A 57,671-nucleotide genomic window follows, 5' to 3' on the forward strand; every position below is an offset into this window, starting at 1 on the left:
TGTTAGCGTCAATCCAGTAAGCGAGCAAAACGAGAACAATACCCAGAAGAGGAACAATTCCTCGATCGACAAAGGTGGTGACGAAACCTACCTGCCATTGGGATTGATTAAATCGATAGGGCATCGGTAGGATAAACGCATCCAAAAGGAAGGAAATAATGAAAACAAATCCCGTTAATTTCAGGGACAAAGAAGTAAAGCTGTTCATCGCTGTTTCTGTAATGGTATATCAATGAATAGATTCATTAGTCTGTTTAAAAGTTCTCCCTGGGGATTCGCGGGAGAATTTTGCCGAGAGGCACTCTGACAAACTGCAATTTCTAATTAACTTTTGGTCAACCTCCCGCTAAACCCTACGTTAAATCGTTCTGCTTGTCAACCCCTTTCGAGAATCGACTCTAGAAATATTACCTCAATATGGTATCGATAAACTTATCTATCCCCCTCAAGGAATACAATTTTCGTAACCGTTCAGGGAGGGGTCAAGCAGCCAAGCGAGGCCAAAAAGGTCATTCCAAATCATGGATTTCACCGCTTTCTCATCAAGGGTGCGCGCAAGTGGTTTGCCAAACATCCATTCAGTCCACCACCCTTTATGAAATGGTCATGCGATCGCTGATTGCCGATAGCACAGCGTAACCCTTCAAAAACACTGATGATTAAGACGATCGCTTTTGGACATGGTTAAATTTTCTTCAACTTGGCGATCGCTTTTTGGGGTCAATCGACGACCGACTCCCCAAAACAAAAACTTCCTGTCTCACCACTGAGATAACTGCTGTATCGAAAATCCTTACTCATCCCCTAAATAAGCTTCAATTACCGCAGTATTGCTCCTAACTGTGGCTGGATCTCCCAAAGCGATTAACTTACCGAAATCTAACACTGCCATGCGATCGCATAATCCCATCACTAAAGGCACATGATGTTCGATTAACAGGACAGTTAAAGCCAAATCATCACGAATTTGTCGAATTAGCTGACTTAATGCCCCCTTTTCGCTGGGATTCATCCCGGCTGCTGGTTCATCGAGCAGTAATAACTGGGGTTGCAAAGCTAAAGCGCGGGCAATTTCCAAGCGTCTTTGATCACCATAGGCTAAATTACGGGCTTTCCGATTGCTTTGGTCGGTTAATCCGACTAAATCTAATAATTCCCCTGCTCTTTTGTAGGTTTTTTCCTCCTCCCTTCTCGAAACTGGTAAACCTAAAATTCCTGTCCAGAGATTGGAGCTATTGTGAATGTGACCAGCGATCGCCACATTTTCTAAAGCCGATAATTCACCAAATAAGCGTAAATTCTGGAAAGTACGGGCAATTCCTGCCTGAGCAATTTGATGAGGACGATAGTTGGCCAGACTGCAGCCTTGATAAATTAAATCGCCACTGGATAGGGGAATTAAACCGGTGATCAGATTAAATAAAGTTGTTTTTCCCGCCCCATTGGGTCCAATTAAGCCAAAAATCTCGTTTTTTTGTACCTGAAAGGAAACTCCATCCACAGCGACTAATCCCCCAAATCGACGGGTGGCTCCCCGCACTTCTAATAAATTTGCTTTCATTCTTGTTAATAGATTAAATTAGTCGATTTTACTCGATCAAGACTATTGAAAGTAAGCATTGGGTTCTCTTGGATTTGGTGGGTAAAATGTATTCTAAGATACAGTCTTGCGGGCGAGGGAGTGGCAAGGAACCACAGAGACACAGAGGACACAAAGATCGATCCCATGTAAGTTGAACTGGTCGCAACGCGCTCGCTACGCGAGATCACACAGAACCTAGAAGAGCCAACATTGCACTGACCAAAAAAATATTTCTCAGGAGATTTACCCTAAAAGAATTAGTTTTAAAGATTTATTTGGCAATTATTTTGATTAGGAAATATTTTACACAATCCCTACCAGATAAGCAAGACGGCTCACTACTACTAGTGAATCACTACCGATAACGAAAAACTGCCATAATTGCAGCAATGTCCTCATCTAGCCAAAAGGCGATCGCTACTGATGAACAATGACGCTAAAATTATCGATCTTGTCATCCGGCTGTTTTTTCTAGGCCTGTTGTTATTTGCTGGTTTTACCCTGCTGCGTCCCTTCCTAACCATGATCCTCTGGGGAGCAATTCTAGCGATCGCTTGGTATCCGCTCTTTCTCTGGTTAAAAAAGTTACTCGCAGGCCGGGCAAAACTGGCCGCAGTTCTTCTCACCCTACTTTGTCTAGGGATTATTATCGGTCCGGTGAGTGGCATTGCGGCGGTTCTGGCGCGTAATCTGCGAACGCTGGCCGAATATATCGATACTGGTGCTGCGGTGATTCCCCCTCCCCCCGCTGATGTGGCCACCTGGCCGCTGATTGGCGAAAGGATTGCCAGTCTCTGGCAGCAAGCATCCGATAACACGGGTCAATTTCTCCAACGCTTCGAGCCACAATTAAAAGAACTGGGGAAAATCTCCCTTTCCCTGGCCACCAGTACCGGTCTGACGGTGCTGAAATTTATCGCCTCGATTCTGATTGCGGCGGCCTTTACCCTCTCGGCTAAAAATCTGACTCACCCTATGAACCGGTTAGCGGAAAAGATCGCCCCGGGTAGAGGAATCGCGCTGGCCAGTCTAACCGCCTCCACCGTCCGCAATGTTAGCCGTGGTATTATTGGCGTTGCCATTATCCAGAGTCTTTTGATCGGCATCGGTTTAGTGACGGTGGGAACCCCTGCAGCCGGTTTATTAACTTTCCTCACCCTAATTTTGGGCATTCTCCAAATTGGCCCCGGTTTAATTGTCTTGGGGGCGCTCATTCACGCTTGGGCAACACTCCCCAATTCCATCGCCCTACTATTTACCCTCTGGATGATTCCCGCCACCTTGGTGGATAATTTCCTCAAACCGATCTTAATGGGGCGCGGCCTGCCCATTCCCATGGTGGTGATTCTGCTAGGGGTGTTCGGGGGAGTGATCGCCTACGGGATTATCGGTTTGTTCGTCGGGCCGGTTCTGCTCGGTCTTTGCTACGAGTTAGTTAGGGCTTGGATTGGCGAGGATAGCTCTGAACCAGTGGCAAATAGTTCAAGGGGTGACAGAGGGGCTACAAGCTAGATAGAGCGGGGGGTCTAGCCAAACGACCCCCTAAAGAAATAGAGTGGTTAGGACAACCACTCAAAATTTTAAAATGTTACCTTCATTCTATCAGGCTTGTTTACAGGCGAACCTTAGCGAGGCGAGCTATTTGACCTTACAGCTCCTAATCCTGCTCTTACAAAGTCATCGGATAGTCCAACTAGAGAAACTGGCCGCTCTTTTCCCGCAACCGATAACCTTTGAAAGTAGAAGACGGAATTTGCAGAGATTTCTTAAGCTCCCGCAACTAAACGTGAAACTCTTGTGGTTTCCTTTGATCAAACAGATCGTCAAGCTAGAATTTAGCGGAAAAAATAAAAATCGAGAGCAAAGAAGAAGGCTCAAAAAACTGAAACACGCGGGAAGATTATTAGTCGTCATAGATAGAACCGATTGGAAGGGGAGAAATTTATTCGTCGCCAGTGTGATTTGTGGTCGGAGAGCTTTGCCCGTATATTGGGTGTTACTGAATAAAAAAGGAAGTAGCGCTCTCGGGGAACAGAAAAAATTCCTCAAGCCAGTCTTAGGGTTGTTGAAACCCTATCCGCTCGTCGTAATGGGAGACCGTGAATTTCAGTCAGCGCAATTAGGGAAGTGGCTTGACGACAGAGGTGTAGCTTTTATCTTCCGTCAAAAGAAAAGTACCTACACGCGATTGAAAGATGGAGAAAACTATCAAGCCCTTTCCGAGTTAGAACCGAACCGGGGCGAGCGAAACTTCTTTCGGGGAGTGACCCACACGAAAAGCCATGAGATCGAGGGGTTCAACCTAGCAACTTATTGGAAAAGAGGTTATCGAACTAAAGGGTCTAAAGAGCCTTGGTATTTATTGACCAACCTAGAATCTTTAGAGATAACTCTCAAGTTATATAAATCTCGATTCGGGATTGAAGCGATGTTCAAAGATTGTAAAACGGGAGGATATAATCTTGAAAAAACGAAAGTGAGCGAGCCTCGCTTTCTCGCCTTAATTTTATTAATCGCTATCGCTTACTCTTTGAATACAACCCGTGGTCAAAATCTCAAGAGATCGGGAACTCGCGATTATATTTGTCGCTCCAAAGAAGCGAAACGCGGTCCGGAAAGACATAGCGATTTTTGGATAGGTACTTATGGGAGCTTCTGGATCGAGTCGATGGACGCGTACTCGGAACTCGCCTTTTCTTTGATCCGCCTCAAGCCAGGAAAACACCCCGATTTTTCTAGGGGTCTAACGGCTATGCGCCTTATCCAGCAAGCCTTTTAGTCGCCTTGTCACCCCTTGAAGGCAAATAGTCCTGATCAGTCAGTCTAAATCTTTCCGGGGAACTTTGAGAGTCGCTAAGGAAAGGAGATTAATTTAGCCACAGTGTCCACGGTTTGCTGGCGACAGGTGCGACCATCGGCTAGGGTTCTTTCACCATCCATGTAACCCATAATCCCGTTATGATGGGTAGGTCCCAGGGAGATAATCTTGATAATGCCGAGACGACGAGCTTGATTCCAGTAGGACAACCAAGCGATCGGCCAGCGTTCGGGAAAAATCGTCCGACCGATCGGTTCTACTGTATCCCGTTCACCGACTAAATGATAGAACCGATCCAACTGCAAAAAACCGACATTGCCGCTAAAAACACCCCCCAGAGAAATCATTTCGATGGGTACTTTCAGGAATTTTTTGAGATAGATAATTGCACCCAAGGAAACCTGAGCGCCGCCACTATAACCGATAAAAGTAATTGGTATCTTACTGCCCAAGGGATAATCATTGTGTAGTAATGCCTCAAGAATCACTCCCGCCGAACCCTGATTAAAAATTGGTCCGTAGCGATCATCGGCCGAAACCACGATCTTAAATAAATTCCGCAGATTGATTAAAGCCATTACACCGTTATGCCCTTTCTGACCGTTTGTTTCCACCCATTGCCAGAAACCGGCTAGAGGGCGCTCGGAATCGGTTAAGGCGCGATTAGTGGTGGAATAGGGCATAATATTGCCGACGATCCGCACTTGCGCCGGTAAAATCCCGTATAATTCGGCGAGAAAATTTTGAGCGTAGGGTTTCAAGCGAGTGGACTCCTGACAGATGCCGTCGAGATAGACGATATAACGCTGCACTTGGTTTTGGGGTGGTGCTAGTTGCTGCCAGGGTTCCTCGGCATAGACGCGACTGGGACTGTACCAACCGGCCCACCAACCCAGGGCCTCTAGAGGCGAGGTCAGTGCTTCTAGAAATAAACCCAGGAAGAGTAATAATAGACTAAATCCGATCAGATCGAAGGTCAGTCGCACGGCATCATCAAGAGCAAAAAATCCTTCCTGTAGCCAAGTTTTGGCGGGGGAAAATAGGAGAATTAAACATAAACCTAAAAAACCTAGCCCCACATATTCTAGAACTGTTTTGAGATTTTGAGTTTTTATTACTTCTAAATGATGACCGATTCTGAGAAATTTTTTACTAATTGGTGAGATAAAAAGAGACATTTCCGTGAGATAATTCTGCCAAAGGGCTTCGTTTTTCGTCTTTTCTTCCTCTGTTTCCTCGCCGTTATCTTTTTCTAGGTCTTCTGGGTTGATTCCCGAATCGACAATTTTTTGCAAGTGTTTTTTATCGATTACTAATTCGACCCCTAATAATTTTTCTGTCAGCCAATGGACAGCGAAAATAAAGGGATAACCGATAGTTTTCTGGAAAACTAAAAGCACAAGAAAACCTAATAAAGAGGCGATGAAAGCGTGAAGTAAAGCAATATTGAGGAGAACAGTTAAACCCACGGCCAGGGCTGCCACACTCCAGAGTATTAATAAGATATAAATCGCCCGACCAGCGTAGGGAAGAGCGATCGCTAATCCGAAGATAAAGGGTGCGTAACTAAATCCTAGGGTACTGGCCACCTCAAATAGGCGGGTATCACCCCGAAATAAGAGGATAGTAACTAGCCAAAGTCCAGCGGCCCAAATGCCAAAATTAAAAGCGTAGAGAATAGAGGTAATTAATAAACTAAAAATAAAGCGGCTGGGGGGAATCCGGTTAACAAATAAGACAAAACTTTGTCCGATCGCCTCGGAAACACTAGCGATAAAGACAACGATAATCGCTTCTTCCAAACCAAAGCGCAGGGATTTAATGGTGATGAAGGCCCGGGGATCGAGAACCAGTACACCGAAAAGAGTCGGCCAGGAAGGGGCAAGAAATAAAAGCAGCAATCCAGCGATTCCTAGTAATCCCAAAAGAGCCAAGGCTTGAATCAGTTGTTTCACGGGCGTTGTTAAAGTTAGATCGGTTAATGATAAGAAGGTCAGAGCGAGCGGTCGCAACGCGCTCGCTACGCGAGATCGAGGTTTACCGGCGGCTAGTTTGTCCGTCGATACTTAGAATCATTGAAGATGGAAAAAAATCAAATATCATACTTAGGTGAACCGATAATTTTCTCCGGCTCCGCTCAAAATCCTTGATTCTGTCCTATCCATAATAAACTCATTCTCCGATGACAAAACCTATCCGCGCCCAATCACCGCTAAAATTTCTCGCCCCCCATTTTAACCCCTTGGTCTTGGCAGCAATTTATCGGCTGTTGCCTTTCTATTTGCGATCGCAATGTCAGATTGAGCGGGTGGAAGGGGAAAATAGCGAAATTCTCGTCGATTGTTACCGCCGTTTCCAAGCTGGACAGTTGCGGTTTCTGCTTGCCTATCGTCATTCCAGCACTAACGATCCCCCCTCCTTGATCCATTATCTTCATACCAACCTGCCTAAAATAGCTGCAAATGAGGGAATAAGTTTAAATAAGCCAGTTTTTGGCTATTTTCTCTACGATCGAGGCATTCCCCTCTGGGGCGGTCCAGTAGCTAATTGGCTCTTACCGGCGATCGGTGGCGTTCCCGTGATCCGCGGTCGTCCCGATTTCGGCTGTTTGCGTACCCTGCGCCATCTCTACGTTCGCGGGCAATTTCCCCTGGCCATTGCGCCGGAAGGCTATACCAACGGTCACGGCGAACTGGTCAGTCGTTTAGAATTGGGCTGCGCTCAAACCAGTTTTTGGTGTGTCGAGGATCTGGTGGCAGCGGGGGAGAATCAGCAGGTGTCTATTGTCCCCATCGGCGTGAGGTATCAGTATTTAGAAAATCCCTGGCCGAAGATTTGGCAACTCTGTCGGGCGATCGAGCGCGAATGTGGTTTTCCTCCGGGAGATGGGGCCAATCGGCAATTAGAACAATCTCTCTCCTCGAGGGAATGGAATCCAGAGCAGCAATTGACCCCAGAGGAAGAGGCCTTACTCTACCCGAAACTATTGCGTATTGCTGAATATTTATTAGAACAAATGGAAAGTTTTTATCGGCGTTTCCATACCAACCTTCAGTTAGAGGAACAAGCGGCAAAGTTAGCCAATTTGAGTCCGATCGAGGGATTAACCCTGCGTTTACAGGGATTGATGGATGCAGTATTAAAAATGTTGGAGGGATATCTGCAAATGCAGCCCCATAGCGATCGCAATTTGATCGAACGCGCCCACGATATCGAGGATACGGTCTGGGATTGCATCTATCGTCGGGACGTGGACATCCAAACCCTCTCGGACGTGGAAAGAGGTTTGGCGGATCTAGTCGCGTCGGAAGCGCATGAACATCTCTGGCACATGAGATGGGTGGAGAATTTTGTCGTCGTCACCGGCCATTATCTACAAAATAAACCCACCGCTAGAAGGTTTGCAGAGACTTTATTGATGATTAATGCCCTGATTCACGAAATTACGGGCAGAGGCCAAGCTCGGCCGGCAATTGCACCACAAAAGGCGATAATTACCGTAGCAGAACCCCTCGATGTGACGGCACGCTGGCACAGCACCTATCAACGGGACGGGACAGCCAAAAAACAAATCGATGACAAACCCTTGACATTAGGAACTAAATATGATGTGAAGACTAGGAACTTTACCCACGATCGCCGTTATCAGCGTCATCGCGATCATTATTTTGCTGAATGTCTTGGTGGCTTGGTTTCACTATAACGCTCTGGTATTTCTCCCCCCCGAACATCGCCGGTTTCCACCAGTATGGATGTGGTTGATGATCATCCCGATTGTTTATCCGGTTTTTATCTGGATTATCTCAGCTTTCAAGCTACCAGCATCCTATCGCTCGGCTCTAGGAGAAAATGCCCACCAGTTTGGTAGTTGTAATCAGCGTCTGGGATTAGCTTGGGCGATCGTGGCCACTACCCTATTTTTACCCAGAGTTGATATCCTCAGTTTTGTGGCCTATGTGGTTTTAATGATTATTTATTGGCAGAAACTCAACAAAATGAAGAAACATCTCCTACAGAAATAATCTTTCAGTCACTGGCCTGTAATTGCTAATCGTTGCTTCTCCTCTCATCCCTTACTTTCCCGAATGAGCATTGCCAAATTAATTATCTCGATCGTCGCTCGACTTTTTCCGGGGGCAATTTTCTATCAACCCACAGGAGAGAAAATTATCGCCCTTACCATCGATGATGCACCCACCCCCAACGATCCCGAAGGAAAATCCACCGATCGCATTTTAGCAGCGATCGCAACTCATAATCGAGAAAAAGCCAGTCCAGCAACCCCCGTCAAGGCGACTTTTTTTCTGATTACAGGACACCTGCAACCGAACTCCACCTTGATTGAGCGTCTAATCGCCCAAGGTCACGAAATCGCTAATCACGGCACCCAAGATCTCCGCACCAGTCAACTGGCTGCTGGTGCTTTTGCTAGTCAGTTTCGGGAAGCTAACGATATTTTAAGTCGTCTTACCGGTCAAGCACCGCGCTGGTATCGTCCCGGTCAAGCCTTCTATAATCAATCTATGCGCTCGTTTTTGCGGAAATTCCCCGGCTACGAGTCCCGATTTGCTCTCGCTTCCATGATTCCTTTAGATACCAGAAAAGGAACGAATCATCCTCAATTTACCACTTGGTATATCTCGCAATTTATTTTCCCCGGTGCGATTTTAGTGCTTCACGGTGGTTCCCCCGAAAGAGATGAAAATACGGCGATCGTACTGAAGAATTTATTAGCGAAATTACACGATCGAGGTTATCAGGTGGTCACTCTCAGCCAATTAGTTGATCACAAACGTTATTAGGTAGTCGTGCAAAATTAATTTCTTGGTTAGGATAGGCAAAAGTCAAGGGGCAAGGGGCAAGAGGTAGTTAGATATGTGTAATTAGTTTTGCTTAGGTACTTGGGTGACATTTTAAGAATAAGAAAAGATGATAGTAATCTGACAAGATTTAGCGATGACAGTTGCCAAGAGATTTTCATCAATCTTGATGGACTTCGTTACCCTGAAAAATCCTGTATTTTTTAACAAGTCAGACTAAATCTTTCCGGGAGGAGTTGCAATTTTTTTCTTGGCATAAGTTGCTATTTAACAGAGGAAAATATAGAAGCAGCTGATTATTTACTAACCTACTTTTTTTAATTTTTAACGGGTTAGGACTGAGATATACTGAAATGGTTGCTTATAGATCACTACTATGGGACGTTTAGCGCTGATCAGCGTGACTGACAAAACCGGAATAGTTGACTTTGCCCGTCAGCTAACAGAAGAATTTGATTTTGAAATTATTAGCAGTGGAGGAACCGCCAAAACACTGCAATCGGCGGGGATTCCCGTGATTAAAGTGGGAGAATACACAGGCTCTCCTGAAATCTTGGGCGGAAGGGTGAAAACTCTCCATCCTCGCATCCATGGCGGTATTTTAGCTAGACGGGATTTGGAGTCAGATTTAGCGGAAATGGAGGCTAATCAAATTCGTCCTTTTGATTTGGTGGTGGTTAATCTCTATCCCTTTGAACAGACGATCGCTAATCCTGATGTTACCACCGCTCAGGCGATCGAACAAATCGATATTGGCGGTCCGGCGATGTTACGCGCCTCGGCTAAAAATTTCGCCCATTTGACTGTCATCAGTAACCCCAAGTATTACGAGCAGTATTTAAGCCAATTAAGGCAAAATAACGGCGAAATATCCCTAGAATTCCGTCAAAAAATGGCGGGGGAAACCTTCGCTTTAACCAATGCCTACGATGGTGCGATCGCATCCTATTTCGCCAGCTTAAACGGGGAAACGACGCACTTTAATTTGGCGGGAAATGCCCTGCAAACCCTGCGTTACGGCGAAAATCCCCACCAAAGTGCCACTTGGTATGGCAGCGGTACAATGGCTCAAGGTTGGGGAAAAGCGACCTTATTACAGGGAAAAGAACTAAGTTATAACAATTTAGTCGATTTAGAAGCAGCCCGCCGTTTAATCGCCGAATTCGGCAGGGAAGAACCGGCCGCCGCTATCTTGAAACACACTAATCCCTGTGGAGTGGCGATCGGTGGTAGTTTAGTGGAAGCTTATACTAAAGCTTTTCACGCCGATGCTACCTCCGCTTTTGGGGGTATTGTTGCCCTAAATCAAGCCATAGATGAAGCAACCGCTAAAGAATTAACGAAAACCTTCCTAGAATGCGTGGTTGCCCCCGATTGTAGCCCGGTCGCCCGGGATATCCTCGCTAAAAAGTCAAAAGTGCGGATTTTATTGCTGCCGGATTTAAGCAGGGGAGAAAAACAAACAGTAAAAGTTATCGCCGGCGGTTTTCTAGTACAATCGGCCGATGATGTGTTAGAAACTCCAGATGATTGGCGCGTAGTGACAGAAAAACAACCCACTGCCGCACAATTAGCGGAATTACTGTTTGCTTGGAAAGTATCTAAGCACGTTAAATCTAACGCTATTGTGGTGACAAAAAATCAAACTACTTTAGGCGTTGGTGCGGGGCAAATGAATCGCGTTGGTTCGGTGAAAATTGCCCTTGAACAAGCAGGGGAAGCGGCTAAAGGTGGCTATTTAGCTAGTGATGGTTTTTTCCCCTTTGATGATTCTGTTCGCACGGCGGCCCAGTTTGGTATCGAGGCAATTGTTCAACCCGGAGGTTCTTTAAAAGATCAGGATTCGATTAATGCTGCCAATGAGTTAGGTTTAATTATGGTCTTAACAGGCATTCGTCATTTCTTGCATTAATACAAAGTTAGGGTGTGTTATTGCTTAAATTAACGCACCCAACCAGTTATTAATTATCGGTTAATTTCCCCTATTCAATAACTATTAAAAGTGTCAAAATAATAGTAAAATTTTGTGACAAAGTGCAGTCAGATATAACTGGACTTCTCCGTTGACAAAAGGCCATAACCTGTGCTGTAGAAGGGATTAAGAGAATTTCCAGCGCCCCGTTACTGGGTACAAATCAGGGAAACTTCCAATAAATCTAACGCTTTTTGTTGCAGTTGGGTCGGTCGAGTTATCTTAGAAAAACGATAACTTCCCTCCCTAATCGTACATTCCACTGTATTCAAGTAAATTGTCCCTAGGTCTTCCAACAAAGTCCGAAAAGGGAGCATCTCACCTTTGCAATAAGCATAAATACTTAGTAGAAAAATAGACTTTTCGAGGGTAATTCTTGTTTTAATTCTCCATGTACGCGGTCTTTAAAAGCCTCTATTTCATTCCAAGACACGATTAAGAGTGGCTTTTAAGCTAAGTATAATTACTCATCGCGTAAGTGAGATGCTCCCGTCCGAAAGTCCGAAATCTTATCTTGACCCTTTAAAGCTCTTTTCTCCCTTTGAGTCGCCTGAACAATCAAATCTAGTTCCTTCTCTGTTGCCTCTAATAATGCCTCTCTTTGTAGTTGATTTTTCTCAGCAATGAAGGGATTCCGACAAGCAATTAATCTTTCGTCGGGATAATCTTCACTCTCAAATTCCACCAAGTTTACCTGCTCAAATAATCCTAATTGAATCACTTCTACCTCAGCCAGTTTCCGAATTTGAGGCTTAGTTAAACCAGTAATATAGTCTAATCCTTCTATGGGTTTTAATAATTCCTTGATTTTCGAGTTGGTTAAAATTCCTCTATCGCTTACCCAGACCACATTCTCAATCCCCCAACCCTTTCTGACTTTCTCAATTTGTCCGCTTAAAGTAGCACCGTCTGAGGTGTTTCCTTCAAATACTTCTACCGCTATCGGACAACTATTAGCTGAACATAACAAACCAAAAACTATCTGAGCAGCAATTCTCATTTTGAAAACAAAAGAAGATAAAGTTCTCTTGTTCACATAGAGAACTTCTGTCTAATTATCATTTTTTTTCAAGATAATCATCATAATTAGCTTCAAGAGACAGTTTTAAAATATCTGCCCATAAAAAACTTATCTCAACTCATAAATTTAGCTGAAATTCTGACCTAATTTGTGGTTTTTTCAATGAATAAAATAATCTTTCCTTCTCTCGAAAAATTGACATTTTTAACTAGAATTTACTTTTTTAAATGGGACATATTCGGTTAGAATAAATGAGAAAAATTCCGACCAATTCTTAAACCAAATAAATTTTAATAGGGTACGAATATCATTAAAGAAAGAAGTCCGATTTACTAATAGCTCACGAATCTTTTGATAGGTGTAATTAACTAAATCCAACACGGTATGAAATAAAAAAGCTAGTAAATTCAAAGACAATAAGAACTCGCACAAATGACTTTGACCGTGACCAAAGTTATGCTCTAAATTATAACCGTGATTTTTAAGAACGTTATTGCCTTCATTTTCAACTTTCCATCTGCTGCGTCCAGCTTTGACAATTTCTTCGACATTATTTTCCTTGATTTTATGATTAGTTATCCAATTATTTTCGTAGATAGTTTTCTGGGTTTTTTCATTAATAACAGTCACTTCACACCAATTAACTTCGAGACTTGACTCGACCTCTCTCAGAGGAACTCTAGAAACATAACGATAACGATAAATGAGATTCTTTCGTCCATCCCATTGTTTCTTTTCTACGGCTTTAACTTCTCCACTTTTTTCTAAAAATTCTAGCCACTCATATAAAGTTTTATGCGACGTTTCCAAACAAACAAAAATAAAATTATAACCTTGTTTTACCGCTAATTTACAGACAGGTTCGTAAGAATATAAGTCGTCTCCTAAAAGAGTTACAGGATAACCATACTTATTTTTATGATTCCTATTTAACCATCTTTTAACGGCCGCATTTTCACAGTCTTGTTTTTGATGTCCATCTTGTTTTTTAATGAATTCTGGCTCTAAATTAATTACTTGTTTTTGCTTAGGAGAAACTACTATCGGTGTGACACAGCCATGAAAATAAGTTGTAGTTCCATTTCGATGATTACGACAGTTACAATGAGGGCAATTAATTTTCTTGGATGAGAAATATTCTGGCTCTTCGGTTTGTCTTATGCAATGGACGGGGGTTATAAGGGATGGAACCCTTATATAGAAAGGCATTTGGCGATTTTTGTCAATTGTTTTTCATCTAGAGCGAACTCATCAATTAAGTCTGTTGCCAGATAAGGATTTAGTCAATTTATGCCCCCCTATCGAACCATACCAAGTAACGAAGAGCCAATATTCTGTGCCATCTAACGCCACTAATATTTCTCCATCTAAGTAGAGAAACTTTTTCAAAACTCCCTTTTCTTTTAACCATTCATAGACTTTTTGAAAAGTCCTAGAGATATTAGATGCTGGCACTGGATCTAGCAAATTTCTTATTTGATTATCCCCAGGAATTTTTTTAATTGAAAATAAACTTTCAGCATTATCTTTTCCCTTATTGCTTTTCATTAAACGTTGATGGTCTAAAAAAGACGGCGACTGAGTAAAAAAGACTGAAAATGCAGCCATCACGGCATCTTTTATCTCATATTTTCTATTATTTCCAGGTTTCCTCTCATCGGGTAAATCATCTAATTCTTGATGTAAAAATTGCATTAATTCCGAAATTTCTAGGGTTGCCGCTTTTTGAGCCATCTTGGAATAATTTGACGTGCTGGTGGATTTCTATCTCACCCATTTTACCTTAGCTGACAATAATTATAAATTTTTATTTCCCTTGAATTCCCTATTCTAAAAACAGAACTATCTTCCTGATTTAACCCCGTTCGTTCTCAGCCAACCTCTTTGATTGCTTGAGTATTTATACTTAATTTGTCTAGCCAATTGTTTTTTTTATTGTTCGCCTCTTCTAGAAAATAGTTGCTTCGTACTATATTTTCCTTGCCAAAATCGGGGTTAATGCTCTATTTATTTCAAAATGAGAATTGCTGATTTGCAGGCAGAGGGCATTTCTATCGGCTCTGGCTCTGTTGAATCAAAAATTAAACAAATTGCTCATCGTCTCAAAATTACTGGTGCAAGTTGGGAATCTGGTAATGTACCGCAAGTCCTTCGTCATCGCTGTGCTTATCTAAATGGTTGCCTTTTTTAACTTTTTTATTGATCTCATTAAGCATTTCTACTTATTGCAAAGGTGAGATGCTCCCGCTTTAGGAAAATTGTCTGAGCAATTTTTTGATAATTGACCACTGTTACATTTTGTAAATCGAGGAGTTGATCAAAATTTATCCACATAACCCACCTCCTGTTCTGTGTTACTATTATACCATGCTCACACAGAACCTAGAAGAGCCACAAGTTTTAGTAACGTTAGAATATTGGCGAGAATATAGAACATATTTTCACATTGGTACAAGCGGTCAAATATCAGAATCAACTATAGGCTGTAAATAAGACGGAAAAAATGCTTTCACAATCGGGAAACTTCCGTTTAAAAGGAAAAAAAGCTCTACTAAATCAAGCAGAGATACCGGTCGTAACGGTAGTGGATGTAACGGAAACTCCCATTGAACGCCCCAAAAAGAAACAGAAAAATTTTTTTTCAGGTAAATAAAAGGTTCTTCGTTACCTAGTATGGTTCGATAGGGTGGCATAAATCTACTAAATCCTTATCTGGCAAGAGATTTAATTGATTTAGTTCGCTCTAGATTGAAAACAATTGACAAAAATCGCCAAATGTTTTTCTCTATAAGAGTTTTATTCCTTATAACCCTGTACGTTGCATCAGACAAACCGAAGAACCGTTTTATTTTCCTCCAATATCCTATCATATAAAATGAAATAGCCCTGGGTGTTAGGAGGAATTTGCCCTATTTCCCAACACCCTAACAATTTAGATAATTAACCCCTTTGTCGAGTATTAATCACCTCACCGGCTGCATTAACTAACTCTAGCTGTAGCGGCATTTGTCCCATAGCGTGAGTGGAACAACTTAAACAGGGATCATAGCAACGAATACCCGCTTCTACGCGGTTTAACATCGCTTCGGGAATTTCGCCACCATGGATATAATGTTGGGCGATTTGTTTCACCGTTTGATTCATGGCTAAATTATTATTACCCGTGGCAATAATTAAATTCACCGTTTCAATCAAACCATTTTCATCCACTTTATAATCATGGAATAAAGTACCCCGGGGCGCTTCACTAACTCCCACCCCTTGCAGATTATTAATTCCTGCTTCGGCGCGACAGCGTTGAGAAACTATATCGGGATCGTCGATTAAAAGTTCGATACGCTCTAAACAGCCCAAAATCTCTACTAAACGGGCATAATGATAGTAAAAAGAAGACGTGGCTACACCACCTACCCGATGGCGATATTCCCGTAACTCGATATCCGCTCCCTCCGTGCCAAAATGGGAACAAACATTTAAGCGCGCCAACGGACCAACTCGATAGATACCCTTGGGATAACCGAGGGGTTTATAGTAGGGAAACTTTAAATAAGACCATTTTTCCACTGATTCGCCGATATAATCGCGATAATTGTCTTCGCTCAGGTTATCGGCCACGATATTGCCTTGACTATCGGTAAAGCGAATATGACCACCGTAGTGTTCCCACTCGTCCCGCTTACCGACTAATCCCATAAACAGGGAAGGGAAATTACCAAAAGCGGCGATTTCTATGGTTAAATCGTCCAGAAGTCTTTTAAACAGGTTTAAAGCCGTGTAAAGAGTCGCTTTAGACTCCGGTAGTCGTTCTTTAATCCATTGTCGCCCTTCTTCGCTCAAAGGGGAACGCACACCTCCCGGGACAGACCAAGCGGGGTGAATTTTTTTTGCTCCCAAAAGTTCAATAACTTTCTGTCCAAATTGACGTAAACGGATGCCTGCTCGCGCTAGGTCGGGATCGGCGGCGATTAAACCGAAAATATTCCGCTTAGCGGGGTCACTTTCCCAACCAAGCAGAAAATCGGGACTGCTAAGATGGAAAAAGCTTAACGCATGGGATTGGGTTAATTGTCCCAAATTCATCAAGCGCCGCAGTTTTTCACCCGCAGGGGGGATTTGCACCGCTAGAATTTTATCGCCGGTCTTAGCGGCACAAAGTAGGTGACTAACGGGACAAATCCCGCAAATTCGGGCAGTAATTCCCGCCATCTCCCACATCGGCCGTCCCTCGCAGAATTTCTCAAAACCACGATACTCGACCACATGAAAACGCACGTCATCCACTTCCCCCCCATCGTCAAGGAAAATCGAGATCTTGGCATGGCCTTCGATCCGGGTGACGGGATCGATAACGACGGTTTTAGTCATAGTAAGTCCTCATTGTTCAGGAGTTCCACAGGACGCTATTGTGGAGAGTGCGATCGAGCTTGGTTTCAAAGATAATTTATCCCGATCTCCGCCCTGCTGTTTCTATGATAGTTATTACCCTCCTAGCAATCCTAATTTTTATAACAATTTTTCCCGATTCTCAATCAGGAAAAATTTAAAATTTTGTAGCAAATACTACAGAAAATAGTTCGGGAATCCGCAATGATTACATTTCCTTTTGCTGGTTTTGATCAGTCATTATATATATAGAAGTCGGTTCTCGGCTGTTAGTCTTCCCCTCAAAGCTGAGGGCGAAAGGGTCGAAAGTCAGCCAGATTGTCAACGGCTAATTGGGAAAATAACCTTTTTGTCTTGTGATCCTGCCTAACAACAATATAAGCGGCACTGCCGAGGATTCAGGAAAAAGCGGCCCAAAAACCAGCGATTTCAGTTGATAGCTCTTTGGTATAATACTTTTGTTCTAAATGTTGGGAAAAAAGGATAAACCTAACATCATACCAAAGAATGAATTAGCTTTGAACCTTTAGGGGATTGTCTGCGTCTAAAAGCACAGGATACAATCAAGGGAATTCCGAATCGAACTCATACCGACTTCAGATAAGCCAGACTCACCCACGAGTCGGAATAGTAACAGACTTTTTCTGTGTCAAGGAGTCACCACCAAACCAATGCCCACCGCAAAAACCAACCAAACTCAACCACAGCCCACCCTCAATGCCGATATGGTGCGTACCTATCTGCACGAAATTGGGCGAGTTCCTCTCCTAACTCACGAACAAGAAATTATTTACGGCAAACAAGTCCAACGGATGATGAGCCTATTAGAAGCAAAAGAAGCACTATCGAAACAATTAGGACGGGAACCACAGCACTTGGAGTGGGCGGATTCGGTGAATTTAAGCGAAAATGAACTGGATCGCGCCTTGAAAACCGGCGATCGAGCTAAACGAAAAATGATTGAAGCTAACCTCCGCTTGGTGGTTGCCATCGCCAAAAAATATCAAAAGCGGAACATGGAATTCCTAGATCTAATTCAAGAGGGTAGTCTGGGATTAGAAAGAGGTGTAGAGAAATTTGATCCCACCAAAGGTTATAAATTTTCTACCTATGCCTACTGGTGGATTCGACAAGCGATTACTCGTGCGATCGCTCAACAGGCCCGCACCATTCGTTTACCCATCCATATCACTGAAAAACTGAATAAAATCAAAAGAACCCAGCGCGAACTCGCCCAAAAGCTGGGCAGAAGTGCCACCCCTGCTGAGATTGCCCTAGAATTAGAGCTAGAACCCGCTCAAATCCGCGAATATCTCAGTATGGCTCGTCAACCCATCTCCCTTGATGTGCGCGTCGGCGATAACCAAGATACGGAATTGTCGGAATTATTAGAAGATAGCGGAGTTTCTCCCGATACCTTCATCACCCAAGAGTTATTACGGCAAGACTTAGCCAATCTCCTGGCCGAATTAACCCCCCAACAACGGGAAGTGATTACTCTCCGTTTCGGTTTAACCGATGGCAAAGAGTTATCCCTAGCCAAAATCGGTCAGAGAATGAACATCAGTCGGGAACGAGTCCGACAATTAGAACACCAGGCCCTGGCTCACTTACGCCGTCGCCGGGCTAATGTCAAGGAATATATTGTCGCTAGTTAGTAAAATTAGCAAATAACCAAGAAGGAGAGCGCAGGCTCTCTTTTTTGTCGGTTTATCATTGCTAAATTTTTAATCCACTCGCTCATTTCTCGAACCGAAAGTTTGATAAATTTTCCCAAATGCACTCTAGCAAAAGCATTGAGCGTTCTACTCAAATATTTATTAGTACAAAAAGACCATTTTGAGGTTAACGAATTGATTAGGGTTTGAGCGAGCCAATTGGCGATCGCACTTTCGGCAATGTTCTACTTACCTTACTCGCTAAAAAGCATACAGGATAAAGGTAACAGCAACTTTAAAACCCTTCCCCTAAAAAATTAAGCGAACAATGAATGAGACGAACGGGTGTGGGGTGTGTTGGGAATTATGAATTATGAATTATGAATTATGAATTATGACTCTTCGGTTTGTGCTATGCAATGGACGGGGGTTATAAGGGATGGAACTCTTATATAGAAAGGCATTTAGCGATTTTTGTCGATTGTTTTTTATCTAGAGCGAACTAATCAATTAAGTCTGTTGCCAGATAAGGATTTAGTCGATTTATGTCCCCCTATCGAACCATACCAAGTAACGAAGAACCTGAATTATGAATTGGGGAGTGGGGAGAATAAATAAAAAGGGCTCTTCTGGTTTCTGTGTGGAAACGGGGTCTATAAGTACCTAAGCAAAATTAATTACACATATCTAACCCCCTCTTGCCTTTTGCCTCTTGCCTTTTGCCTATCTTTACTAGGAAATTAATTTTGCACGACTACTTACTGATAGTTTCTTCAGCAAAATAGTCCTAAAAGTCTTTCCAGGTAAATATTTCACGATTCTATAAGCAAAAATTATCACACAAAGTCGAGAAGAGCCTAAAAAGTAATCTCCTGATAACTGATAACTGATAACTGACTAGCGGACTCCTAAAAACTTATGGGTTTGGAGACTGAGACGCCATTGGGGATGCCCGAGAACATAATTAAAGACTAATTCTTTGCTTTCCACTGTATTCCATTCGGGTTGCAGATATTTAATCACCCCCGGCGATAACTTGCTTTCCTGCATAGCTGCCCATTCTAAATCCTCTGGATTAGCCACAACAATTTTTAACTCATTCACCCGTGCATAAATACTAGGATCGGGCATTTTATAAGTTTTAGGAGAAAAAGTTACCCAATCGAAAACCCCAGTAAAAGGATGAGCGCCAGAAGTTTCTAAATGTACCCGTAAACCCTGATTTTTTAATTCCTTGGTTAAAGGATCAAGGTTGTGCATTAAAGGTTCACCCCCGGTAATCACCACCATAGCGGGGTTAGCGTCTTTTGCCATCTCTACCAATTCCCCCAGGGATTTTTGGGGATAACGGTGGGCATTCCAAGACTCTTTTTGGTCGCACCAAGGACAATAGACATCGCAACCTCCTAAACGGAGGAAAAAAGCATTGCTTCCCGTCCAAAAGCCTTCGCCCTGGACAGAATGGAAAGTTTCGACAACAGGATAGGTACAATGGTTTATGCTAACCGTTTTCATAGAATCAGTATTATAGAAAATATGGACATTCCCCTAAACTTCGCCAAATACACCCAATGGTCCGGTATTGCCACGCTGGTTTTTTTGGTACTCACGATTATCGCTTTTCTCGTCGGTTGGGGAATCCGCTTTCGTCTCGTCGGTGTCACTAGCTTTATGGCTGTGTTGACGGTGGGGATTTTCGGTCTTGGGTTGGGACTGTTTACCCGCACAGAAATTCCGGGAGCGGTGAGATTCTCCCTTGTCTATGATAACGGAGCTAATCAAGCTGTTATCTCCCTGCCCAGTACCGTTACTCCCGATCAAGTGGAAGCAACCCTAAAACAAGCCGCTAGTGACCTGTTTTCCTCCGGTCGCGCCGGTGCTGGCGGTAATAATCAATTTATCATTAGCGCTCGCACTCTCGTTCACCCTCAGCCCGGTTTATCTGCTCCTTTGTACCTGGGACAGATTAAAAAATCCTTCTCCGCCCCGGGGGATAATACTCCTGAACTACAGCTTTTTCCCGAAAGTTTCGCTAAAATTAGCCAATAATCCTGAGAGGTTGTCAAAAAATGTCCAATGCTGTCGCTGTTTTGCCCCTGTTAATCGCCCCCGCACAAGTGATTCGGGGTGACAATGCCCTAGAAGAATCCACCGGCAAGTTAGGGGATTTGGGTAAACGTCCCCTGGTGGTGGGCGGCGATCGCAATTTAGCTTTTTTGTCATCTCCCCTGAAAAATCTCACTCCTAGCTATCACAGTTACGCCCCCGATTGTTCGGAAAATTCCCTAGCATATTTAAAGGCATCTGTCAAGAGTCACGAGGCAGATTTTATCATCGGTGTGGGTGGCGGCAAAGCCCTCGATACGGCCAAATTACTCGCCCATCAGTGCCATTTGCCCATCGCCACGATTCCCACCTCCGCCGCTACCTGTGCCGCTTGGACAGCCCTATCTAACGTCTATTCTGACGCGGGGGCGTTTCTTTACGATCTGTCCCTAGCCCGTTGTCCGGATTTATTAATTCTCGATTATGGTATTATCCAAACTGCCCCGAAAAGAACCTTAATCGCTGGTATTGGCGATGCGATCGCTAAATGGTACGAAGCTTCCGTCAGTAGCGGTCATTCCACAGAAACCCTGATCATTGCTGCCGTCCAACAGGCCCGGGTTTTGCGGGATATCCTTTTCCAAAAATCTCCGGCAGCCCTGGAAAATATCGGCGGGGAGGACTGGAAACAGGTGGTGGATGCCACCGTTTTATTAGCCGGAGTAATTGGTGGTTTAGGGGGCGCTAATTGTCGTACCGTGGCCGCCCATGCAATTCATAATGGTTTAACCCATATTCCCGCTTGCCATCATGCCCTGCACGGGGAAAAAGTCGCCTACGGCATTCTCGCCCAATTGCGTCTAGAAGAAATAGTTTTGGGCAATCAATTAGCAGTATCGGCCCGGGGGCAACTAATCCAGTTTTATGAACAAATTGGTTTACCGAAATCCCTAGAGGATTTAGGATTAAAAGATGTTTCCCTTGCCCAATTGCGCCACGCGGCCGCAATTGCCTGTCAGCCTAATTCGGACATTCATCGTTTGCCTTTTACGGTTTCCCCGGAACAAGTTATGGCGGCCATGGTTTCCACTACCACTGCCGATACAATCGGGCAGAAAGTTAAGGCTAATTAAGGGCAATATTTTCGGGACTTATGGCTTTATCTGCTGCGGGTGAGTAGTGATTTTATTGTAGTGGTGATAGCTCAAACCTTTGGTTTGTTGGTCATTGTAGCCAAGAATAAAGTATCCCCCTCAATTACAGGTTGGGTTGACGTAAGGGAGTCTAACCGGGAGTGACCGTTCGGGGTGTTGGTTTTCGCTTAAACAATCGAATTGATACGTTTTCGACCCAGCATTGTTTCGCTCAACCCAAACTACGAGGACACGGCACTGCGAGGCGATGTGATTGTGTTAAAATCCACAATCATGAAAGTCAAACAAGTGATTAAAGTGTTAGAAGCGGATGGCTGGTATCTTGCTAGAACACGAGGAAGTCATAGGCAGTATAAACATCCCTCAAAATCTGGTACGGTAACGGTATCGGGGAAATCCAGCGTTGATGTTCCTATTGGGACTCTTAAAAATATATGGCGACAAGCTCAAATTGAGGAGGACAAAATATAATGCGATATGCAGTTGTTATTGAAAAAGGAGAAAATAGCTACGGTGCTTATGTTCCCGATCTTCCCGGATGTGTTGCGGTTGCAGAAACATTAGAAGAAGTTAAACAATTAATTGCTGAGGCAATAATTTTTCATTTGGAAGGCTTAAAAGAAGATGGATTAACTGTTCCTGAATCAGTGTCGATCTGTGAGTATGTAGATGTAGCTTAGGGGGTTCCAAGGTGGAAATAAGATTAGACTCATAGCGGCGATTCATTACAATCGACAAAAAATTTATATTCGAGAAGTTTTAACTCATCCTGAATAGGACAAAAACAAATGGAAGGAGTAAAAAAATGCCGACTATAGATATAGAGAAAACACTGCAAGCCCGGACAAACCTAAAGCCAATACTCTTTATACCTCGCAATAAATCAGAATATGAACAATTAGTAATTATGTTTGATAATTTGATAGATGAAATAGGAGAAAATGAAAATCATCCTCTTGCTTTTTTAATGGAAATGTTGGCAATATTAATAGAAAATTATGAACAGGAAAATGTTCCTGAATTATAAATGGTAGGGGTGGTGCGTTCCCAAATACTGGTTAACCTTGAAATTGTCATGTTTTTAGGGAACACACCCTAGGAAAGAATGCGATCGCCCTGTAAGAAAATATCTTACCCTCCTGATCCCCTACGAAACCGCTTCTGTTTTGCTGTCAAACGATTGGCCGCCTCATAACAAAAGGCTTGAATCGAGTTCCGGTTAGTCAGCCGGGGATTGACGTTCTCGTTAATCCAGTTACAAGCTGACGCAAAAGCCCTACAGGTAAAGGAATTTTTGCCAAAGCAGAGTAGGCTTGCTTCCGGCTAATTTGAACGCTCAAAAATTAATTATGCAGGAACTCTAAATATTTACCGATCAACCAGAAACGTGATACTATAATAGATTGCAGTGTTTAAGCAGAGATCACGAGTCCTATGGCCTTAACCCAGACCAAAAAACAAGAACTAATCAGCCAATATCAGTCCCACGAAACCGATACAGGATCATCGGAGTTACAGGTAGCTTTCTTAACCGAGAGAATCAACCAACTGACCGAACACCTGAAAGCTAACCCAAAAGACCACGCTTCCCGCCGGGGATTACTCCAGATGATCGGTCGTCGTCGGGGACTGTTAACCTATATTCAGAAGAAAGATCAACAACGTTATCAAACCCTGATTGGTCGTCTCGGAATTCGCCGTTAAGCTTACCCCCCTTGCATCCCTACCATGGCCTCTGAATCGAAATCGACGGAGAAAAAAGAACGTCTCCCCTTTGAGCCGCGCCAAAATAAGCGAAAAACCCCGAAAATTGCCCCTAGTCCCGTGCCACCGCCGCTAAAGAATCGCTCCGAGGAAACCAGCTTAAAGGCAATTCCCCAAGCGGTCAGTCAACGGATGGCCAAACGGATGGCGGTATTTTGTGGCATTCCGACAGTATTGGGGATAACTTCCTTTTTTGGCTTCTACTGGATTATTAGCCACAATCTTCTGGAAATCCCTTCCTACGTCGCCATGCTCGTCAGTTTAAGCCTGTTTGGTCTAGGTTTTATCGGTCTGAGTTATGGCATCTTCTCCGCTTCTTGGGATGAGGATCGGGTGGGGGATTGGCTAGGATGGCAAGAATTTCAAGCTAATTTTGGCAGAACGATCGCTGCTTGGCGGTCCGGCAAAAAAGAAGTGGAAGAAAAATAGATAACCTCTAAAAATCGTCAACAATAGAGATTAAAGGAAACAATAAAAGGTTAATGCCATGATTGTTGTCATGAAAGTTGGTTCCCCGGAAATTGAAATCGAGCGCGTCGGTGCCGAATTCGAGGCATGGGGATTAAGTCCCGAGAAAATCGTCGGTAAGCATAAAGTTGTCATCGGTTTAGTCGGAGAAACCAGGGAATTAGACCCCCTACAAATCCAAGAATTAAGCCCTTGGATCGAAACCGTCCTGCGAGTCGAACAACCCTTCAAACGCGCCTGTTTAGAATACCGTCACGGGGAATACAGCGAGGTTTTAGTCCCCACTCCTAACGGTGTTATCCCCATCGGCAGAAATCATCCCGTTAGCATTGTCGCCGGCCCCTGTTCGGTGGAAAATGAAGCCATGATCGTGGAAACTGCCAAACGAGTGGCGGCAGCCGGAGCGCAATTCCTCCGGGGTGGTGCCTACAAACCCCGCACTTCTCCATACGCTTTCCAAGGTCACGGGGAAAGCGCTTTGGAATTACTAGCGGCGGCTAGAGATGCCAGTGGTTTGGGTATTATCACGGAAGTAATGGACGCGGCGGATCTCCCTAAGATTGTCGAAATAGCCGACGTGGTGCAAGTGGGGGCGCGCAATATGCAGAATTTTTCCCTCCTGAAAAAAGTTGGAGCGCAACCGAAACCGGTCCTACTCAAGCGCGGCATGGCGGCCACTATTGAAGATTGGCTGATGGCGGCAGAATATATCCTCGCGGCAGGAAATAGCAATGTTATTCTCTGCGAACGCGGTATCCGCACCTTTGACAGTAAATATACTCGCAATACCCTAGATTTATCCTGTATTCCCGTTTTAAGAACTTTAACTCACCTGCCGATCATGATCGATCCTAGCCACGGTACGGGTAAATGGGAATATGTACCGACCATGGCCATGGCTTCCCTGGCAGCTGGGGCCGATTCCTTGATGATCGAAGTACATCCTAACCCGGCGAAGGCTCTATCTGATGGGCCGCAATCCTTGACCCCCGACAGGTTCGACCAGTTAACGCGGGAGTTAGCGGTCATTGGTAAGACGATCGGGCGTTGGCCCCAGGTTCCGGCACTGGTTTGATAAGATAATAAGGGGGTGAATCAACCCCCTTTTTTGGGCATAAATTTCGCTTTTCGGGGCAGTTATGGTGACAGTTCCTCTGGAGTTAAATACTGAGCAAATTAGGGGCGAAAAACGGGTAGTTTTTAATCATCTCAGTTGGTTATCCTATCAGCAAATTTTACAGGCCCTAGGGGAAAATAATCGCGCCCATTTATTTTATGATTGTGGCACTTTAGAGATTACTATGCCCCTAGAAGAACAAGAGTTTTATCGAGAATTAATTGGACGTTTTATCTATTTTTTGGTGTCCGAATTGGGTTTAAAAATTAAAAGTATGGGTTCCACAACTCTAGCTAGGGAAGATTTAGAACGAGGAGCAGAACCTGACAATGCTTACTATATTCAAAATCAAGCTAAAGTGCTGGGAAAAAGAATTAATTTAACTGAAGATCCGCCCCCAGATTTAGTGGTGGAAGTGGATATAACCCACACGGATATTAATAAATTAGCACTTTATGCCCGTTTGGGAGTGCCGGAATTATGGCGTTTTAATGGAGAAATCTGGCGCATTTATCGGTTAGAAAAGGGGGTTTATCAGGAAGAAGAATTTAGTCCCACTTTTCCCCTAGTTCCGAAAACTAAACTCTATGAATTTTTAGCCACTGCTCAAGAGGATGAAGTTAAAGCAGAAAAGAATTTAAGAGCATGGGTTGTTAGTCAACTAGCTGAAAGTTGAGGTAATTATGGTGACAGTTCCTCTGGAGTTAAATACTGAGCAAATTAGGGGCGAAAAACGGGTAGTTTTTAATCATCTCAGTTGGTTATCCTATCAGCAAATTTTACAGGCCCTAGGGGAAAATAATCGCGCCCATTTATTTTATGATCGTGGCACTTTAGAGATTACTATGCCCCTAGAAGAACACGAGTTTTACCGAGAATTAATCGGATTATTTATTCGGATTTTGGTGGTAGAATTGGGTTTAAAAATTAAAAGTATGGGTTCCACAACTCTAGCTAGGGAAGATTTAGAACGAGGGGCAGAACCTGACAATGCTTACTATATTCAAAATCAAGCCAAAGTGCTAGGAAAAAGGATTAATTTAACTGAAGATCCGCCCCCAGATTTAGTGGTGGAAGTGGATATAACCCACACGGATATTAATAAATTAGCACTTTATGCCCGTTTGGGAGTGCCGGAATTATGGCGTTTTAATGGAGAAATCTGGCGCATTTATCGGTTAGAAAAGGGGGTTTATCAGGAAGAAGAATTTAGTCCCACTTTTCCCCTAGTTCCGAAAACTAAACTCTATGAATTTTTAGCCACTGCTAAAGAGGATGAAGTTAAAGCAGAAAAGAATTTAAGAGCATGGGTTGTTAGTCAACTAGCTAAAAATAATTAACTAGGGTTTGCTGAAAAAGTTTGTTAGTGGGGTTAGGAGACTCCGAGACAGGAGAATTAAGAATGAGTAATAATTAATTAAATGGTTTATTTAGAGATTTTCTGCCAGTTAATCTGGCTCTCCCCTACTTGTGGTCATAAGAAAAAGTTATGAAAAAGTCAGAGATCCAAATTTTCCTAGCTCACGCTAGTGAGGACAAACCAGCAGTTTTGGCACTGCATGAGCGCCTTAAGCAAGCGGGATATAAACCTTGGTTGGATAAAAAAGACCTGATTCCGGGCCAGAACTGGCGTTCAGTCATCCCCAAGGCGATCGCAGATAGTCAACTGTTCATCGCTTGTCTCTCCCAACGCTCGATTGCTAAACAAGGATTCGTGCAGCGGGAATTTAAAATGGCCCTCAATCAATATGCTGACAGACCGCCGAATTCAATCTATCTCATTCCGCTAAGATTGGATGAATGCGATATCCCCGACCTGCGACAGGAGGAGTATGGCTTGAACCTGCGAGACCTCCACTGGCTTGATTATTGGGAAGAAGACGGATTTGAGCAACTAGAAAGAGCAATTACCTATCAGTTCAAGCTTGAACCGGAAGAGCCAAAACAACCGGTAATCGTCACGCCACCGTTATCAGTATTTAACTTTGAGATCGTGGGAGTAAATGCGAAGGGTGAGCAAATTAGAAAAGAGTCGAAACAGTCCCAATATTTCAGGGAAGATCTGGGCAAAGGCATCACCTTAGAAATGGTCGCCATTCCGGGGGGAACTTTCCTGATGGGAACAGAAGATGAGGAAATCGAAAGACTGGTTAAAAAATTTAATTGGGAAGGATTTAGAAGGGAAAGACCACAACATGAAGTAACTGTCCCACCCTTCTTTATGGGTAAATACCCCATCACCCAGGCCCAGTGGAAAGCGATCGCCTCTCGCACGGATTTAAAAGTAGAAAAAGACCTTAATCTCAACCTAGCCCATTTTAAAGACCGTCCCGATAGCGATCGCCGCCCCGTGGAACAAGTCAACTGGTACGATGCCGTCGAATTTTGTGCAAGATTATCGAAACTAACGGGAAGGGAATACCGACTACCGAGTGAAGCGGAATGGGAGTACGCCTGTCGTGCTGGAACCACCACCCCATTTTACTTTGGGGAAACCATTACCGGGGAATTGGCCAACTACAGGTCCAGCGAAACCTACGCCGATGAATACAAAGGAGAATATCGACAACAAACGACTCCTGTGGGACAATTTCCCCCCAATGCCTTCGGACTGTACGATATGCACGGCAATGTCTGGGAATGGTGCGCCGATACTTGGCACGATAACTATGACGGTGCGCCGACGAATGGCAGTGCTTGGATAGAAAATGGGGATGATAATTTTTCTCCTCCGCGGGGCGGTTGTTGGTACGGCGATCCTCTTTTCTGCCGTTCCGCTTTCCGCGACTTCAACCTCCGCCGCGACGTCGACGACGACAACGTCGGTTTTCGGGTGGTGTGCGGTGCTGGGAGGACTCTGTAGCAGAAAAGAATTTAACTTAGTGTCAACAGACTTTTAAAAATTAGGTGGGCAATGCCCACCCTAATCTTAGGATGGCGGTTTGTAGGTAGAAGCAACGGATAATTCCTTTAATTGCTTGGCTGCCACTGTTGAAGGTGCAGAAGTGAGTAAACAACTAGCTTGCTGGGTTTTCGGGAAAGCAATCACATCGCGAATTGATTCTTCCCCGGCTAACAACATCACCAAGCGATCTAAACCGTAGGCGATGCCACCGTGGGGAGGGGTTCCGTATTCAAAAGCTTCTAACAAAAAGCCGAATTTATTATAGGCTTCCTCTGGGGATAGACCGATGGTAGCGAAGACTTTTTCCTGTACTTCCCGTTGATAGATCCGCAAACTGCCGCCACCGATTTCAATACCATTAAAAATCATATCGTAGGCGAGGGCGCGAGCGTGGGCTAGATCGTCTAAATCTTCGGGATTAGGGGCAGTAAAGGGGTGATGCAATGCTTCTAGGCGTTTTTCCTCGGCGTTGTATTCAAACATCGGGAAATCCGTCACCCAGAGGAGGTTGATTTTATCGGCATCAATTAATCCCAATTGTTCCCCTAAAACTAAGCGTAGGCGGGATAGGGATTTATTGACTGTATCGGTATCTCCCGCCCCAAATAAGAGCAGATGGCCCGGTTTTGCGCCAGTCTTCTCGATTAAAGCCTGTTTTTGTGCCTCTGTCAGGTTATCTTTAATCGCACCAATGGTATCAAAATCGTAGTCCTTGCGCACGCGGATGTAGGCGATTCCCTTCGCCCCCGCATCGGTGGCTTCTTTGAATAAATCCCCACCCGGTTTGATTCTGACGTTAGAAATCGCCTCGTTACCGTTGGGAATCGGTAAAACTTTCACCGTCCCCCCACTAGCGATCGCACCTGAAAACACCTTAAATCCCGAATCGGCAAAAATCTCCGCCACATTGACCAATTCCAAGCCAAAACGGGTATCGGGGCGATCGACCCCATAGCGATCCATAGCCTCAGCATAGGTTAAACGGGGCAGGGGCAGGCTTATATCGATATTTTTGACTTTTTTGAAGATATGAGCGATCAAAGCCTCATTTAGGGCTAAAATCTCGCTTAAGGAGAGAAAACTCATCTCCATATCCAACTGAGTAAATTCCGGTTGACGATCGGCACGCAGATCTTCATCGCGGAAACAGCGAGCGATTTGATAGTAGCGATCCATTCCCGACACCATTAATAATTGCTTAAATAGTTGCGGTGATTGGGGTAAAGCGTACCATTGGCCCGGGTTGACACGGGAAGGAACCAGATAATCCCGCGCCCCTTCGGGAGTCGATCGAGTCAAAATTGGCGTTTCCACTTCGATAAAATGCTGTTCATCTTCGAGAAAACGGCGCATTTCCTTGACAACTTGGTGACGTAGTTGTAAATTCTGACTCATACGCTCCCGGCGTAGGTCTAGATAGCGGTATCGCAAGCGCACATCTTCCCGGACCGATTCACTTTCGGAACTGGAGACGACAAAAGGCAGTTGTTTAGTAACCCCGTTGAGAATCTCGATGCTACTGGCATAAATTTCAATTTCTCCGGTGGCAATGCGTTGGTTAAGGGATTCGGGGGGACGTTGACTAACTGTTCCCGTCACCTTGATGACATACTCGTTTCTGACGGTTTCAGCGATGGGGTAGGAAGCGGGGGTTCGTTGGGGATCACTGACGATCTGGACAATACCACTGCGATCCCGTAGATCAATAAAAATAACGCCACCGTGATCGCGACGGCGATCGACCCAACCGAAGAGGGTGACACTTTTTTCAATTTCGATCGCGCTAAGGTCGCCACAGTAGTGAGTTCGCATAGTCTAACTAGAGAATTACTTATATTACGAATGTAGTATAGAAAGGATGGAGCCAGAAAAAAATCAGACGGCCTTGCTTATTATGCCAGTATTTTGTCGCTCTTGTCCCTTTGTTTAGAGTATTTTTATGGTTTCTTAAGTAGCTGGTTTTAATTAAATTGAAGATAGATTTTGGGTTCGATCCCCCCTGCTTCCCTTGATAAGGGGGGATCGGCACCCCCTTAATCCCTCCCGAATAAGAGGGCATCTGACAATTTTTAACACCTACCTACTTAGTCCTCAGCTATCGGCTTTTCGCAGATGGGCTATAATCAACAAGGCTCATCTAGCAGTTACCAATTTTAAACGATTAAAAACATGAATTGCTTAGAAAAAAAAATGGTGCAACTGTTAAGAGAACTCAGGGAAGATCACCATGTTTCAGGGGTAAAAGCGGAATTCGAGACGGAAGGAACCCGACTGACGGAAGCGATGCGGTTGAAAGAAATTAGTCTGCAAGCGGGGGTAGATTTTAATCTGAAAATCGCCGGTTGCGAAGCGATCAGAGATATCTTTGATGCGGTTAATTTAGGAGTCGATCGCTTGATTGCTCCCATGGTAGAAACAGCCTATGCTTTACAAAAATATCTGCGGGGAGCTAGGAGGGTTTTAGCTGATCAAGGGGTGGAAGATGTGGAGTTATTGGTTAATATTGAAACTATTACTGCCTGTGAGAATTTTCAGGAAATGTTGGCGATTCCAGAGATAAAATCTCTCCATGGTATCGTCATCGGACGCATGGATTTAGCCTGTTCTTTGGGATTAACTCGCCGGGATGTCAATAGCGAGCAAGTTTTAGATCTGGCTTTACCTTTGGCAAAAAAAGCTAAGGCTGCCGGTTTGACTGTGGCTATTGGGGGTGGGGTGTCACTAGATTCTTTACCGTTTTTCAAAATGTTCTGCCAAGGACATTTTGACCGCTTCGAGACGCGCAAAGTTATCTTTAATTGTCCCCAAGCTTTGGATAATTTTAGTTTAGCTTTGTCCAAGGCGATCGAGTTTGAATTACTCTGGCTAGAGAATAAAAAAAATTATTATGGTGCTATTGTTCGTGAAGATGACCAGCGTTTAGAAATCCTCCATGATTTACTTTTTGGGTCATGATTCGGTAGTAGTACCGTAGCCCTGTTGCTTACCTAGTATCAATTGTGTAAAATATTTAGGGCTTGCTTAGTCAATCTAAAAACCTTGTTGGATCAGATTTTTAGGCTTTTTGGTTTCCAAAAAGTGCCAGGGATTGGAGTGATCGGGGGGAAATTGGCTCTCTTATTCTTGGTGTGATCTCGCGTAGCGAGCGCGTTGCGACCAGTTTAACTTAAGTAGGTAGGTGTTAAAAATTGTCAGATGCCCTCTTATTCAGGATAGATCAAGGGGGGCAGGGGGGATCGAACCTAAAATCTATCTTCAATTTAATTAAAACCAGCTACTTATAAGTAGTCATGCAAAATAAATTTCCCAGTGAAGATAGGCAAGAGGCAATAGGCAAGAGGCAAAAGCTTCATCGAAGTGTGTAATTAATTTTGCTTAGGTACTTATAAGTAGTCGTGCAAAATTAATTTCCTAGTGAAGATAGGCAAGAGGCAAGAGCGGGGTTAGATATGTGTAATTAATTTTGCTTAGGTACTTAGGAACGATCAATCTTTGTGTCCTCTGTGTCTGGAGTGGTTCTTTCCACACCCCCGCCCCCACCAACCAATTTTTTGCCGCAAACCCTAGATAGTTAACAGTTTCCCACCCCCAGTAGCTAATCTGGATACTTTCCTCGCAGCACATCTGGTACATTTTGTCAAAAAAACTTTTTCGTTTTAACATAAGTACATATATTTTTGACAAAAGATCTTTTTCGTCAAAGGAGCAATTGGCAAGTTTTTCCTGGGGACGAATTAGTTATCCTAGACGTGGCAAGGGTTTCAAGGTACAAAGCCTAAAAATGCACAGAGTAGCCCAATTCTTAGATCCTAGCAGCAGGCTGTAACTATTGCAATCTCGTTGACAAATAGGAATTTTTCTCAATTATTTTTTAAGAAAAGTAAAGATGAAGGAATGTAAATTTAAATCTTCTCAAGTATATTGGAATTTTGATAAATTTTGCTTATATAAATTAGCTCTTAGCATTTAGCTTCTGAGAGCAGTTATCTTATTGGTGAAGTACAAAGTTGTTGTTTTGGCAAGTCTCCGAGCAGGGAGAAGATGTCAAATCCAGTTATAATTAATCTTTAGGAGAAACCCGATATTTTTCAGTGTAATTGTCAATTTACTTTTTATTATCAATCTAGCTGATGGCTGACGGCTAATAGCTTTCTTTTTCCTCCGTCACCAGAGTAATACCTGTCCATTCTCCCTTCTGATCATAAGAACGAATTAAGCGCTGTCTTTGAGTAGGAGAAAGTAACCAACCCACCTCTAAAACAAAAGGATGACCGACAGTAATTTTCCAGCAATTCTCATTTTGAAACGATTTTGCGTTGTTTCAGCGATCTATAGATTCGTTAAGAATTATTAACCCCTCTAGGTGCAAGGGTTTTAATGTCATGAAACCTTAAAATGAGAATTGCTGGTAATTTTCAGAGGTGTATTACAGGAAGCACCATCCGGCAGTAGCAGAATTTGCACCGGCAGCGGACTATTTTCAAACAACAATCTTTGTCCCTCAATACGAGCGCTAGAAGTGATTTGATTATTACCAAAAGTCAAAGTTTGCGAGAGATAATTATCCCCCTGACGCTCGATCAATATATGGGTAGAATAGGCAGCAGAATTATAAAAATCCCGTCCCGTTGTCACCGCTTGCCCCCGCCATTGACCCAGTAATTGATCCACCGTTAACATCGGTCTTTCTGGTGACTGAGAATCAACTAACTTTTCCCGAATTAAAGTCAAGCGATCGAACTCACAGCGTTCATTAAATAACTGGACGATTCTTAATCGTCTTTCTCCGGAGATTAAGCCAAATTCTGCCCCGAATGGTGAGGAAAAACTACTAAAATATAGAGAACCTTGGCAAAAAGCTCCCGTCTGGCTAAATAGAATACCCTGATGGAGAGAACTATACTCTAAAATTAAATCTTCCGGCGCTTGATCGCTGTAGAGACGGCGGACTAATTGACGAATCGATCGATTATTATTAATGCCTTGCAAAGATACCAAAGTCGGGGTATCTTCGATCAAGTCGCCTTGGGGAGACAGACGGGTAAAAGAACCTTGCCATTGACCGAGATTTTTTAGTAAACATTCCCACTGGGAGAGCATAATAATTGAGGTAATTGGGGGAAATAGGACAAAATACATGGGAACAATTCGATTAATGCACGCCAAACTCCATCGAGTGCGCGTCAGCGAGGCTAACGTCGATTATGTCGGCAGTATCACTATCGATCGAGAATTGATTGAGCGGGTCGGCATTTTGCCCCTTGAAGAGGTGGATGTGGTCAATCTTAGCAATGGTAAGCGCTTTTCCACCTACGTTTTTCCCGGCCAAACTGGGGAAATTTGCCCCAACGGTGGGGCGGCTCTGCTCTGTCAACCCGGAGATATTTTGATTATCTATGCCTACGAACAACGTCCGAGGCAAGAAGTTCTCGAAAACGGTCATTTTGCCAAAGTTCTCGTCGCTGATGCCGAAAATCGCTGTCAGCAATTTTTTGAACAGAGCCTAATTTCCCGGGGTGATGGTCGGGGAGTGGAATTCTATAGCCAAGAATGCTGATTCTTGTCCTCAATTTGTTAACTTTCCCGTCATAATAAGAATAAGTAATGTAAACTTTCTTAGAATCAGCCCCCATGCGTGTAATTCTCATGACCGGTAAAGGAGGCGTGGGCAAAACCTCCGTCGCCGCCGCTACAGGACTTCGCTGCGCCGAACTTGGCTATAAAACCCTAGTTCTCAGCACCGATCCCGCTCACTCTCTCGCTGACAGTTTCGATCTCGAATTAGGTCACGATCCTCGTTTAGTACGTCCCCATCTTTGGGGGGCAGAATTAGACGCACTCATGGAATTAGAAGGCAACTGGGGCGCAGTAAAACGTTACATTACTCAGGTATTGCAAGCTAGGGGTCTAGATGGAGTGCAAGCGGAAGAATTAGCGATTTTACCCGGAATGGATGAGATTTTCGGCTTAGTTCGCATGAAACGCCACTACGATGAGGGTACTTATGATGTGTTGATTATCGATTCCGCACCCACAGGGACAGCTTTACGATTGCTGAGTTTGCCAGAGGTGGGCGGTTGGTACATGAGAAGATTTTACAAACCTTTACAGGGAATGTCGGTGGCATTGCGACCACTGGTGGAACCTTTTTTTCGACCGATCGCCGGTTTTTCCCTACCGGACAAGGAAGTTATGGATGCTCCCTACGAGTTTTATGAGCAGATCGAGGCTTTAGAAAAGGTTTTGACCGATAATACTCAAACCTCGGTACGTTTGGTGACAAACCCCGAAAAAATGGTGATTAAGGAGTCTTTACGCGCCCATGCCTATCTAAGTCTCTATAATGTTTCCACCGATTTGATTATTGCTAATCGGATTATTCCCGACAAAGTAACCGATCCTTTCTTTGCTCGTTGGAAAGAAAATCAACAGGGTTATAAACAGGAAATTTACGATAATTTTCATCCTTTACCAGTTAAAGAAGTTCCTCTTTACTCCGAGGAAATGTGTGGTTTACCCGCTTTGGAAAGACTGAAAGAAACTCTTTTTGCTGGGGAAGATCCGACGAAGGTTTATTACCAAGAAAACACTATTCGGGTAGTTCAACAGGAAAATAATTACAGTCTGGAATTATATTTACCCGGCATACCCAAGGAACAGATACAACTCAATAAAACTGGAGACGAGTTAAATATTCGCATTGGGAATCACCGTCGTAATTTAGTCTTACCCCAAGCTTTGGCAGCCCTGAAACCTTCTGGAGCAAAGATGGAAGATGATTACCTGAAAATCTCTTTTAGCAACGTGGTGAAAGTGTAATTTTCTTAGAGTAGGTGGGAAGTGGGAATTATAAATTCTAAATTATGAATTATGAATTGGGAGGTGGGGATTTTTTTCAGTAAACAGTAATCAGTGAACTGAAAAATAACATCTACTTAGGGTTTGCGGCAAAAAATAGGGGCGAAGCATTCGGATAGAAAATCTATGATTTCAGCGATAGGTTATTGCCCGAATGCTTCGCCCTTACAGAACTTGAAAATCTTGCAGCTGCTTCGCCAAACAGGCCCCCAAACCCCTTACCTTGTTCATATTTCACATTTATTTAGCCAACCTTACTGATGATTTTCCCAGAAAAATCAAGAGAGCAGTCTTTTTTCTAACCATGCCAGGACACTTTCAACATCAGCCACTTTTTCTCCTTTAGGTATAGGTGGACGTTGTACCATGACCACGGTTATTTCCAACTCTCTAGCGGCGATAATTTTAGCGTAGGTGGCATCACCGCCGCTATTTTTACTCACCATCGCCCCAATCTTATATTCTTGTAAAAGACAGCGCTCTGACTGCAAGGAAAAAGGCCCCCGTTCCAATAATAATTTTCCAACTGGTACAATAGCATCTGGTTCTGGCGGGTCAATCATCCGCATCAAAAACCAGATATTTTTTAGATGTGCATAACGGGCCAGTTCTTGCCGACCAATAGTGAGAAATATCCGCGGTGCTAACCCCGATAAAATACTTGCTGCCGCTTGATTGTTTTCTACTTCAATCCAATTATCTCCAGATACTTTTTCCCAAGCTGGACGACTTAACATTAATCGAGGAATACCACAATCCGAGGCAGCTTGAGCGGCATTAAAGGAAATTTGCGCAGCAAAGGGATGGGTGGCATCAATTAAACAATCAATGCCTTCTTGCCGCAGATAATTGGCTAACCCGGTGGCACCACCAAACCCCCCCCGGCGAGAAGGAGTTGTGAGAGTAATCGGTTCTCTCGTGCGACCGGCAAAGGAAGCGATGGCATCTATACCCGGAATTGCCGCAATTTTAGCCGCTAATGCCGCCGCTTCCCCCGTTCCCCCTAAAATCAGCACTCTTTTATTTTTAGTCATCTAGCAATTGCTAAAAGGTTAACTAATTTTTCATCTTTCTATTTTCTCTTGCACAGGAAGCTTCGGCAGTTCTCCAGCAGAAATGATACTAAATCCGTTGAGTATAGGCCACATATCATACTAAATCCGTTTCTATTCGATAGTAACGAACAGAAAACGGGTTTCTCGGAGAAACCCGTTTTCTGTTCATGCAAAAGGTTTCGGCCATAAGCTCAGCGTTCGACTGACCTCACGAGGTTTATTAAACCACTCTGGTGATAGAAGCTAGACAAGGGGCGAACTTTGGTCAGGGATGACTGAATAGGCCGCAAGCTTGTTAGAGTATTGAGAGTAATTTTGAGCGCGCGATGATACTACAGCCTTTTCTTTCTTCCGCTTGGAGTTTTAACATTCCCCTGTTAGCCTCGGCAGCTACAGCCGAAACTGCTGATAGTGCCTTAGTTTTAGCCTGCGTGCTGCTGAGTTTGACCGTTATTTATTTCGCCTGTAAACTGGGGGGAGAAATATGCGTCCGATTGAACTTGCCTCCCGTGTTAGGAGAATTAGTCGGTGGCGTAATCATCGGGGTTTCTGCCCTAAAATTACTGGTTTTTCCGGAAGGTGGGGGTGGATTCGAGGATTCTCTCCTCATTCATTTCCTACAATCCACGTCATCCCTCACCCCGGAGCAATCTCCCGCCGTTTTTAGTGCTGCCAGTGAGGTTATTTCCGTCCTCTCGGAATTGGGGGTAATTATCCTGCTCTTCGAGATTGGTTTAGAGTCAGACTTACAGGAATTAATTCGCGTCGGTCCACAGGCAGCTGCTGTGGCAGTGGTGGGGGTTGCGGTTCCCTTTTTGGCGGGTACTTTGGGTTTAATCTATATTTTCCATCTAGCCACTATTGCCGCTATTTTTGCCGGGGCAGCTCTAACCGCTACCAGTATCGGCATTACCGCCAAGGTTTTGGCAGAAATAGGGAAGTTATCGGCCAAAGAAGGTCAAATTATTATCGGGGCAGCAGTTCTCGATGATATTCTCGGTATTATCGTTCTCGCTGTCGTTGCTTCTTTGGTGAAGACCGGAGAAGTGCAGATTAGCAAGGTAATTTATCTAGTTATTAGTTCTAGCACTTTTGTGATCGGGGCGATTCTGATCGGTCGTTTTTTAAGCCCCTTTTACGTTCAATTAGTTAATAGCATGAAAACTAGGGGACAATTGCTCTTAGTTTCCCTGATTTTCGCGTTTATTCTTGCCTATATTGCCCAAGTTATCCAATTAGAAGCGATTCTCGGTTCCTTTGCTGCCGGCCTAGTCCTAGCAGAAACGGAAAAGCGATCGGAATTAGCAGAACAAGTGTTCCCGATCGCCGATTTATTTGTACCGATATTTTTCGTCTGTGTGGGGGCAAAAACCGATTTAAGTGTGCTTAATCCCGCTATTCCCAGCAATCGAGAAGGATTAGTCTTGGCCGCTTTCTTAATTGTCGTCGCGATTTTGGGTAAAGTGGTGACGGGGTTGGCCGTTTTCAGCAAGGAAAAACTCAATCGCTTGGCGATCGGAGTTGGCATGATTCCCCGGGGTGAAGTGGGTTTAGTCTTTGCTGGAGTCGGGGCTGCTAGTGGTGCTTTATCCCCCGCTACCGATGCGGCGATTATTATGATGGTGATCTTGACCACCTTTGTCGCTCCGCCCCTGTTAAGGTTAGTATTTAAAGAACCTACCGGCAGCCCTCAATCAGTGAGCAGTGAGCAGTGAGTTAGGAGCCGGTCGTCGGTTGTCAGTAGTTAGGAGTCAGCTTTTATTTATTCTCCCAAATCTGGCACTCTCTTCTCCCCATCCCCCCACTTCCCAATTCATAATTTATAATTCATAATTTATAATTTATAATTCCCGCTCCCCAACACCCAATCCCTGATCACTGATCAGAAACATAGCAGACCATGCCAACGTCCCATAAGCTTGTTTTTATTGATAGTCATTCTCAGGGCATTAAGGGAGCTATGGATGGCAAAAAATCGACAAAATCGTCCATTTTTACCGAAAAAAGGTAATTGATAACCGAGCAACGGGAGCATCGATCGTGAGATTTCATTGGTTATTCCTAAGCGCATTAACTTGGTTGCTGGTGGCGGCCCCTGCTTGGGCAGGCAAGCTCGTCTTTTGGCGATTCGACACCAATGAGAATCGTCTGGTCTTCACCACCGACAATCGAGTGCAACCGCGAGCGCAAATGATCACTAACCCCACCAGGATCGTGATCGATCTGCCCGGGATCAAGTTAGGGCAACCCAATATTAACCGGCCCATTGGCAATATCGTCAGAAGTGTCCGTATCGGTCAATTTGATGCGGAAACTACCCGTTTAGTGATTGAATTAGCCCCTGGCTACACTGTCGATCCTCAAAAGGTAAAAATTCGCGGAATTTCGCCTACCCAATGGACAGTGGAACTGCCAGATCCCCAACCGATTAGTGAGGAAACGCAACCCCCCGTCACCCCTGACCCCACACCTCCCCCCGATCGCGGTTCCACTCGTACCACTCCCCCACCTTCAGTGAGTCGGACGGACAACAACGATGATTTTCAGATCACTCGCAATGGTCTTTTTGTCCGTTTAGAGCAGAATGGTGATGAGCGATCGATTCGCAGTCAACGCAGCCGGGACGGCAAAAAAATCGAATTTGAATTACCCGGTGCCACTTTACCCGGTAGTCTCACCGGTCAAACTATCCCCGTCAACCGCTATGGGGTCGGTGATATTCAATTCAGTCAGACTGCCAATCAACGGGCTAAGATTTCCCTAAGCGTTAATAAAGATAGTCCCGATTGGCAAGCTCTCTATAGTCGTTTTGGTGGTTTGGTTTTACTGCCTAGGGGTGGTCTGGGTTCCGTGGATAATATTTCCTCACCTCCCCCCACTAGAGCGACTAATCCCAATGCTCGTCCCAATAATCCCCCCCCAAAAACTGCCAATAATCCCCCTTCTAGCAATCGTTTGGCCACGATCTCCTCGATCGATCTGACGGGTAATAACGATCGCCTGTTAATTCGTGCAGATTCACCCCTAAAAGCTAACGGCAGTGTTAACCGGGATGGGGTCTATGAACTACGCATCGAAAATGCTAAGTTAGCTGAGTCTTTTCGCGGTCCGCGCTTCGGTCGCTATAGTCCTATCTATCAATTGCGGGTACGTCAGGAAAGCGCCAATAAGGTGCTGATTTTGGTACAGACGGCCGTGGGTTTTCAACTGGGACAATTAACTCAATCGGACAGTCAAACCCTAGCCCTAGAATTGCTCTCTTCCCGCAATTCTAGCCCCCTTTCTCAAGTTCCTGACTCCACCACTATACCTGTTCCTTTACCCCCCAATACGGGGCAATTTAACCCACCGCTGCGCCCCTCTAACCCCACTCCTAATATTCCTCGACAACGTAATGGCCGGTTTTTGGTGGTGATTGATCCGGGCCACGGTGGTAAGGATCCAGGAGCGATCGGAATTGGTGGCCTTCAGGAAAAAAACGTGATTCTGCCCATTTCCCTAGAAGTTACCCGCATCCTGCAACAACAGGGCATCGATGTGCGTCTCACCAGAGATAGCGATTTTTTCGTCACCCTGCAAGGTCGCACGGATCTGGCTAATCAGATCGATGCCGATCTATTTGTCAGTATCCACGCTAACTCTATGGGGAAAGCACGACCAGATGTCAACGGCATAGAGGTGTACTACTTCGGCGATCGCAGGTTGTCGGATACCATCCATCGCAATATTGTCCGTAGTGTCGATATGCGCGATCGGGGGGTGCGTCGGGCCCGTTTCTATGTGCTGAGAACCTCCAGAATGCCCTCTACCCTCGTGGAAGTGGGTTACGTTACCGGTGCTCAGGATGCTCCTAAATTAGCCAATGCCAACTTTCAACGACAAATGGCGGCGGCGATCGCAGGGGGGATTATTGAATATATTCAACGAAATCTCCGTTAATGGTTAAATGATCGGAACATTAGTTTACTGATCAAAAAATCCGTGTTTTAATATCATCAAATAAAGCTATTTTAGATCAGCGTTTTCCTCGATATCTATGAGAGAATCACAACTTAGTCCGATTGGTGTGTTTGATAGTGGTGTGGGTGGACTGACCGTTTTAAGGGAGTTGTATAAACAACTGCCCCAAGAATCGATTCTCTATTTTGCTGATACCGCTAGACTTCCCTACGGAACCCGTTCTAAAGGGGAAATTATCGAATTTGTCCGGGAAATTCTCACTTGGATGGGCGAGCGCCGGGTGAAAATGGTGATTATGGCCTGTAACACCAGTTCTGCCTTGGCTTTAGAAGAAGTACGGGCCGAATTTAAAGATTTACCAATTTTAGGGGTAATATTACCCGGTGCAAAAACTGCCGTTCAAAAAGGAAAGCGCATCGGTGTGATTTCTACCCCAGCTACGGCTAAAAGTAATGCCTATAAACAAGCCATTCAAGAAATCGATCCTACTGCCCAAGTTTGGCAAATTCCCTGTCCTGAGTTTGTCCCTTTGATCGAGGCTAACCGCATTTTTGACCCCTACACCACACAAGTGGCTAGGGAATATCTTCAGCCTTTACTAGCAGAAAATATTGATACTCTGGTCTATGGTTGTACCCATTATCGCCATCTTTCCCCAGTTTTACGTCGTCTTTTGCCTAGTTCCGTGCGCTTGGTAGATCCCGCCGCTGCCGTTGTGCGAGCGGCGGAAAAAGAATTAGAATTATTAGGTCTAAAAAATCCCGAAACACCACTACCTACTAACTTCGCAGTTAGCGGTGATCCTCAGACTTTTGCTCGTTTATCTCGTCAATGGCTAGGTTTTTCTCCCACGGTAGAAAAGGTTTATTTGCCTGTCCCGGTTTTATAGCCATCAGACTTTTCAGTGAGCAGTAATCAGTTAGAAAAGGTAGAAAGCAGAAGGCAAAAGGAAGCCATATCCTTCCCTAATCAAGAGGCAAAAGACTTCGACATTATAGCGGCGACTGCGGGGCAACTCATCCAAATGAGTGATCGCACTGTCCACCTCTACTCCCATCACCCGTTCCCCTAGAAAAACACTATCGGGTTCCATCCCCTTTGAACTAGGCACGAGAGTGAGACTATATTCGCCTATAACCCAGCTAAAAACGTCTTCAGGCAAATTTAAACCTAAAAGCGACTGGAAGCGCTTTAAGACCTGTGTTATTAATTCCTGTAGGGGACTATCCGCTTCTAACCCCTCCTCTACCTGAGTCCAAAAACGATTTAAATCGCGACTAGCGGCGACTAAAAGGCTATTTTCGCCGATAAAAGATAATGCTCCCACGGGACTAGATGAAATTGGTGCTTGGTCATCCTGTCCTAAAACCCCAATTAAGACCGAACGCGCGCCCTTTTCAAATCCTATAGTAATCATAGCAATTACCGTCGGTTGGATTGACCCAAGGAAATCCCACAAAAAGCCATGAGAAGCGATCGCCTATTCAGACGGATTGAGGTGTTGACTGTTGGGTTTCGCTTTCCCCTAAAATTGAGAGGTTTTCTTTAACCTATTGATTCGCTCAACCCAACCGACGGACTCTCTTGTAGGTTGGATTGACCTAAGGAAACCCAAGAAAAAAATGGTTCTTCCGAACTTACAATGTAGAAAATTCCCCAAGCTCCTTCTCTGTCCAGCAATGCTCTAAAGTTGATAAATATCAATTTAACAAAAACTCAAAGCCTTACTATACAAACTTTACAAGCATGAGTTGTTAATAGTTTTACATGACAGGTTCGGTAGAGCCAAAAAAATAAGAGGAGCGAAATATCGCCATTTTTAAAATCCTACAGTAATCATAACAATTACCCTAGGTTGTATTGACGGACTGATTCCTGTTAAATTAGAATATCAAATGTTTGATTATTTAGCCAACGATAAACACTAAAATCTCGCCTATCTGTGGTTAATATTCTGTTCTCCAGTAAATGTTCTGTAGAGATCGATCAGGTTTTCGATTAATTCTTCTAAGTCAACACCTTGGGTCCAATGATCAGGAAATTCATTCAAATAGCCCAAAAACATCCCATCTGATTCTTTCCAATATGTATATGGAATCCTCATGGTGAAATCCTCATTCTGCGTTGCTAACGATATTAAGTTGACCCCTATTATAACGGAATTGCTCCCAAGCCACGATTAGCTTTATTATCAGGGTTGGCAGCGAGATTGCCGGGTAGAGTCGGTGGGAGGTATTATCCTCCGCACCTCTCTTTTAGATCCGAGCGTGCGACTTTCACCGCACTCGGCTCCCGATAATCTTAGCTTTCGCTTTTGCTCATGTGGATGTAATCATGGCATGATTCGTGTACGGCTAACAAATTATTAGCTCGACCGTTCGAGTGATTTCTATCGATGTGGTGCAGATGTATTCTTTCCTCATCAATAAATTTCAAGCCACAATATCCACAGGTATGGTTCTGTCGGATTAAAGACCTAGAAGTTGCTCCATCGTAAAGTTTGGACTGTCTCTTAGACCAGTAAACTAAGTCACCGTTAAAAGGCGAATAATCTCCTCTAACGTTGATGTGCTTGTTTTCTGAATATGGCACAGGTGGAAACGCTTTTTTGACTAAATTTGCAGCCATCTGGCGGTTTACCTTTTTTTCTTTTAAGAACACTTTATATGTCCTATGATTAAGTTGCCATAATGAGAATCTTGAGCCATTCAGTTTACAATAGCGGTGGTAGTTTCTCCATCCTCTGACTATTGGAGCTAATTTTTGGGCTTTAATCTTTGCCCCATAATTCGAGTGATTGATGATGGCTTTAACTTTCTGACGAAAGGCTTTAAAGTTTGGCTCTTCGTTACTTGGTATGGTTCGATAGGGGGCATAAATCGACTAAATCCTTATCTGGCAAGGAATTTAATTGATTAGCTCGCTTTAGATCAAAAGCAATTGACAAAAATCGCCAAATGCCTTTGTATATAAGGGTTCCATCCCTTATAACCCCCGTCCATTGCATAAGACAAACCGAAGAACCTAAAGTTTTCCTCTGAGGGATAACTTCTAAATTTTCCGTTGGCTTGCACAACAAAGTGCCACCCTAGAAAGTCAAATCCTTCTGTCGAGGCTACTAACCTTGTCTTCGATGGCTTAATGTTTAGACCTCTTGTAGCTAGAAAACTTGCGACTTTTTCCAGAATCTCTTCCGCTTTATCTTGGGGTTTAAGAAGGAACACCAAATCGTCAGCATATCTGACTGAGTAGTGAATATTCTCTATTCCATTGAGAGCGATGTTTGCTAGTAATGGACTCACGACACCTCCTTGGGGAGTTCCTTGTTCAGGAAATTCTGGGTTAACTCCTGCTTTTAAGCATCTCATCAATCCAGCTTTGATGCTTTGGGGAGCAATGATTAATTCCCTTAATGTGTTGTGGTTGATTCTATCGAAGCATTTCTCGATGTCTAATTCTAGGATTCTTTTGTTTAATCCGTTGCTGCTACTTCTTAAGTTTAGGAAGAGTATTTTTTGACAATCGTGAGCGGAACGTCCAGTTCTAAAACCGTAGCTCCTTTCGTGAAATGTGGCTTCGTGGGCAGGTTCTAGGGCGTATTTGACAAGACATTGCCAAGCTCTATCTGAGATGGTAGGAATTTTGAGCATCCGGGTTGTTCCATCCTTTTTGGCTATCGGAATTTTTCTCAGTCCCTGATGTTGCCAATTCCAGACTTTGGTTTCTAGGACTGATTCTAATTCCCACCTTTCTCGGAATGAAAGTGATGCTTTCCCATCTATTCCTGCTGTCTTCTTACCAGCATTTAGTTGAGTTACTTGACGAATTGCCAGTAATCTAGCACTTCGAGATTTTAAGATTAGCTTTTGAAGATTTTTGGCTTTTGCCTTGTCTCCTACTCTCATGGCTTTCCACAATCTACATTGTAGTCGGAATAGATTCCTACGGAGTTTCTTCCACGGAATGTTGTTCCACAGTTCTCTAAAACTATTACTAATCATGAGTCTAACTGGTCTCTACTTGGTTTCTTGTGTTCTGATTACCTCGAAGCAATTACGCTTCGTCCTACCCGATGTTAGGGGTTACGTTGCTCGTCCAACCTACTTGAGTTTCGACTTTTCTCTTGACCTAATCATCGTTTTTCTTCGTTCCGACTGTTGGATTGTTTTGACAACTTAGGGTTGACCACTTCACCCACCTTCAACTCTAGGGATAGCAGATACCGTAACGAAAGCTCTGCGAGTTTAGAAGGTTGAGTCAACATTTTTAGCTCAGATTGTTGCTCCGAAGTTGGATGCTTTTTCTGGTTTTCCCTTATTGTCTCCCCGTTACCGCTCCTTGCGCCTATCTGTTTTGGCTCTGATTGCGTCCTTGTTCCCCGCTTCAGCCTCTAGATTTCCGAGTCTAGTCACTGGGGGCAGGTTGGGAGTCACTGTGTCCCTTACAGGGTAGGTCTTTCACCTACATCCTTTTTGTCAGTTATGCTGTTTTATCAGCACTCTAGGCTATTTATTCCCCTAGAAACGAATCGCACCCTTACACTTCGTTAATGCAGCCGACAAAATTTGCGATCGCTCATTCAGACGGATTGAGGTGTTGACTCGAAATTTAACCTAGGGTTGGCTGAATAAATCTAAAAACATTGTTGGGTAAGATTTTTAGATTTTTTTGCCCTCAAAAAGTGCCGAACATAAGAGCGAACAAGGGGAAATTTTAGGCACTTTTTCCCCGAAAATTAGGTAATTGTGGGGTGGACTGAAGCAAGTAGTGCTAGACTTCCCGAAAAGTCTATTTTATTGCAGCTTGTTGTTAGGAATCTACTTAAAAGAGTTTGTTTAATCTGGCTAATACGCTTTTGGTTATGATATGGGTAAAAGTTCTGGCGATGGTGCTAAAATGGGGGGATATGCCGAAAGTTTCCAATTATCTTTACTCTCAAGAGTGTTATGGAGAAAGTTTTTGTATAATCGATATTTGGCCTGCTCACCCTTTGGTGATGCCAGTTCAGTCCACTTCTGAATAGGTATTGGAATTGATTTGAATTAACTTTTGTAGCAGTCGAGGTTCTAAGCTTTCATGGGGCAATCTTCAAGCAATCGGGAGTTTTGATGGCTAAAGCGCAAATGATTGATCATCTTAAGAAGACGTGTCAGAAGACCTTGAAGCTGTTAGAACAGTTAGGACCAATATCAAATCTAGCTGTTTTAATTGCCGCTATTACTTATCTCACTTACGGGGAGCAAAAACAGCGTAACTCCGACGTTACTCAAGCGTGGACAGTTAAGTACCTAAGCAAAATTAATTACACATATCTAACCCCCTCTTGCCTTTTGCCTCTTGCCTTTTGCCTATCTTTACTAGGAAATTAATTTTGCACGACTACTTATTACTGCCGCTTACGAGCAAAAAGGTAGCGGAGGACGAATTCAAGCCCTTGAGTTATTAAATGCCTCTCCAGGCATTCCAGGACGGCACAGATTCCCTTGGTTCTGGTTGACATGGAACCCGGAGAGTTTACAAGGCTTAGAAGCTCCGAACGCTTTTTTGCAAAATATTCAATTGCCTAATGCAGATCTCTGGCAAGCAAATCTCAAAAATGCCAACTTACGAGGGGCAAATCTTCAAAACTCTAGTTTGGAGGGAGCGAATCTTCAAAAATCTATCCTAGCAGCAGCGCATCTTCAAGGTTCTAGGTTACGTATTGCTAATCTTGCAGGAGCTGATTTGTTTAGAGCAAACTTGAGAGGTGCAAACTTGAGGGGAGCAAACCTCCATAGTGCTGGCTTGGTTGAAGCCAATCTTCAATCTTCTGACTTAGCCGGAGCAAAACTTCAAATGGCAACACTATACAGAGCTAATCTGCAAGATGCGAAATACACTGATGCAAGCACTTCACCCAAGTTGTGTGAAAGCTTATCCTTGAGTTACCCTTGCTCCACTGGTTTTCCAGAAGGATTTAATCCTGAATCAAGAGGTATGGTTAAAATAAATTGAATTGCGATCGCCGCTCTGGTAGTTAATGAAATCTAACACACCTCTTTTTTCTCTAGCCGTAGCACCATGTTCATTCATTGAAGCAAGTGATTGTAAGCTAACGGAGTTTTTTGATTTTTGAAAAGGCGATCGTTAGTTACCGTCCTGACTTAAAAAATAGCCAACTGCACGCTGAAGCTGTTCCATCCCTTGTTGCAGTTGGTCAATACGAGCCTTAGATTCCTCCATTTGTTGAGCAGTAGCTTCCACAAACCGATCAATACGCCGATTCGTTGCCTCACTGATTGCTGCTAATCTGTCAATATTGCTTTCTATTCGCTCTATTCGCTGCTGACTTGCCTCTAGACTGGCTTCAATACGGTCTAACCGAGAACTTTGCCACCACATTTAGTTAACACCTTGAAAATAAGCGATTATTGTCCTCAGTTTAGCAAATCTTTAGACAAATTAATCTCTTTTCATAGGGCGATCGCTTGAGGTGAAACTGCGATCGCTGGTTGCTTAGTTAATGAAATGTAACGCACCTCTTTTTCTCCAGTCAAACTATTTTTGACTAATCTCGAATGCTAAGTCGTATCTGTAAAAACAGACATCAAAGGCAAGAAAAAAATTCATCTGTCCTAAGATTTGCAGAAAAGGTTTTTAGATTTATCCAGCAAACCCTAATTAGCGATAAAATGGCTGTGATCTTCAAATTTGACCTGTTATATGACTAATCACTCAGAAGTTGAATCGGCTATTCAGCAATTGCCAGAGAGTGAAGTCCGCGCTCTGGCAAACTGGCTTCAAGACTATCTTGATGAGATGTGGGATAGACAAATTGAAGCGGACCTAGCATCGGGAAAATTAGATCGCCTCATCGCTCAGGTGGAAGAAGATATGGCAACCAACAACGTCAGAGATATTGATGAAGTCCTTCGCAACACCCCAGCCAAATTCCAAGTAACTTCTCCTCCTTTTCGTTGGGATGAAGCGGGAGGTATCCGTATAGGTTCGAGCCGAGTGACTCTCGATAGCATACTTGCCTCATACCACAACGGCTCCACTCCTGAAGAAATCGCTATTCAGTTTTCAGTTCTTCGTTTGGAAGATATACACAGTGCCGTTGCTTATTATTTAAATCACCGTCAGGAAATTGACAGTTATTTGGAACAACGCGACCAACAAGCTCAACAATTGAGACAACAACTAACCCAAAAACACATCTCCCTGCTTCAGAAAAATATTAAGTTTTATTAAGAAGTTAGTGACAAAAGACCAGCTTTAGTCTCTATTATCGTAGTAAGTGGCTTTTGACCCGAATCAAGTCGGTCAAGATAAATAGTAACTTTTGCCCATCATCAAACAAAGATGGTCAATCTAATTAAAACAGTCGCTGTGGCCATGCCCTCGTGATCAATTCCTATGTCAACCCTGGTTATTGTCGAATCCCCCACCAAAGCTCGGACGATCAGTAATTATCTGCCTAGCGGCTACCGAGTCCAAGCCTCCATGGGCCACATCCGCGATCTGCCCGCCTCTGCCGAAGAAATTCCCCCCGCCCACAAAGACAAATCCTGGGCTAACTTGGGCGTGGATGTGGAGAACGATTTCGACCCCCTCTACGTCGTCCCCAAAACCAAAAGTAAAGTCGTCAAAGAATTAAAAGAAGCCCTCAAAGGCGTAAATGAATTGATCCTCGCCACCGACGAAGATCGGGAAGGGGAAAGCATCAGTTGGCATCTCTTGCAGGTACTTAACCCGAAAATACCCACCAAAAGGATGGTATTTCACGAAATCACCAAAGAGGCAATCCAAGCGGCCTTAAAAAATTGTCGCTCGATCGACGAAAATTTAGTTCACGCCCAAGAAACCCGCCGCATACTCGATCGTCTCTACGGTTATACCCTCTCCCCCCTACTCTGGAAAAAAATCTCCAAAGGTTTATCCGCCGGCCGGGTACAATCGGTGGCGGTGCGTCTGCTCGTGCAACGGGAACGGGAAAGACGGGCTTTTAAAACCGCTAATTATTGGGATCTGAAAGCGACTTTAGAAAAGGACAAAAATCAATTCGACTCGAAATTAGTCACCTTAAACGGTCAAAAAGTGGCAAATGGGAGTGATTTCGATGCCGACACTGGCAGACTGCTCCCCGACCGCCAAGTCACCCTTTTAGATCAAGCCACCGCCACCGCCTTAAAAGAACGCATCCAAGACAAAATCTGGCGCGTTAGCCACACCGAAGAAAAACCCACCACTCGCAAACCATCCCCCCCCTTCACCACCTCCACCCTACAGCAAGAGGCTAACCGGAAACTGGGCATATCCGCCCGCGACACCATGCGAATCGCCCAAAATCTCTACGAACAGGGCTACATCACCTATATGCGGACCGATTCCGTCCATCTTTCCGATCAGGCCATCACCGCCGCCCGCAATTGTGTAGAACAAATGTACGGTAAAAACTATCTCAGTCCCCAACCCCGACAATACACCACCAAAAGCAAAGGCGCACAGGAGGCACACGAAGCCATCCGACCCGCCGGCAGTAGCTTTCGCCTACCCCGGGAAACTGGCCTGAGCGGACTAGAATTCGCCCTCTACGACCTAATCTGGAAACGTACCGTCGCCTCACAGATGGCCGATGCCCGTATTACCCAGATCGCGGTCAATATTCAGGTGGAAAATGCCGGATTTCGCTCCTCCGGCAAAAGAATCGACTTCCCCGGCTTTTTCCGCGCCTATGTGGAAGGTTCCGACGATCCCGAAGCGGCGATCGACGATCAAGAAATAATCTTACCCCCCCTCAGCGTCGGTGATACCCCCAATTGTCGCCAACTAGAGGCGATTAGCCACGATACTCAACCCCCCGCCCGTTATAGCGAAGCCTCCCTGGTAAAAACCCTCGAAAGTGAAGGAATCGGGCGACCCAGTACCTACGCCACCATTCTCGGCACCATTATCGATCGCGGTTATGCCCAAATGCGGAATAAAACCCTGATTCCCACCTTCACCGCCTTCGCCGTCGTCGGTTTATTAGAAAATCATTTCCCCGACCTGGTAGATCCCAAATTTACCTCGAAAATGGAGGAAACCCTCGACGATATCGCCACTGGTTCCGCTCAGTGGTTGCCCTATCTCGATCGCTTCTATCGCGGCGAAAAAGGGCTAGAAAGCCAAGTCAAAGAGCGCGAGAGTCAAATTAACTCTAGCACTGCCAAATCGGTGATTTTAGAGGATTTACAGGCAACCATCAAGATCGGCAAATACGGACCCTATCTGGAAGTCCCCCGGGGGGATGAAATCCTCACCGCTTCCATCCCGGCCGATTTAACCCCAGCGGATCTGAACCCCGAACAGGTAGAAACCCTGCTGCGACAAAAAACCGAAGGTCCGGATAAAATCGGTCTTCATCCCGACACCGGAGAGCCGATTTATCTGCTCGTGGGTAGTTACGGTCCCTACGTCCAGTTAGGAGATATCAGCGATGACAATCCCAAACCGAAACGCGCCTCCTTACCCAAAGGACTCAAACCCGCAGATTCGACAAGCTCACTGCAAGAGGACATCACCCTTGAACAAGCGGTGGGTTTATTAGCACTGCCGCGACTGCTGGGAACCCATCCCCTCACCGGAGGCAAAATTAAAGCCAGTTTAGGGCGTTTCGGTCCATATGTGGTTCAGGAAGAGGGCAAAGAAAAAGAATATCGTTCCCTGAAAGCCAGCGATGATGTCTTGACTATAACTCTCGATCGAGCCTTGGCCCTATTAGCCGAACCGAAAAAAGCTCGCGGCGCTCGTGGTTCCACCAAACCACCCTTAAAAGAATTGGGTAAACATCCCGACGATGGGGAATTGGTGGGATTGTACGAGGGACCCTACGGAGTTTATATCAAGCACGGCAAAACTAACGCCAAGATTCCCGAAGGAGAAACCGCCGAAACCTTGACTCTAGAACAAGCTTTAGTCGCCCTAGCAGCCAAGACAACCACTGCCAAGAAAACCACCACCAAGAAAACTACTTCTAGCACCACCAAAAAAACTACTTCCCCAAGCAGTAAAACTGGCAAAAGTAAGACGGTTTAGCGGTTACTGGTGGGGCGATTTTCTCCCCGGTCAATTCCTCACCCCGATGCGGCGACAAATCCAGTTGGCTTTTTCGTCTTTTGCACCACTTTGACTAGGCTGCTCCCACACCCCAAATTCCCTACTGTAAAGCGATCGCCATCACTTCTTGGGGAATTTGTCGGTAAATTGGTTTTAAAAATTGTTCTATGGCATCCGATTCGGGGGCAGCCAGAGGAAAATTGCCTAAAATGTCGAGAATGGTTTGATTTTCATTCCCCGCAGATTCGACAAGCGGTTCGGCTGAGCTCACCGTCGAAGCCTTACTGCAAGGCGTAATCACAACGAGGGAGGGATCTAGCTCTTCATCGTACTGCCAAAAGCGATCAATAGCACTGTCGGGGGCAGTTTTTTCGACTGCTGCGGGGGGTTCACTGACTGCTAAAGGTTGATTATCAGAGGAATAGGAGCGTTTTTCTCGTAAAGCTTCCAGAATTTGGTTTTTGGTTCGGCCGCGCAGTTGCAAAAGCAGGAAGGGATCGACAATAAAACGATCACCCAATTGATAGTAAACTGCTCCTATGTGTTTGCAGGGGTTGGCTTGATCGGGACAGGTGCAACGAGAGCGAATATCGGCCAGGGAAAAGGGAAATAAATTTACCCCACTATCGATAAAAACACGCTCGATATGATCGGGCATTTGTCCGGTGAGCAATTGAGCGGAATAAATGGCTTTTTTGGAGAGAAGCTTAATAATATAATCCCATTCTTCATCACTAAAAGCCGCTAGGGATAAATCCACTATATAAGGCTCTGGTTCACTGCCTTGTACTCTGGCAATAACTTGCGAGTCTTCAAAGTCAATACTTAAAACATTGCCCTCTCTGGCGTAAAGTCTAGCTCGTTCCAAGCGTTTTTTAAAGCGATAGGAATCGAGTAGTTCCAGCCATTTTTGTACCCACCAAGCTTGTTCTGTCATTTTTTATTTACCCTACAGCGGAGCAGCTTCGTTACCAAGAAAAACGTCAATTCAAAAAGGAAACACATCAGCCTAGAGGCTGGACTAGGAAAGGCTCATCAGGTATATTCTGATCTTTAACAACAACAAATCAGACCCAAAAACCAAGCCCTCAATATCTTAACATAGAACCAAGAAACTTGCTCTACCAACTTGGTCAAGAGGTAAATTTATCTCAACGGCAAATAGCCGTCTTGCTCGGATGTGATCAAAGCACGACCAGAGCGAGAATTAATACTAAATCCTGTTTAGAAAGTATCGGAGAGCAGGCAGCGGGGACGAGGAGAAGGAAGCGAAGAGCGAGTTTTTAAAAGTTAGATTGGAAGTGAATCATGCTATCGTGCTGGGAAGGAAGAAAAAGAATCACCAAACTATTTAAGTAACTAAGCAGAATTAATTACACATATCTAACTCCCATTGCCTTTTGCCTGAGTGCATTTGCTAACCAAGAAGTTAATTTTCTGGCTCTTCTGGTTTCTGTGTGGAAACGGGGTCTATACTGATAGTTTGTTCAGCAAAATAGTCCTAAAAGTCTTTCCAGGTAAATATTTCACGATTCTAAGTACCTAAGCAAAATTAATTACACATATCGAACCCCCTCTTGCCTTTTGCCTCTTGCCTTTTGCCTATCTTTACTAGGAAATTAATTTTGCACGACTACTTATAAGCAAAAATTATCACACAAAGTCGAGAAGAGCCATTTTCTCCTATTACTGAGCAAATGATCTATCAAAACTAAGCTAAGGTGAAATCAATCGAGTGTCTGAAAAACTTTTCCAAGAGATTCCCTTTGACAAAAGAAAAGCGGATCCTTGTGACAAGATCAAAGAGTTTATTGGACATCAAGAATTGAGTGAGAAACTAGGAGCAGATTTTTATTTTGCTATTCTTTATCATTCTTGAGAGAGCGGGATTAAACGAGCCGACTAATGGACTAAGCTAAGACGGATTTAAATCCCTTATTCTTAGATTAGCGGAATCTCCCCCAACCAGAAGTCGGAAAGTTGGGGGGAGTCTTGCCTCTTGTATAAAGACCTCATCTCAGCAGGCAATTTAAATTACGAAAAGCTTAACAATCGTCCTCGAAAATATCTTGACTATCCTAGCCCGAATGAGGTATGCTCTAATAGCCCAGACAGTGATGCAATTCAGACTTAAATTGGCGTATTATAGATGTCAAATTGGCTACGCCTAAAAGTCCTTATTGAAGAAGCTTTCACAAGATGTACAGAGAACCGAGGATTTTAGGCATGAGGACGGAAGACAAAAATCAAAAATTAAATTGTCAGAAATTAGCAGAAGTCTTTTTATCAAATCCTTTGATTGAAGATTGCTATTTTATGGTACGAGAGGATGAATTAGTCGCCTATATCGTTTCCTTTGGAGCTTGGAATTCTGAACAATTGTCCTCCGATTTACAGTCTCAGTTACCGGACAATCTCCTACCTAATATCTATGTGCAAATTTCCAGTTTACCCTTAACCGATAGCGGTGATGTCGATGAAACTGCATTAAAGAATATTGAAATTATCGATAATCATCAAGTTCAGGAAACGGAAGAAAAACTGCGCTCTTTGTCAGATATTGATCAAGTTGCTGTCGTCATGACTTCTAAAAAGAACAAAATTTTACCCCTACATCTATCGGAATTATTGCCCTTAAAAATAGAGAAAAGAAATGATAATCAAAAATCTGAAACCCCGATTCATCTGGGGATTCACACTTCTAACACTCAAGGGGGAATCAGTCACGGACAGCTTTTAGAAGAATCTGAACTTCAACCGAAAACCTTGGCAGAAATTCTCCAAAAAGCTGCTGAAAATTATTCACATAAAGGGATTATTTATATTCAATCTAATGGATCAGAAGTTTTTCAATCCTATCAACAATTATGGGAAGACGCTCAACAAATACAAGCCGGATTACAAAAGCAGGGTTTACAAGCTCAAGATAAAGTAATTCTTCAGCTATCGGAAAACTATGATATCATTTCCGCATTTTGGGGGTGTCTTTTAGGGGGATTTATTCCTGTTATTATTTCAGTACCACCCAGCTATAAAGATTTTAATAATGAAATTCATAAAATCTCTCAAGTTTGGCAGTTGTTAGACGAGCCTATTATTATCACAAATAAATCCCGTCAGCAAGAGATAAAACATTTAGAACAATGGTTGCCTAGTCAAACCTTAAGATTGAGTTTTATTGAAGAATTAAAAACTTATTCTCCCCATCAGACTCATATTAGTCAACCGGATGATATTGCGTTCTTTAATCTAACATCAGGCAGTACAGGAATACCGAAATGTATCTCATTAACCCATAAAAATGTGATCTCTCGTGCGCGAGGAACAAACATTATTTGTGAACATCAAAACGACGATATTATTCTTAATTGGCTTCCTTTTGATCATATTGGAAGTATTTCAGACTGGAATATTCGCTGTGTCGAGTTAGGATGCCAAATGGTTTATGTTCAAACTGAATATATATTAGGTCGTCCTTTGAATTGGTTAGATTTAATTGCTAAATATCGAATTACCCACAGTTGGGCTCCTAATTTTGCCTATAATTTGATCAATGAAGCTTTAAAAAAAGAACCTAATCAAAATTGGAATTTAGATTGTGTCAAATTCTTTTTGGCAGCGGGTGAAGCTGTTTCTGGCCAAGCAGTTGGAGAATTTATTAACAAACTTCATCTTCAATATAATCTGAAAAAAACGGCGATGCGTCCTGCTTTTGGTATGGCAGAAATGGGGTCAGGAATTACCTATTATCAGCCGACAGAACAACAGCCATTACTCTTTCATACGGTTGATAAATCTTCCTTGAATTCTTCCTTAAAACGAGTCCATCCTGAACATCCCAATGGTGCAACTTTTACGGATTTAGGATTACCCATTCCGGGGATATCGATTAGAATTGTTAATGCTGATAATTCCCTATTACCAGAAGAAACCATTGGTCATTTACAAGTTAAAGGACATCCAGTTTCACCTGGGTATTATAAAAACCCAGAAGCGAATCAAGACGCTTTCTTAAAAGATGGCTGGTTTAAGACAGGAGATTTAGCATTTATTAGTAACGGTCATTTAGTCATTACTGGAAGAAGTAAAGAAACCATTATTATTAATGGAGTGAATTATTATAGCCATGAAATTGAAACTGTAGTGGAAACTATTGAAGAAGTACAAGCGTCCTATACCGCCGCTTGTGCTGTTTATGATCCTAGGAATAGTACCGATCAATTAGCTTTATTTTTTAGTGCAGAAACTTTGGAACACCAGCATCTAGCAGAACTTCTGAAAAAGATTAGACGAAAAGTAATTAACAGTTTTGGCGTTAATCCTGAATATTTAATACCCTTAAATAAAACGGAGATTCCTAAAACTTCTATTGGTAAAATTCAGCGATCGCAATTAATAAAACGGTTTGGAAATGGAGAATTTAATTCTATTTTAAAAGAAATAGATATTTTGTTAGAAAATGCTCAAACCCTTCCTGATTGGTTTTACCAGAAAGTTTGGAAACCTCGATCTCCAGTTAACTTAAAACCAGAACTTTCCAAGTGTTGTACTTTAATTTTTCTGGATTCCTTGGGTTTAGGAGCATCTTTGGCAGAAAAAATCGAAGGTCAAAACTTACCCTGTATCACGGTTTTAGCAGCGGAAGAATTTTCTCAAATCAGTCAAAATTGCTATACCCTCAAACCCGGGACAGCTAATCATTATCAACAGTTAATGGCATCTTTATCCGAGCGAAAAATTATCCTTAGCAATATTATTCATCTGGGGACTTATCAAGACTATCAGGGAGAAATTTCAACAATTGAACAGTTAGAAAAAGCACAAGAGCGCGGAATTTATGATTTATTATTCCTAGTTCAAGCCTTAGCTAAAATTCATGATTTTAACTCAAAAATTCAATTGCTATTTGTTTCCAGTTATAGTCAATTTGTCATAGAAACCGATGAAATTGCCTATGAAAAATCTCCAGTTTTAGGACTGATCAAAACCCTAGCTCAAGAACTTCCTTGGTTAAATACTCGTCATGTTGATTTACCTCTGAATCAAACCGAAATTAATCTCAGTTATCTGCTGCAAGAACTATCCGTTTTATCCAAGGAAAGAGAAATTGCCTATCGCAATGGGAAACGTTTAATCGCAGGTTTGGAAAAAGTTAATTTACTTCAACACACCCAACAGGAATTACCCTTTAAATCAGGGGGAATTTATCTGATTACTGGAGGACTAGGGGGGATTGGCATACAAATTGCTCAGTATTTGCTCAAAAATTATCAAGCTCGTTTACTGTTAATTGGAAAAACACCTTTACCAGAAAAACACCTTTGGAGTGAGTACCTCAAAACCGAAGATCAATTATCCTTAAAAATAAAAAATCTCCAAGCTTTAGAAAATCTTGGGGGAGAAGTAATTTACCAAGCGGTAGATGTGGCTAATTTCCCTCAAGTTAAACAGACTGTAGAACAGGTGAAAAAACAATGGCAAGGAGAACTTAATGGGGTGATTCATCTGGCTGGAATTTACAAAGATTGTTTACTTCTGGACGAAACTCAAGACGGTTTATCGACAATTCTTCGTCCTAAAGTAATAGGAACTTGGGTTTTACATCAACTCCTCAAAGAATCTCAGGGAATTTTTATTAGTTTTTCCTCCTTGGCTAGTTTTTTTGGAGGAGCGGCTTTGGGTTCCTACGCGGCGGCTAATAGTTTCCTTGAGTCTCTGAATACCTATCAAGAATCTAAGAATTTGTTCCCCAGTTATTGTTATAGTTGGACAACTTGGCAAGAAACCGGGATGAGCCAAGGTTATCAGATGCAATACATAACCCGATCTCAAGGGTATTATGATATGACGGTGCGGCAAGGTTTAGACTCATTTCTAACGAGTTTATATCACAACCAAAGACAATTAATAATCGGTTTAGATGGGAGTAGTAGCAAGATTAATCGTTTCACATCTGGGTCGGAAGGATGCCAAAAGTTAACGGCTTATTACACCCGTAAATCTACAATTCAATCGGTCAATCTACCTGATCATGTTAGTCTAAAAGATCGATTTGGAACGTCCTATCAATGTCCCCTGGTGCTGCGACAATCTCTCCCTATTAAGGATAATGGAGACATTGATAAGCGGCAGTTACTCAGGGAACTCCAAGGCAAAGAAAATAACGAATTGATAGCACCCAGAACGGAAGCTGAACGTCAAGTTGCTAACATTTGGCAAAAGGTGTTAAATTTATCTCAAATTGGAATTCATGACAATTTCTTTGAACTAGGAGGACATTCTTTACTGGCGAGTCAAGTCATTTCTCGTTTACGCGATGTTTTCTCGGTAAAATTGTCGTTGCAAAGTTTGTTAGAATATCCAACCGTTGCCAGTTTAACTCAAACGATTGAGGTGCTTAATGTAGCCAAAAATAGTCACAGTGTATCCAAAAGTGGTAAAGTTATGACAACAGCCTCAGAAAATTATGAACAAGGAGAATTATGAAAATAGCTTAACTAAAATTTAAGCTTTTCAGAGCCATTTTGGAAAAAATGTAAAAAATTGTATCCATCACTAAAATTTATCATCCAGAATGTGCTATGAATAGCCAAACAGTCTTTTTATGGAGTATGTAAGCGGTTGCTCCCATAGCAACTGATTTTAACAATAACCACCTACTCCCTACCATTGATAATTTTTGTTTGGTCTATATTGTTTAGTCTTTGAGGGTACTTAAATTTATGAAAAACGTTGATTATATCTCTCTCTAACAGTAGCTCAAGCTAGAGCTACTGTACTCAGCCAAATATCACCCCCATTCCAAAAATACCAGAACATTAATTAAGGAAAAGGATACTATTGATGAAAGTCGCAGAATTTTTATCTTACTTAAATAGTTTAGACATCAAGCTTTGGCTTGAGGAAGAAAAGTTAAAATATCAAGCTCCCCAAGGAGCAATGACACCAGAAATTAAGCAAGAAATCGGGACAAGAAAACTAGAAATTCTCACTTTTTTAAGAAGTGCAACAACACCATCTAAACCCCTTGAATCCGTAATTAATAGCGTTGCCCGAACTGAAGATTTACCCCTATCTTTTTCTCAACAGAGAATGTGGTTTCTCTATCAGATGGATCGGCAAAATTCGGCTTATAATGAAGCTTTAACCATCCGTTTAACGGGACGCTTAAACATTGATATTTTAGAGCAAACGATTAATGCTATTATTCAACGCCATGAGAGCTTACGCACAAGCTTTCCAATGGTTGAAGGAAAACCTATTCAAAAAATTGCTCCATTTCTAAAGATTAAATTATTAGTTATTAATTTAAAAGATATTTCCCAAGATCAAATTGATAAACAGATTATTGAAGAACTACAAAAACCCTTTGATTTAACTCAAGCTCCCCTATTACGATCTACTCTGTTTGATCTGGGATATGAAAATTATATTTTAGTTAACGTTTTCCATCATATTATTATCGATGGTTGGTCAAAGGGCATTTTATTTAAAGAATTATCTAAATTTTATCAAGCATTTTTATCTAATTCAACCGTAGATTTACCCGAATTAGCCATACAATATGCGGATTTTGCGGTATGGCAAAGACAATGGTTACAAGGTGAAATCTTAGAAAATCAGTTAAATTATTGGAAAAAACAATTAACGGCTGCTCCTCCTTTATTAGAACTTCCAACCGATAAACCCCGTCCAGCTACTCCCAATTTTCGAGGTCATAGTATCTCGTTTCAAATTAACTCAGAACTCACCGAAAAACTGAAACTGTTGAGCCAAAAGTCGGGGGGAACCTTATTTATGACCTTACTGGCTGCTTTAAACACTTTACTCTTCCGTTATAGTGGTCAAGATGATATTTTAATCGGGACACCCACCGCCAACAGAAACCGACAAGAAATTGAACCTTTGATTGGTTTTTTTGTCAATACTTTAGTGCTGCGGAATTCCCTAGAAGGAAATCCGACTTTTTCGGGATTATTACAGCAAGCTCGGAATGTTGTTTTAGAAGCG

At 43.4% G+C, this 57,671-nt stretch carries 45 protein-coding genes and 9 pseudogenes (2 of these 54 running past the window's edge); 35 read left to right on the top strand and 19 right to left on the bottom strand.

Going from position 1 to position 57,671, the window contains the following annotated elements:
* Window positions 1–208 carry the 5' portion of an HpsJ family protein gene (locus ACE3JL_RS10775; protein ID WP_375329451.1) on the bottom strand. 593 nt of this gene lie to the left of the window's left edge, so the window shows 208 of its 801 coding nt (coding positions 1–208); its start codon is at window positions 206–208; its stop codon lies beyond the left edge, outside the window.
* 209 nt (window positions 209–417) lie between these two features.
* On the opposite strand from ACE3JL_RS10775, the gene ACE3JL_RS10780 reads away from it, so the two are divergent.
* A complete protein-coding gene (locus ACE3JL_RS10780; protein ID WP_271989582.1) occupies window positions 418–639 on the top strand; it encodes a hypothetical protein in 222 nt (73 codons plus the stop codon).
* Window positions 640–793: 154 nt separating this feature from the next.
* Here the strand turns inward: ACE3JL_RS10780 and ACE3JL_RS10785 are convergent, their stop codons facing one another.
* Window positions 794–1,561 carry an ABC transporter ATP-binding protein gene (locus tag ACE3JL_RS10785; RefSeq protein ID WP_150975551.1) on the bottom strand — a complete coding sequence of 256 codons (768 nt, stop codon included), beginning with the start codon at window positions 1,559–1,561 and terminating at the stop codon, window positions 794–796.
* 444 nt (window positions 1,562–2,005) lie between these two features.
* Between ACE3JL_RS10785 and ACE3JL_RS10790 the strand changes: the two genes are divergently transcribed.
* Together ACE3JL_RS10790 and ACE3JL_RS10795 are read left to right on the top strand one after the other, a co-directional pair.
* Entirely contained in the window at window positions 2,006–3,094 is a 1,089-nt protein-coding gene (locus tag ACE3JL_RS10790; protein WP_375329452.1) for an AI-2E family transporter, read from the top strand.
* A gap of 73 nt (window positions 3,095–3,167) precedes the next feature.
* Window positions 3,168–4,361, top strand: a complete 1,194-nt coding sequence (locus ACE3JL_RS10795; RefSeq protein ID WP_375329453.1) for an IS4 family transposase — start codon at window positions 3,168–3,170, stop codon at window positions 4,359–4,361.
* Window positions 4,362–4,435: 74 nt separating this feature from the next.
* Here the strand turns inward: ACE3JL_RS10795 and ACE3JL_RS10800 are convergent, their stop codons facing one another.
* Complete coding sequence (locus ACE3JL_RS10800) at window positions 4,436–6,355, bottom strand: YIP1 family protein (protein ID WP_375329454.1); 1,920 nt, start codon at window positions 6,353–6,355, stop codon at window positions 4,436–4,438.
* 227 nt (window positions 6,356–6,582) lie between these two features.
* Between ACE3JL_RS10800 and ACE3JL_RS10805 the strand changes: the two genes are divergently transcribed.
* The 4 genes from ACE3JL_RS10805 to purH all read left to right on the top strand — a co-directional run bounded on the left by ACE3JL_RS10805 (window position 6,583) and on the right by purH (window position 11,132).
* A complete protein-coding gene (locus ACE3JL_RS10805; RefSeq protein ID WP_375329455.1) occupies window positions 6,583–8,103 on the top strand; it encodes a glycerol acyltransferase in 1,521 nt (506 codons plus the stop codon).
* The gene (locus ACE3JL_RS10810; protein ID WP_375329456.1) at window positions 8,084–8,422 is read left to right on the top strand and encodes a hypothetical protein; all 339 of its coding nucleotides are present in this window, start codon (window positions 8,084–8,086) and stop codon (window positions 8,420–8,422) included. Before ACE3JL_RS10805 ends, ACE3JL_RS10810 begins: the two co-directional genes overlap by 20 nt.
* A gap of 63 nt (window positions 8,423–8,485) precedes the next feature.
* The gene (locus ACE3JL_RS10815; protein WP_375329457.1) at window positions 8,486–9,202 is read left to right on the top strand and encodes a polysaccharide deacetylase family protein; all 717 of its coding nucleotides are present in this window, start codon (window positions 8,486–8,488) and stop codon (window positions 9,200–9,202) included.
* A gap of 394 nt (window positions 9,203–9,596) precedes the next feature.
* Window positions 9,597–11,132, top strand: coding sequence for a bifunctional phosphoribosylaminoimidazolecarboxamide formyltransferase/IMP cyclohydrolase (purH, locus tag ACE3JL_RS10820; protein WP_375329458.1), 1,536 nt, complete (start codon window positions 9,597–9,599; stop codon window positions 11,130–11,132).
* A gap of 209 nt (window positions 11,133–11,341) precedes the next feature.
* Here purH and ACE3JL_RS10825 read toward each other — a convergent pair whose 3' ends face one another.
* From ACE3JL_RS10825 to ACE3JL_RS10835, 3 genes and pseudogenes are all read right to left on the bottom strand, one after another.
* A complete protein-coding gene (locus tag ACE3JL_RS10825; protein WP_271992746.1) occupies window positions 11,342–11,509 on the bottom strand; it encodes a hypothetical protein in 168 nt (55 codons plus the stop codon).
* A 146-nt stretch (window positions 11,510–11,655) separates the two neighbouring features.
* Window positions 11,656–12,192 carry a hypothetical protein gene (locus ACE3JL_RS10830; RefSeq protein WP_375329459.1) on the bottom strand — a complete coding sequence of 179 codons (537 nt, stop codon included), beginning with the start codon at window positions 12,190–12,192 and terminating at the stop codon, window positions 11,656–11,658.
* 225 nt (window positions 12,193–12,417) lie between these two features.
* A pseudogene (locus tag ACE3JL_RS10835) lies at window positions 12,418–13,947 on the bottom strand (ISNCY family transposase).
* Between the two features lie 301 nt (window positions 13,948–14,248).
* Here ACE3JL_RS10835 and ACE3JL_RS10840 point away from each other — a divergent pair.
* Together ACE3JL_RS10840 and ACE3JL_RS10845 are read left to right on the top strand one after the other, a co-directional pair.
* Window positions 14,249–14,404: pseudogene (locus ACE3JL_RS10840) on the top strand (ISKra4 family transposase); the annotation flags it as partial.
* Between the two features lie 197 nt (window positions 14,405–14,601).
* A pseudogene (locus ACE3JL_RS10845) lies at window positions 14,602–14,863 on the top strand (transposase family protein); the annotation flags it as partial.
* 290 nt (window positions 14,864–15,153) lie between these two features.
* Here ACE3JL_RS10845 and ACE3JL_RS10850 read toward each other — a convergent pair.
* Complete coding sequence (locus ACE3JL_RS10850; protein WP_271989875.1) at window positions 15,154–16,578, bottom strand: Ni/Fe hydrogenase subunit alpha; 1,425 nt, start codon at window positions 16,576–16,578, stop codon at window positions 15,154–15,156.
* Between the two features lie 689 nt (window positions 16,579–17,267).
* On the opposite strand from ACE3JL_RS10850, the gene ACE3JL_RS10855 reads away from it, so the two are divergent.
* The gene (locus tag ACE3JL_RS10855) at window positions 17,268–18,254 is read left to right on the top strand and encodes an RNA polymerase sigma factor, RpoD/SigA family (protein WP_110578926.1); all 987 of its coding nucleotides are present in this window, start codon (window positions 17,268–17,270) and stop codon (window positions 18,252–18,254) included.
* Window positions 18,255–19,151: 897 nt separating this feature from the next.
* Here ACE3JL_RS10855 and ACE3JL_RS10860 read toward each other — a convergent pair.
* The gene (locus tag ACE3JL_RS10860) at window positions 19,152–19,769 is read right to left on the bottom strand and encodes a 7-carboxy-7-deazaguanine synthase QueE (RefSeq protein WP_271992646.1); all 618 of its coding nucleotides are present in this window, start codon (window positions 19,767–19,769) and stop codon (window positions 19,152–19,154) included.
* Between ACE3JL_RS10860 and ACE3JL_RS10865 the strand changes: the two genes are divergently transcribed.
* The 6 genes from ACE3JL_RS10865 (at window position 19,746) to ACE3JL_RS10890 (ending at window position 22,481) form a co-directional block, all read left to right on the top strand.
* Window positions 19,746–20,303: a Ycf51 family protein gene (locus ACE3JL_RS10865; RefSeq protein WP_002793119.1), complete on the top strand. Its 558-nt coding sequence runs from the start codon at window positions 19,746–19,748 to the stop codon at window positions 20,301–20,303. The two genes, ACE3JL_RS10860 and ACE3JL_RS10865, sit on opposite strands and share 24 nt — an antisense overlap.
* A gap of 20 nt (window positions 20,304–20,323) precedes the next feature.
* Entirely contained in the window at window positions 20,324–21,433 is a 1,110-nt protein-coding gene (locus ACE3JL_RS10870; protein WP_271992645.1) for an iron-containing alcohol dehydrogenase family protein, read from the top strand.
* Between the two features lie 294 nt (window positions 21,434–21,727).
* On the top strand, window positions 21,728–21,925 hold the full coding sequence (locus ACE3JL_RS10875; RefSeq protein WP_024968900.1) for a type II toxin-antitoxin system HicA family toxin: 198 nt from the start codon (window positions 21,728–21,730) through the stop codon (window positions 21,923–21,925).
* Entirely contained in the window at window positions 21,925–22,134 is a 210-nt protein-coding gene (locus ACE3JL_RS10880; RefSeq protein WP_002750184.1) for a type II toxin-antitoxin system HicB family antitoxin, read from the top strand. The genes ACE3JL_RS10875 and ACE3JL_RS10880 overlap by 1 nt, the downstream gene beginning before the upstream one ends.
* Before the next feature lie 22 nt (window positions 22,135–22,156).
* Window positions 22,157–22,231, top strand: coding sequence for a type II toxin-antitoxin system HigB family toxin (locus ACE3JL_RS10885; protein ID WP_271992648.1), 75 nt, complete (start codon window positions 22,157–22,159; stop codon window positions 22,229–22,231).
* Window positions 22,232–22,259: 28 nt separating this feature from the next.
* Entirely contained in the window at window positions 22,260–22,481 is a 222-nt protein-coding gene (locus ACE3JL_RS10890; protein WP_271992644.1) for a hypothetical protein, read from the top strand.
* Between the two features lie 137 nt (window positions 22,482–22,618).
* On the opposite strand, the pseudogene ACE3JL_RS10895 reads toward ACE3JL_RS10890, so the two are convergent.
* A pseudogene (locus tag ACE3JL_RS10895) lies at window positions 22,619–22,738 on the bottom strand (RNA-guided endonuclease TnpB family protein); the annotation flags it as partial.
* Between the two features lie 150 nt (window positions 22,739–22,888).
* Between ACE3JL_RS10895 and rpsO the strand changes: the two are divergent.
* The 6 genes from rpsO (at window position 22,889) to ACE3JL_RS10925 (ending at window position 27,666) form a co-directional block, all read left to right on the top strand.
* The gene (rpsO, locus tag ACE3JL_RS10900) at window positions 22,889–23,158 is read left to right on the top strand and encodes a 30S ribosomal protein S15 (RefSeq protein ID WP_002741886.1); all 270 of its coding nucleotides are present in this window, start codon (window positions 22,889–22,891) and stop codon (window positions 23,156–23,158) included.
* A 24-nt stretch (window positions 23,159–23,182) separates the two neighbouring features.
* Window positions 23,183–23,647 (top strand): PAM68 family protein, encoded by a 465-nt coding sequence (locus tag ACE3JL_RS10905; protein WP_193956066.1) that lies wholly within the window; start codon window positions 23,183–23,185, stop codon window positions 23,645–23,647.
* A gap of 58 nt (window positions 23,648–23,705) precedes the next feature.
* Window positions 23,706–24,761: a 3-deoxy-7-phosphoheptulonate synthase gene (gene aroF / locus ACE3JL_RS10910; protein ID WP_272014327.1), complete on the top strand. Its 1,056-nt coding sequence runs from the start codon at window positions 23,706–23,708 to the stop codon at window positions 24,759–24,761.
* Window positions 24,762–24,825: 64 nt separating this feature from the next.
* Window positions 24,826–25,479 carry a Uma2 family endonuclease gene (locus ACE3JL_RS10915; RefSeq protein ID WP_375329460.1) on the top strand — a complete coding sequence of 218 codons (654 nt, stop codon included), beginning with the start codon at window positions 24,826–24,828 and terminating at the stop codon, window positions 25,477–25,479.
* Between the two features lie 7 nt (window positions 25,480–25,486).
* The gene (locus tag ACE3JL_RS10920) at window positions 25,487–26,143 is read left to right on the top strand and encodes a Uma2 family endonuclease (protein ID WP_375329461.1); all 657 of its coding nucleotides are present in this window, start codon (window positions 25,487–25,489) and stop codon (window positions 26,141–26,143) included.
* A gap of 149 nt (window positions 26,144–26,292) precedes the next feature.
* Window positions 26,293–27,666 carry an SUMF1/EgtB/PvdO family nonheme iron enzyme gene (locus ACE3JL_RS10925; protein WP_375329462.1) on the top strand — a complete coding sequence of 458 codons (1,374 nt, stop codon included), beginning with the start codon at window positions 26,293–26,295 and terminating at the stop codon, window positions 27,664–27,666.
* A 66-nt stretch (window positions 27,667–27,732) separates the two neighbouring features.
* On the opposite strand, the gene aspS is transcribed toward ACE3JL_RS10925, so the two are convergent.
* Window positions 27,733–29,520, bottom strand: a complete 1,788-nt coding sequence (aspS, locus tag ACE3JL_RS10930; protein WP_375329463.1) for an aspartate--tRNA ligase — start codon at window positions 29,518–29,520, stop codon at window positions 27,733–27,735.
* A 357-nt stretch (window positions 29,521–29,877) separates the two neighbouring features.
* Here aspS and ACE3JL_RS10935 point away from each other — a divergent pair, with 357 nt between their 5' ends.
* Window positions 29,878–30,663 (top strand): aldolase/citrate lyase family protein, encoded by a 786-nt coding sequence (locus ACE3JL_RS10935; protein ID WP_271992633.1) that lies wholly within the window; start codon window positions 29,878–29,880, stop codon window positions 30,661–30,663.
* Between the two features lie 1,186 nt (window positions 30,664–31,849).
* Here ACE3JL_RS10935 and ACE3JL_RS10940 read toward each other — a convergent pair.
* Window positions 31,850–31,981 (bottom strand): annotated as a pseudogene (locus tag ACE3JL_RS10940) (hypothetical protein); the annotation flags it as partial.
* Between the two features lie 110 nt (window positions 31,982–32,091).
* A pseudogene (locus ACE3JL_RS10945) lies at window positions 32,092–32,808 on the bottom strand (DUF3598 family protein); the annotation flags it as partial.
* 37 nt (window positions 32,809–32,845) lie between these two features.
* Between ACE3JL_RS10945 and panD the strand changes: the two are divergent.
* Both panD and ACE3JL_RS10955 read left to right on the top strand, forming a co-directional pair.
* Complete coding sequence (gene panD / locus ACE3JL_RS10950; RefSeq protein ID WP_271990808.1) at window positions 32,846–33,265, top strand: aspartate 1-decarboxylase; 420 nt, start codon at window positions 32,846–32,848, stop codon at window positions 33,263–33,265.
* Between the two features lie 74 nt (window positions 33,266–33,339).
* A complete protein-coding gene (locus tag ACE3JL_RS10955) occupies window positions 33,340–34,527 on the top strand; it encodes a TRC40/GET3/ArsA family transport-energizing ATPase (RefSeq protein WP_002741890.1) in 1,188 nt (395 codons plus the stop codon).
* A 317-nt stretch (window positions 34,528–34,844) separates the two neighbouring features.
* Here ACE3JL_RS10955 and ACE3JL_RS10960 read toward each other — a convergent pair whose 3' ends face one another.
* Window positions 34,845–35,600 (bottom strand): cobalt-precorrin-6A reductase, encoded by a 756-nt coding sequence (locus ACE3JL_RS10960; RefSeq protein WP_375329464.1) that lies wholly within the window; start codon window positions 35,598–35,600, stop codon window positions 34,845–34,847.
* A 347-nt stretch (window positions 35,601–35,947) separates the two neighbouring features.
* Here ACE3JL_RS10960 and ACE3JL_RS10965 point away from each other — a divergent pair, with 347 nt between their 5' ends.
* The 3 genes from ACE3JL_RS10965 (at window position 35,948) to murI (ending at window position 40,470) form a co-directional block, all read left to right on the top strand.
* Complete coding sequence (locus ACE3JL_RS10965; protein WP_375329465.1) at window positions 35,948–37,336, top strand: cation:proton antiporter; 1,389 nt, start codon at window positions 35,948–35,950, stop codon at window positions 37,334–37,336.
* Window positions 37,337–37,661: 325 nt separating this feature from the next.
* The gene (locus ACE3JL_RS10970; protein ID WP_271990816.1) at window positions 37,662–39,560 is read left to right on the top strand and encodes an N-acetylmuramoyl-L-alanine amidase; all 1,899 of its coding nucleotides are present in this window, start codon (window positions 37,662–37,664) and stop codon (window positions 39,558–39,560) included.
* A 97-nt stretch (window positions 39,561–39,657) separates the two neighbouring features.
* Window positions 39,658–40,470, top strand: coding sequence for a glutamate racemase (gene murI, locus ACE3JL_RS10975; protein ID WP_271990819.1), 813 nt, complete (start codon window positions 39,658–39,660; stop codon window positions 40,468–40,470).
* A gap of 30 nt (window positions 40,471–40,500) precedes the next feature.
* Here the strand turns inward: murI and ACE3JL_RS10980 are convergent, their stop codons facing one another.
* The 4 genes and pseudogenes from ACE3JL_RS10980 to ACE3JL_RS10995 form a co-directional block, all read right to left on the bottom strand.
* Entirely contained in the window at window positions 40,501–40,998 is a 498-nt protein-coding gene (locus ACE3JL_RS10980) for a DUF3352 domain-containing protein (protein ID WP_375329466.1), read from the bottom strand.
* Between the two features lie 519 nt (window positions 40,999–41,517).
* Window positions 41,518–41,685: a type II toxin-antitoxin system HicB family antitoxin gene (locus ACE3JL_RS10985; protein WP_375329467.1), complete on the bottom strand. Its 168-nt coding sequence runs from the start codon at window positions 41,683–41,685 to the stop codon at window positions 41,518–41,520.
* A 197-nt stretch (window positions 41,686–41,882) separates the two neighbouring features.
* A pseudogene (locus ACE3JL_RS10990) lies at window positions 41,883–42,419 on the bottom strand (group II intron maturase-specific domain-containing protein); the annotation flags it as partial.
* A gap of 194 nt (window positions 42,420–42,613) precedes the next feature.
* Window positions 42,614–43,582 (bottom strand): annotated as a pseudogene (locus tag ACE3JL_RS10995) (reverse transcriptase domain-containing protein); the annotation flags it as partial.
* On the opposite strand from ACE3JL_RS10995, the gene ACE3JL_RS11000 reads away from it, so the two are divergent.
* Complete coding sequence (locus ACE3JL_RS11000; RefSeq protein ID WP_288002254.1) at window positions 43,581–43,760, top strand: hypothetical protein; 180 nt, start codon at window positions 43,581–43,583, stop codon at window positions 43,758–43,760. The pseudogene ACE3JL_RS10995 and the gene ACE3JL_RS11000 sit on opposite strands and share 2 nt — an antisense overlap.
* A 1,314-nt stretch (window positions 43,761–45,074) precedes the next feature.
* Window positions 45,075–45,575: a pentapeptide repeat-containing protein gene (locus tag ACE3JL_RS11005; protein WP_375329468.1), complete on the top strand. Its 501-nt coding sequence runs from the start codon at window positions 45,075–45,077 to the stop codon at window positions 45,573–45,575.
* 132 nt (window positions 45,576–45,707) lie between these two features.
* On the opposite strand, the gene ACE3JL_RS11010 is transcribed toward ACE3JL_RS11005, so the two are convergent.
* Complete coding sequence (locus ACE3JL_RS11010; RefSeq protein WP_002755102.1) at window positions 45,708–45,962, bottom strand: hypothetical protein; 255 nt, start codon at window positions 45,960–45,962, stop codon at window positions 45,708–45,710.
* 321 nt (window positions 45,963–46,283) lie between these two features.
* Between ACE3JL_RS11010 and ACE3JL_RS11015 the strand changes: the two genes are divergently transcribed.
* On the top strand, window positions 46,284–46,814 hold the full coding sequence (locus ACE3JL_RS11015; protein ID WP_375329469.1) for a DUF433 domain-containing protein: 531 nt from the start codon (window positions 46,284–46,286) through the stop codon (window positions 46,812–46,814).
* A 165-nt stretch (window positions 46,815–46,979) separates the two neighbouring features.
* Window positions 46,980–49,640, top strand: coding sequence for a type I DNA topoisomerase (topA, locus tag ACE3JL_RS11020; protein WP_271989463.1), 2,661 nt, complete (start codon window positions 46,980–46,982; stop codon window positions 49,638–49,640).
* Between the two features lie 121 nt (window positions 49,641–49,761).
* Here topA and ACE3JL_RS11025 read toward each other — a convergent pair whose 3' ends face one another.
* Window positions 49,762–50,598 (bottom strand): SWIM zinc finger family protein, encoded by an 837-nt coding sequence (locus ACE3JL_RS11025; protein WP_271989464.1) that lies wholly within the window; start codon window positions 50,596–50,598, stop codon window positions 49,762–49,764.
* A 786-nt stretch (window positions 50,599–51,384) separates the two neighbouring features.
* On the opposite strand from ACE3JL_RS11025, the pseudogene ACE3JL_RS11030 reads away from it, so the two are divergent.
* From ACE3JL_RS11030 to ACE3JL_RS11040, 3 genes and pseudogenes are all read left to right on the top strand, one after another.
* Window positions 51,385–51,577, top strand: a pseudogene (locus tag ACE3JL_RS11030) (IS30 family transposase); the annotation flags it as partial.
* A 310-nt stretch (window positions 51,578–51,887) separates the two neighbouring features.
* Window positions 51,888–56,147, top strand: coding sequence for an SDR family NAD(P)-dependent oxidoreductase (locus ACE3JL_RS11035; RefSeq protein ID WP_375329606.1), 4,260 nt, complete (start codon window positions 51,888–51,890; stop codon window positions 56,145–56,147).
* A gap of 357 nt (window positions 56,148–56,504) precedes the next feature.
* On the top strand, window positions 56,505–57,671 hold the beginning of the coding sequence (locus ACE3JL_RS11040) for an amino acid adenylation domain-containing protein (protein ID WP_375329470.1). 3,594 nt of this gene lie beyond the right edge of the window; only the first 1,167 of its 4,761 coding nucleotides appear in the window; its start codon is at window positions 56,505–56,507; its stop codon lies beyond the right edge, outside the window.

Source organism: Microcystis sp. BLCC-F210, assembly GCF_042134685.1.
Lineage (GTDB): Bacteria > Cyanobacteriota > Cyanobacteriia > Cyanobacteriales > Microcystaceae > Microcystis > Microcystis aeruginosa_D.

What these genes read in the sequence shown, in the direction of transcription:
- ACE3JL_RS10890 (WP_271992644.1), top strand. Translation starts at nt 22,260, where the DNA reads ATGCCGACTATAGATATAGAGAAAACACTGCAAGCCCGGACAAACCTA.
- ACE3JL_RS10795 (WP_375329453.1), top strand. Translation starts at nt 3,168, where the DNA reads ATGTTACCTTCATTCTATCAGGCTTGTTTACAGGCGAACCTTAGCGAG.
- ACE3JL_RS10855 (WP_110578926.1), top strand. Translation starts at nt 17,268, where the DNA reads ATGCCCACCGCAAAAACCAACCAAACTCAACCACAGCCCACCCTCAAT.
- ACE3JL_RS10785 (WP_150975551.1), bottom strand. Translation starts at nt 1,561, where the DNA reads ATGAAAGCAAATTTATTAGAAGTGCGGGGAGCCACCCGTCGATTTGGG.
- ACE3JL_RS10850 (WP_271989875.1), bottom strand. Translation starts at nt 16,578, where the DNA reads ATGACTAAAACCGTCGTTATCGATCCCGTCACCCGGATCGAAGGCCAT.
- ACE3JL_RS11015 (WP_375329469.1), top strand. Translation starts at nt 46,284, where the DNA reads ATGACTAATCACTCAGAAGTTGAATCGGCTATTCAGCAATTGCCAGAG.
- ACE3JL_RS10935 (WP_271992633.1), top strand. Translation starts at nt 29,878, where the DNA reads ATGAATTGCTTAGAAAAAAAAATGGTGCAACTGTTAAGAGAACTCAGG.
- ACE3JL_RS10960 (WP_375329464.1), bottom strand. Translation starts at nt 35,600, where the DNA reads ATGACTAAAAATAAAAGAGTGCTGATTTTAGGGGGAACGGGGGAAGCG.
- ACE3JL_RS10860 (WP_271992646.1), bottom strand. Translation starts at nt 19,769, where the DNA reads ATGAAAACGGTTAGCATAAACCATTGTACCTATCCTGTTGTCGAAACT.
- ACE3JL_RS10780 (WP_271989582.1), top strand. Translation starts at nt 418, where the DNA reads ATGGTATCGATAAACTTATCTATCCCCCTCAAGGAATACAATTTTCGT.
- ACE3JL_RS10925 (WP_375329462.1), top strand. Translation starts at nt 26,293, where the DNA reads ATGAAAAAGTCAGAGATCCAAATTTTCCTAGCTCACGCTAGTGAGGAC.
- ACE3JL_RS10805 (WP_375329455.1), top strand. Translation starts at nt 6,583, where the DNA reads ATGACAAAACCTATCCGCGCCCAATCACCGCTAAAATTTCTCGCCCCC.
- rpsO (WP_002741886.1), top strand. Translation starts at nt 22,889, where the DNA reads ATGGCCTTAACCCAGACCAAAAAACAAGAACTAATCAGCCAATATCAG.
- ACE3JL_RS10875 (WP_024968900.1), top strand. Translation starts at nt 21,728, where the DNA reads ATGAAAGTCAAACAAGTGATTAAAGTGTTAGAAGCGGATGGCTGGTAT.
- ACE3JL_RS11035 (WP_375329606.1), top strand. Translation starts at nt 51,888, where the DNA reads ATGAGGACGGAAGACAAAAATCAAAAATTAAATTGTCAGAAATTAGCA.
- ACE3JL_RS10815 (WP_375329457.1), top strand. Translation starts at nt 8,486, where the DNA reads ATGAGCATTGCCAAATTAATTATCTCGATCGTCGCTCGACTTTTTCCG.
- ACE3JL_RS10830 (WP_375329459.1), bottom strand. Translation starts at nt 12,192, where the DNA reads ATGAGAATTGCTGCTCAGATAGTTTTTGGTTTGTTATGTTCAGCTAAT.
- ACE3JL_RS10980 (WP_375329466.1), bottom strand. Translation starts at nt 40,998, where the DNA reads ATGATTACTATAGGATTTGAAAAGGGCGCGCGTTCGGTCTTAATTGGG.
- ACE3JL_RS11025 (WP_271989464.1), bottom strand. Translation starts at nt 50,598, where the DNA reads ATGACAGAACAAGCTTGGTGGGTACAAAAATGGCTGGAACTACTCGAT.
- ACE3JL_RS10870 (WP_271992645.1), top strand. Translation starts at nt 20,324, where the DNA reads ATGTCCAATGCTGTCGCTGTTTTGCCCCTGTTAATCGCCCCCGCACAA.
- panD (WP_271990808.1), top strand. Translation starts at nt 32,846, where the DNA reads ATGGGAACAATTCGATTAATGCACGCCAAACTCCATCGAGTGCGCGTC.
- ACE3JL_RS10955 (WP_002741890.1), top strand. Translation starts at nt 33,340, where the DNA reads ATGCGTGTAATTCTCATGACCGGTAAAGGAGGCGTGGGCAAAACCTCC.
- ACE3JL_RS10915 (WP_375329460.1), top strand. Translation starts at nt 24,826, where the DNA reads ATGGTGACAGTTCCTCTGGAGTTAAATACTGAGCAAATTAGGGGCGAA.
- ACE3JL_RS11010 (WP_002755102.1), bottom strand. Translation starts at nt 45,962, where the DNA reads ATGTGGTGGCAAAGTTCTCGGTTAGACCGTATTGAAGCCAGTCTAGAG.
- purH (WP_375329458.1), top strand. Translation starts at nt 9,597, where the DNA reads ATGGGACGTTTAGCGCTGATCAGCGTGACTGACAAAACCGGAATAGTT.
- ACE3JL_RS10825 (WP_271992746.1), bottom strand. Translation starts at nt 11,509, where the DNA reads ATGCTCCCTTTTCGGACTTTGTTGGAAGACCTAGGGACAATTTACTTG.
- ACE3JL_RS10920 (WP_375329461.1), top strand. Translation starts at nt 25,487, where the DNA reads ATGGTGACAGTTCCTCTGGAGTTAAATACTGAGCAAATTAGGGGCGAA.
- aroF (WP_272014327.1), top strand. Translation starts at nt 23,706, where the DNA reads ATGATTGTTGTCATGAAAGTTGGTTCCCCGGAAATTGAAATCGAGCGC.
- ACE3JL_RS11000 (WP_288002254.1), top strand. Translation starts at nt 43,581, where the DNA reads ATGAGTCTAACTGGTCTCTACTTGGTTTCTTGTGTTCTGATTACCTCG.
- ACE3JL_RS10880 (WP_002750184.1), top strand. Translation starts at nt 21,925, where the DNA reads ATGCGATATGCAGTTGTTATTGAAAAAGGAGAAAATAGCTACGGTGCT.
- topA (WP_271989463.1), top strand. Translation starts at nt 46,980, where the DNA reads ATGTCAACCCTGGTTATTGTCGAATCCCCCACCAAAGCTCGGACGATC.
- murI (WP_271990819.1), top strand. Translation starts at nt 39,658, where the DNA reads ATGAGAGAATCACAACTTAGTCCGATTGGTGTGTTTGATAGTGGTGTG.
- ACE3JL_RS10865 (WP_002793119.1), top strand. Translation starts at nt 19,746, where the DNA reads ATGGTTTATGCTAACCGTTTTCATAGAATCAGTATTATAGAAAATATG.
- ACE3JL_RS10790 (WP_375329452.1), top strand. Translation starts at nt 2,006, where the DNA reads ATGAACAATGACGCTAAAATTATCGATCTTGTCATCCGGCTGTTTTTT.
- ACE3JL_RS10985 (WP_375329467.1), bottom strand. Translation starts at nt 41,685, where the DNA reads ATGAGGATTCCATATACATATTGGAAAGAATCAGATGGGATGTTTTTG.
- aspS (WP_375329463.1), bottom strand. Translation starts at nt 29,520, where the DNA reads ATGCGAACTCACTACTGTGGCGACCTTAGCGCGATCGAAATTGAAAAA.
- ACE3JL_RS10905 (WP_193956066.1), top strand. Translation starts at nt 23,183, where the DNA reads ATGGCCTCTGAATCGAAATCGACGGAGAAAAAAGAACGTCTCCCCTTT.
- ACE3JL_RS10965 (WP_375329465.1), top strand. Translation starts at nt 35,948, where the DNA reads ATGATACTACAGCCTTTTCTTTCTTCCGCTTGGAGTTTTAACATTCCC.